Below are 43,917 nucleotides of genomic sequence, written 5' to 3'. Positions count from 1 at the left end.
CCAAGATCGCGTGATGCCATCCACAGACACGCGACAGGCACAGCACCGCGCGCCGGAGAAGCGCCCAACAAAAAGCCCCGCAGCGATGCGGGGCTGTTTGTTGAATCGCACGCCGCGATGCGCGGACGTGTCGGGATTTACCAGGTGAAGCGCGGACCGACGAACCACTGCGCGTCGTTGTCGGCGAACTTCACGTCGGCGTTGATGCCCCAGTTGGAAGTGAACTTGTACTGCGCGCCCAGGCGGCCGTAGAAGTCGCCGTCGTAATCCGAGCCGTCTTCCCAACCGGCGAAGGCATAGCCTTCCAGCTGCGGCAGGATCGAACCGCGGATGCCGACCTCGGCGCTGTACCCGTCGAAGTCGGCGCCGCGATAGCGGATGCCGGCCACGCGATAGTCGTCTTCGCTCAGGCGCTCGAAGGCCGCACGGCCGACCAGATCGATGTTGCGGCTGATCTCGCGGTTGTAGCCAAAGCCAATGCGCCACTGGTCGTAGCTGTAGTCGGACTGGTCGTAGTCCTGCGCGGTGTAGCCGCCGAAGATGTGGAAGTTCGGCGCGATGGCGACCGAGCCGTTCAAGCCCCAGCCATCCGCATCCGGGCCGTTGTCCAGGCGGGTGGTGGCGTAGCCGCCTTCGACGTAGTTGTAGGAAATGCCATCGGCGGCGGAAGCGGCGAACGGCATGCCTGCCAGGAGCGACAGGACCAACAGGGTCTTCTTCATGATCAACCTTCTCGAATGCGAATACGTGATGCGACGGACGCGTTTGGATTGCGTAAGCACAAGGTCAATTATCTGTTGCGCCGGCAAACCGCGACTGAACTCGAAACTGACGCACGGATAAAGCGGCGTGTGCCCCGCCAGCCTTTTTGCGGATGGGTCAGCGCTAGGTCAGCGTCCGCAGCAGGCGATAGGCCACGGTGCGTCGCTTGGGCGACATGGCGCGTAGTAGCGCAAGCACGCTGGCTTCCAGTTCGTCCCGCGCCAGTTCCGCGGTGGTGAGGGCTTGTTGCAACCGGTCGTCGCCGTGCGCGGCCTCACCCCGGCCGGTGGCCAGCCACTCGAAATGCACCCGCGTGGCCACCGCCACCTGGGCCAGGTGATGCACGCTGGGGCAGGTGCCACCCTCGCGTTCCCATTGCGCCACCGCGCTGCGCTGGACGCCGACCATTCGCGCCAGTTGTTGCTGCGAGAACCCCGAAACGCGCCGTGCGCGCCGGATCCGGTTGGCCATGCAGGTCATGCGTTCACCCCCTGAAAGGTCCCTGCGGACGTTGATCCCTGTCCCAGTTAATGGGGCACAACGACGTTGTACAGAATCGCTGTCACTTCCGAAAAAACATCGTGTCCCTGAGGTCCGGGCCGCCACGATGAAGGGAATCTAACCGGTCCTGCTGCGAGCAAATGCGTTGAGCATCTAAATTCGGCCCGCTCATCATGGCCCCGCCAAGCCACAGGGGGCCCAACATGGAATGTAGGCTGCGCGCGTCGGGCGCGTCGCAAAAAACGTCATCGAGTGTCTCGTCGGTTCGAGCCGAGTGCCCGGGCAGTCCGTGATGCGTGCCTGGGTCCTGCGTTGCTGTCTGCTGTTGCTCGCATGCGGCGCCGGGATGGTCCATTTCCAGGCGTCGGCGCAGCAGGGATGCACCGCCGGCGCCTGCGTCTCGGCGGGCCCGCGCCTGGTCTCGGTCAACAGCACGCAGGGACCGCTGTTGAACCTGCTGTTCCGCACCCTGCTGCCGGGCACCAGCGTCAATGCCAGCGTGCTGGACTGGAACGCGTTGGCCCAGACCAACGTCAATCTCAATGCCCTGGTCACCCGGCTGGGCCTGAACCTCGGCCTGAGCGACACCAGCCAAGTCCTTGGCACGCAGATCACCCTGGCGCAGCTGCAGGCGGCGCTGGTGCAGGTGGCGCAGGCCGACGGCAGCACGGCCACGGTCAGCGCGTTGGGGTCGCTGAGCGGCGCCACGGGTGCGGCCAGCGGCACGTTCCAGCTTGGCCAGCTGCTGCAGGTTTCCTTGCCCAAGGGCGCGCTGAGCGATGTCAGGCTCAACGTGCTGGACCTGCTCACCGGCTCGGTGCAGCTGTACAACTACCGCAACGTGCTCACCACGCCGACGCCGGTGACGGTGGACACCGCGGCCCTAGGACTGACCGGGCTGGCGAGCCTGCAGCTGTGGCTGCAGGTGGTGGAACCGCCGGCCTACGTCTGTGGCAGCGCCGGGGCGCAGTTCCATAGCGGCGCCATCCGCGCCAAGCTCAACGCGCAGGCGGTCAACAACTTCGACCTGGCAGCGGTGCTGGCCGCGCTCGACGCGCTCGGTGTCGCCAACGCGAGCGTGAGCGCCGATGCGCTCAAGGTGCAGGCCTACGCCGACATCGCCCGCGCCGAAGGCAGCCTGGGCACGGTCGATGGCCTGAACAACGCGGTGAGCTTCACCGCGCGTCCGGGTCTGGTGAACCTATACGTCGGCAGCATCGCCGATGCGGTGTTCTTCAACCGCAGCCAGGTCATCACCAGCGCGGTGGTGGGCGTGCAGGAGCTGACCCGGCTCTACGTGGGCTTTCGGGTCTCGCTGCTGGGCATCGGGGTGGTGGACGTGCAGGTGCCGCTGTCGGTCAATGCCAAGGCGGCGGCGACCGGCTCCCCCGCGCTGCAGAGCTTCACCGTCAGCGGCCCGTTTCCGCAGACGCGCACTGCCTCCTCAGGGACGGTGAGCGCCACCAACCTGATCTCCGAGCTGGTCAACAACCTGGTGCTGAGCATCGGCACCGGCACCATCGTGGCCAAGGTCGCCGGCATCCAGATCGCCACGCCGCAGGCCGTCATCAACCTGGTCAACTCGCTGGTGGTGACCGTGCAGGGGTTGCTGGCCGCGCAGGTCAATACCGTGGTGGCGCCGGTGCTGCGGGTGCTGCTGGGCGATGTGGTGGACAACCTGCTGGGCCTGCTGGGCATCCGCATCGGCAATGCGGTGTTCACCGTGGAAGGCATCGCACGCAGCTGCTTGGCGGTGTTGAAGCTGCAGAAGGTGCTTTCGCCGACCGGCAACGGCGGTCGCTTCGATCTGAGCATCCGCCAGGGCAGCACGGTGGTGGCCAGCGCCAGCGGCGTGGGTCACGACGGCGTCACCGGCGAGGTGGTGACCACGGCCGAAACCGACTACCTGCTGGCGGAGACCGCGGCCAGCGGCACCGTGCTCAGCAGTTATGCCAGCACCTGGGCCTGCAGCGACCAGAACGGCAATGCGCTGGCCTCCGGCACCGGCACGTCCTTCACCTTCACCACCCCGGCGATCCGCAACACGCAGCTGCTGGTGACCTGCCGCATCACCAATCGCGTGCTGTCGGCAGACCTGAGCATCAGCAAGAGCGACAGCGCCACCAGCTACACGCCCGGCGGCACGGCCACGTATGTGATCACCGTGCGCAACGCCGGCCCCGACGCGGTGACCGGCGCGGTGGTCAACGACACCTTGCCCACTGGAGCGACGCTGTCCGCGCCGTGGACGTGCACCGCCAGCGGCGGCGGCGCGTGCGGGGCGGCGGCCGGCGGGGCGGCCGGACAGGCCAGCCTCAGCGCCACCGTGGACCTGCCACTCAATGGCCAGGTGGTGATCAGCGTGCCGGTGAAGTTCAGCGCCGGAACCGGCAGTTACTGAGGCCGGCGCGCGCATGGAACGCCCCGGCCTTTTCATGGCACGCACAGGCAGGGCGCAGCGGCTGCGGCGCATCAGCGGCGCGCTTGGCGCCATTGTCCTGTGCGGCGCCGCGTTGCCATCGCTGGCGCAGACCTATCCCGGCACGCTATCCAACACCGCCACGGTCACCTCGCCGGCCGGGGTCAGCGATCCGGATGCGGGCAACAACAGCAGCACCGACCAGAACGCGCTACAGGCGCAGGCGGACCTGGCCATCGCCAAGACCATCCTGACGCCGCTGCCGGCGCGCGCCGGCAGCGAGGTGCACTATCGCATCGTCGTCAGCAACGCCGGCCCGTCGGTGGCCACAGGCGTGAGCGTGAGCGACACGGTGCCGGCGCAGCTGCAGGGGGTGAGCTGGACCTGCGCGGCCACCGGGGCCGCCTCCTCCTGCGGCACGGCCGCCGGCACCGGCAACCTGAGCGCGCTGATCACCATCGCCCCGACCGAACTGGTCACCCTGGACGTGCGCGGCACCGCGCCGGCGCTCACCCCAGCAACCATCGCGGCCAACACCGCCAGCCTGGCGCTGCCTTCGGGCGTGAGCGATCCGGCACCAGGCAACAACAGCGCCACCACCGCCGCGATCCAGGTCCAGCCGCCAGCGTTGGTGGCCAACGCTGATGCGTTCGGCCCGGTCAACGGCCATGCCGGCGCGGCCAACCTCGGCTCGGTGCTGACCAACGACAGCTTCGACGGCAACGCCGCCACTGCGGCCCTGGTGGTGGTCACCGCAGTGACCGCGCAGGATGGGGTCAGCATCGCCGAAGACGGCACGGTGACGCTGGCGCCGAACCGGCCTGCCGGCACGGTCACCGTGCCCTACACGGTGTGTCAGCGCGGCAATCCGGGCAACTGCCAGAGCAGCAGCGCCAGCGTGCAGGTCGTGGCCGCACCCATCGTGGCCAATCCAGATTCGGTCGGGCCGGTGCTGTCGTCCGGCAGCCAGCAGTCCGGCCTTGGCAATGTGTTGCTCAACGACACCTTCGATGGCGCCGTGGCCAGCGCAGGCACGGTGCTGCTGACGTCCGCCGCCAACGGCCCGGTCAGCATCGACGCCGGCGGCGACATCGTCGTGGCCGCCAATGCCGCGGCCGGCAGCTACCAGGTCAGCTACATCCTGTGCGACCGCCTCAACCCAGGCAGCTGCAGCACCGCGGTGGCCATGGTGACGGTGGTGGCGCCTGCCCCGGTGGTGGACGCGGTGGATGACGTGGTGCTGCCCGCGCCGGGGGCCAGCGGGGTGATCGGCAACGCGCTGGCCAACGACACGCTTGGCGGCCAGCCGGCCAGCGCGGCCACGGTCACCCTGACCTCGACGCCGCAGGCGCCGCTGTCCTTGTCGGCCAGTGGCGAAATCCTCCTGGCCGCCAACGCGGCGCCGGGCAGCTATCAGCTGAGCTACCGGATCTGCCAGACCGGCGATGTCGGCAATTGCGACACCGCCACAGTGAGCGTGCAGGTGGCCGCGCCGTCGGTGGTGGCGGTGGGCGATTCAACCAGCCCGGTGGTCGCAGGCGTGGGCGCTACCGGCATCGGCAACGTGCTGGGCAACGACAGCTACAACGGCGACCCTGCGAGCACGGCCAACGTCAGCTTGGCGCCGGTGGTGGAGCAGGGCGTCACCATCAACAGCGATGGCAGCGTCGACGTGGCCGCCAGTGCCGGCGTAGGCGTGCATACCCTGAGCTACACCATCTGCAGCCTGGCCAGCCCGGGCATATGCGCGAGCGCACAGCTGAGCGTGCGGGTGAACGCGGCCCCACCCGTGGTCGACGCGGTGGACGACGTGGTGACGCCCGCGCTGGGCGCCAGCGGGGCGGTCGGCAACGTGCTGGACAACGACACCATCGGTGGCCAGGCGGCCCGCCCTGCCACGGTCACCGTGACCGCCACGCCCTCGGCCGCGCTCGCAGTGGCGGCCGACGGCACCATCACCCTGGCATCGGGCACCGCGCCGGGCACGTATCAACTGGGCTACCAGCTCTGCCAGGCCGGTGGCCCCAGCAACTGCGATACCGCCACGGTCACCGTGCACGTGCCGGCGCCGCCGGTGCTGGTGGCCAACCCCGATACCGCCGGGCCGGTGCAGGCTGGCATGGCCCGGACCGGCATCGGCCAGGTGTTGGTCAACGACACCTACAACGGCGCACCGGCGACCACGGCCAACGTCACGCTGACGCCGGTGGTGGAGCAGGGCATCACCATCCACAGCGATGGCAGCGTGGATGTCGCGGCCAGCGTGACCGCAGGCGATTACACCCTGGCCTACCGCATCTGCAGCGTGCTGGCCCCGGCGACGTGCAGCGATGCGACGCTGACGGTCCAGGTCAGTGCCGCCCCGCCCATCGTCGATGCGGTGGACGATGTCTACACGGTCCTTGCCGGCAGCAGCGGCGCGCTAGGCAATGTGCTGGGCAACGACACCATCGGCGGCGCCACGCCGACGACGGCCACGGTCGTGCTGACCTCGGCTGCGCAAGGCCCGTTGAGCCTGGATGCCGCTGGCCAGGTGCTGCTGGCCAGCGGCGCGGCGGCGGGCAGCTACCGCCTGGACTACCAGATCTGCCAGCTCGGCAATGCCGGCAACTGCGACACGGCCACGGTGACCGTGCAGGTCACCACGCCGCTGGTCCAGGCCAATGCCGACACCCTCGGCCCTCTCATCGCCGGCGTTGCGCACACCAATGTCGGCAACGTGCTGGCCAACGATCTCTACAACGATGCGGCCGCCACCACGGCCACGATCAACCTGGCGCCGGTGTCCTCGCAGGGCATCAGCGTCCGCGCCGATGGCAGCGTCGATGTGGCCGCGCAGGTCGGCGCGGGCAGCTACGTGCTCACCTACAGGATCTGCAGCGTGGTGGATCCGGCCACCTGCAGCGATGCCCAGCTCAGCGTCCAGGTCCGGGCCGGCCCGCAGCCGATCGATGCGGTCGACGATGCGATCACGGTGCGGGCGGGCAGCAGCGGCAGCATCGGCAACGTGCTGGGCAATGATGCGCTGGGCGGTAGCCCGGCAACCCTGGGCGCCATCGTGCTCACGGCCGCGCCCCAGGCGCCGTTGAGCCTGGATGCCAACGGCAACGTGCAGCTGGCCGCGGGCGCGGCGGCGGCCAGCTACGACCTGACCTACCAGATCTGCGAATCCGACCACCCCGACAACTGCGATGTGGCGGTGGTGACGGTGCTGGTGCGCACGCCGTCCATCGTCGCCAACGACGATACGGCAGGGCCGGTGGTGGCAGGGCTTGCGCATGCCGGCATCGGCAACGTGCTGGCCAACGATACCTACGACGGCGTGCTGGCCAGCAGCGCCGATGTCGCGCTCAGCCAGCTCTCCGGCAGCGATGCCGGCATCAGCATCGGCAGCGATGGCCGCATCGATGTCGCCGCGACCGCCACGGTGGGCCAGCACATCGCCGGTTACCGCATCTGCGCGGTCGACGACGCCGACAACTGCACCACGGCCCAGCTCAGCGTGCAGGTCAGCGCCCCGCCGCCCACCGTGGACGCGGTGGACGACGTGTTCGCGCCGGCCACGCATGCCGCGGGGGTGGTCGGCAATGCGCTCGTCAACGACACCCTGGGTGGGCAGCTGGTGCAGCCGGGCGATGTGCGGGTGACGCCCAACAGCGATGGGCCGCTGGCCATCGATGCCGCCGGTGAGGTCACCCTGGCCGCAGGCACACCAGCGCGCAGCTACCAGCTGAGCTACCAGCTGTGCGCAGCCGCCAACGCCAGCAACTGCGACAGCGCCACGGTGACCGTGCACGTGCCAGCCGGCGTGCTGGTGGCCGCCGACGACGCGGCCCAGGTCGTGGCCAGCGCCAGCGCGCAGGACGGGGTGCTCAATGTGCTGGACAACGACAGCCTGGACGGCAGCCTGCCGGCCACCGGGGTGCGCCTGGAGCCGGCGGGCAACGGCCCGGTCGCCATCGCCGCCGATGGCAGCGTCGGCATCGCCGCCAACCCGCTGCCCGGCACCTACGCGGTGCCCTATCGCCTGTGCGAGGTGCTCAATCCGGCCAACTGCGCCGAGGCCACCCTGCAGGTGGTCATCGCCGCCGCGCCGGTGGTGGTGACCGCCACGGACGATGCCTTCGGCCCGGTGACCGGCAACATCGGCGGTGCCAATGTCGGCAACGTGCTGGGCAACGACCTGATCGGTGGCGCGGCCGCCAGCGTGGCCAATGCGCTGCTCGCGCCGGTGAGCACCGGGCCGTTGCGGGTCAATGCCGATGGCAGCGTGGATGTGGCGGCGGGGACCGGCACGGGCGATTACACCGCCACCTACACGCTGTGCGAGCGCGACGCGCCGGGCAACTGCGCCACGGCGCTGCTCACCGTGCAGGTCCGTCCGGCGGTGATCGCGGCCAATGACGACATCACCGCCCCGGTCGATGGCCTGGAAGGCGGCCTCAACGTCGGCAACGTGCTGGGCAACGACACCCTGGGCGGCGACCCGGCCACGCCGGCGGCGGTCACGCTGGTGCCCATCAGCCAGGGTGGAGTGACGATCAACGCCGATGGCAGCGTGGATATCGCGCCCAATACGCCGCAGGGCACGGTGCAGATCACTTACCGGATCTGCGAGACCATCAACGCCAGCAACTGCGATACGGCCATCGCACGCATCGTGGTGGCCGGTGCGGCGCTGGTGGCGGCCCCCGACAGCGCCGGCCCGGTTCCCGGCAATGTCGGCGCCGTCAACGTGGCCAACGTGCTGGCCAACGACAGCATCAACGGCGTGGGCGCCACCCCGGGCAATGTCACGCTCAGCCAGCTCAGCGGCGGACCGGCCCTGACGGTGCAGGCCGACGGTGGTGTCGATGTGGCCGCGGGTCTGGCCGCGGCCAGCTACGTGGCGCGCTATCGCATCTGCCAGCCGCTCAATCCGGCCAACTGCCAGGAAGCGCAGGTCACCGTCGAGGTGGTGGCCCCGCCGATCCTGGCCAACGACGATGCCTTCGGGCCCGTGGATGCGACCAGCGCCAGCGTGCAGGCCGGCGATGTGCTGGACAACGACCTGGTCGGGGGTCAGCCGGCCACGCCGGCGGAGGTGACGCTGACCCGCACCGGGGGCGATGCCGCCATCGGCCTGGACCCGGCCACCGGCATGGTCACCGTGGTCGCCGGGACCGCCGTGGGCAGCCATGCGGCGACCTATCGGATCTGCGAGCGGCGCAATCCCGGCAACTGCGCAAGTGGGACGGTGACGGTGCTAGTGGCCGCTGCGCCGGCCACGATCCTGGCGGTGGACGACCGCTTCGACGCGGTGGCCGCCACCACCGGCGCCAATAACATCGGCAACGTGCTGGCCAACGACACGCTGCATGGGCTGGCGGCCACCACGGCCGAGGTGGTGGTGGTCGCGGCCAGCAACGCGCATCTGTCCATCGACGTGGCCGGCCAGGTCGACGTGGCACCGGGAACGCCGGTCGGTGCGTACACGCTGGCCTACCGCATCTGCCAGACCACCCGCATCGACAATTGCGACACCGCCACGGTCACCGTGGGCGTGGTGGCCGCCGTGCTGGTGGCCAACGACGACACCGCCGGCCCGTTTTCCAGTGCCGTGGGCGCCGACCATGGCGGCAACCTGCTGTTCAACGACACCCTCAACGGCATGCCGGCCACCACCGCCACTGTCGCGGTGGTGCCCTCCACGCAAGGACCGCTGACGATCAACAGCGACGGCACCGTGTCGGTGCCCTCCGGGACGCCGGCGGGGAGCTATCCGGCGCGCTATCGGGTCTGCGAGCTGGCATACCCGGGCAACTGCGCCGAAGCCGACGTGTCGGTGGTGGTCTCCGCCGCGCCGGTGGTGGTCAACGCCATGCGCGATACCTTCGGCCCGGTCGCCAGTGGCGTGGGCGGCACCAACATCGGCAACGTGCTGGCCAACGACGAGGTCAACGGCGCGCCGGCCACGCTGGCGGTTGTCTCGGTGGCCCCCCAGTACCAGGCGCCGGTGCGCCTGAACGCCGATGGATCGGTGGATGTGGACACCACCGCGCTGGCGGGCACCTACACGCTGAGCTACGCGCTGTGCGAGCTGGCCGACCCTGGCAATTGCGACACCACGCAGCTGACCGTCAACGTCGTTGGCGCCACGGTGCTGGCCAACCCCGATTCATTCGGCCCGGTCGACGGGGCGCTGGGCAGCGCCAATCTCGGCAACGTGCTGGCCAACGACACGGTCAATGGGCAGCCGGCCACCACCACCAGCATCCGTCTGGACGACACGGTGTCCGGCCCGCTGCGCGTGGACAGCGACGGCCACGTGGAACTGGCGGCGGGGACCGCGCCGGGCACCTATGTGCTGGTCTACCAGATCTGCGGCGCCATCAACGTCGCCAACTGCGCGCGCGCGGGGGTCACGGTGACGGTGGTGCGCGGCAGCGCCACGGTGGACGCGGTGGACGATGTGCTGGGCCCGGTGGTCGGCGCGGCCGGCGGCACCAATGTCGGCAACGTGCTGACCAACGACCTGGCCAACGGCGCGCCGGCCACCATCACCACCGCGACGGTCACCCCGGCCAGCAACGGTCCGCTCACGGTCAATGCCAATGGCAGCGTGGACGTGGCCGGCAGCACCCGCGTGGGCAGCTACAGCCTGAACTACCAGCTGTGCGCGCTGGGCAGCACCAGCGACTGCGACACCGCCACGCTGACGGTGAACGTGGTGGCCGCCGCCATCATCGCCAACAACGATGCGCTGGGTGCGGCGCTTCCCGGCAGCTATGCCACCGGCAACGTGCTGGCCAACGATGCGCTCAATGGCGCTGGCGCCAGCCTGGATCTGGTCAGCCTGACCTCGGTCGGCAGCGGGCCGCTGACGGTGGAGAACGACGGCCGGGTGCTGGTGGCCGCCAACGCCGCGCCCGGCACCTACAGCGTCCGCTATCGCATCTGCGAGCGGCTCAACGCCGGCAGCTGCGCCGAGGCCGATGCGCAGGTGCTGGTGGCCGCCGCGCCGCAGGCGGTGGTGGCGGCCGACGATGGCTTCGGCCCGGTGGTGCGCGGCAGCGCCGGGGTGGGCAACGTGCTGGGCAACGACACCGTCGCCGGACTGCCGGCCACCCCCGCCAACGTGGTGCTCACCCCGGTGTCCAACGCCGCCCTGGCGGTGGCCGCCGATGGCACGGTCAACGTGCTGGCGGCCGCGCCGACGGGCACCCAGACCCTGACCTACACCGTCTGCGAGCTGGCCAATCCCGACAATTGCGCCAGCGCGCTGCTGAGCGTGCAGGTGCGCGATCTGGCGCTGGTGGCCGGCGACGATGCGCTGGGGCCGGTCAATGGTGTCGGCGGTGCGGTCGACATCGGCAATGTGCTGGCCAACGACACGGTGGACGGCGCGTCCGCCAGCACCGCGCTGGTCGGCATCGCCTCCACCGCGTCCGGCCCGGTCACGGTCGCGGCCAACGGCAGCGTCTCGGTTGCGCCCAACACCGCGGCGGGCGAGTACACGGCCAGCTACCGGATCTGCGAGCTGGCCAATCCCGACAACTGCGCCAGTGCTGTGGTGCGCGTGCAGGTCGCGGCAGGAGCCACCAGCGTTGCCGCCAACGCCGACAGCTTCGGCCCGGTCGGCGGCGCCGCCGGCAGCGCCAATGTGGGCAACGTGCTGGCCAACGACCAGATCGAGGGCGGCGCGGCCACCCCGGCCAACGTCAGCCTGACCGCCACCGACACGGCCGCGCTCTCGATCGATGCCCAGGGCGTGCTGCACGTGGCCGCCGGAACCGCGGCAGGCACCTACACGATCCCGTACACGATCTGCGACCGCAACGACGGCGCGCGCTGCGCCAGCGCCACGGCCAGCGTGCTGGTGGCGGCGGCGACGATCGCGGCCAGCGCCGATGCCTTCGGCCCCATCGACGGCAGCGCCGGCGGCAGCAGCCTGGGCAACGTGCTGGCCAACGACACGCTGGATGGCAGCGCCATGGTGCCAAGCGCGGTGCTGGTGACCTCCACCGCGGCCGCGCCATTGGCCATCGATGCCAGCGGCAACCTGGCGCTGGCGCCGGGCGCGGCGGCAGGCACCTACAGCGCGCAATACACCGTGTGCGAGCGGCTCAACCCGGGCAACTGCGCCAGCGCGCAGGTCACCGTGGAGGTGGTGGCCAGTGCGGCGATCGTGGCCAACCCCGACAGCCTGGGCCCGCTGCCGGCCGGCCCTGGCCTGGGCAATGTGCTGGACAACGACACGGTCGGCGGTGGCCCGGCCACGGGCCTGGTGACGCTGGCGCCGGTGAGCAGCGGGCCGCTGAGCATCGCCGGCGATGGCACGCTCTCGGTGGCCGCCGGCACGCCCGCCGGAACCTACGGCATCGTCTACCGGATCTGCCTGGCCGCCGACCCCACGCAATGCGCGCAGGCGAACGTGCAGGTGATCGTGGCCGCCGGTGCGCTGCTGGCGCAGGACGACACGATTGGCCCGGTCGGCAGCGGCGGCGGGGCCCTGGGTAACGTGCTCGGCAACGACACCCTGGGCGGCACGCCGGTGGACACCACGCGCGTGAGCCTGGCGCCGGTGGCCGCCGGGCCGTTGTCCATCGATGCCAACGGCGACATCACCCTGGCCAGCGGCACCGCCACCGGCACCTACACCCTGACCTACACCCTCTGCGAGCGCAGCAATCCGGCCAACTGCGCCAGCGCCGTGTTGCGCGTGAGCGTGCAGGGCGGGGTGCTGGTGGCCACCGACGATACCGCCGGCCCGCTCGATGGCACGGCCGGCGCGGCCAATGCGATCAACGTGCTGGCCAACGATCTCTACGACGGCGCGCCCGCCACCGCGAGCAATGTCAGCCTGGCACCGGTCACCCAGGGCCCGCTATCGGTCAGTGCCGATGGCCAGCTGAGCCTGGCGCCGGGCACGCCGGCGGGGACCTATGGGCTGCGCTATCGCATCTGCGATCTCGCCGCGCCTGCCGTGTGCGCCGAGGCCACGGTCACCGTCTCGGTGAGCGCCACGGCGATCACCGCCAACGACGATGCCGCGCAGACCGCGCAGGCCACCGCCGTGGTGATCGCGGTGCTGGCCAACGACGTGCAGGGCGCGGCCCAGGTCAATGCCGGCAACGTCACCCTGACCCAGGTCACTGCGCCGGGCAATGGCGCCGCGCTCAGCAATGGCGAGGGTGCGGTGGTCTATACCCCGGGGGCGGCCTTCACCGGCACCGACAATTTCCAGTACACGGTCTGCGAAAGCACCAATCCGGGCAACTGCGCCACCGCCACGGTGACGGTCACGGTGCAGCCCAACCAGATCGGCATCGCGCCGGACAGCGTGCAGATCACCAGTCCCGAGCCGGTGCAGATCGACGTGCTGGCCAACGACACCACCACCGGTGCGCCGCTGGACCGCGCCAGCCTGAGCATCGTGGCCGCGCCCGAGCACGGCAGCGTGCAGTGCAATGCCCAGGGCATCTGCCTGTTCACCCCCGTAGCCGGATACAACGGCCAGGACCGCTTCACCTATCGCGTCTGCGACACCAGCAGGCCGGCGCCGCTGTGCGGGACGGCCACGGTGACGCTGACCATCAGCGGCAATGCGCTGTTGGCGCGCCTGTCCAAGTGGGTGACCAGCCCGGTGATCAAGGTCGGCGGCCTGGCCCGCTTCACCGTGCGCGCGGAGAACGCCAGCGGCCTGCCGATCACCAACGCCATGCTGGTCAACGGCATTCCGCCCGGTTTCACCTATGTGCCGCAGCAGATCGTGGTCAGCTACGACCAGGGCCCGCAGCCGGCGACCGCGGCGCGCAGTGGCGGCAGCATCACCCCCGCCTCGGTCGATGCGCCGGTGCGGATCAACGCGCAGGGCCAGGAGTGGCTGGTGTCCACCGACCCGCTGACCATCGGCGGGATCGATATCGCGCCCGGCGGCTCGGCCACGTTCTCGTTCTACCTGCGGGCCGGCGCCACGGTGACCGGCGGGGTCTATGAGAGCGATGCGATCCTGCGCACCACCGAGGGCGTGGCGCTGACCAACGAGGCCTCGGCCGAGGTCATGCTGGAGGTCGATCCGGCCGAAGCGGAGAGCCTGATCGTCGGATCGGTGTTCGCCGACGACAACGGCAACGGCATCCAGGACCCGGGCGAGCGTGGCCTGCCGGGCGTGCGCGTGGGCTCGGTCGAAGGCCTGGTCACCCAGACCGACGGCTACGGCCGCTACCACCTGGTGGGCATCGCGCCGGGCACCTCGGCGCGCGGCAACAACTTCATCCTCAAGGTCGATGCCGCGACCCTGCCGCCCGGCGCGGCGTTCACCACGCCCAACCCGCGCGTGCGTCGCATCACCGCCGGGCCACCCACCCGCTTCGACTTCGGCGTGCGGCTGCCGCCGGGCGCCTTGGCCACGTCCGCGCAGGCCGGCACGGCCGGCCGCCTGCAGGTGGGCCAGGCGCTGTTCGAAGCCGGGCGCGCGCCGCTGCGGCCGCAGCATGCAGCCGCGCTCGATGGCATGGCCAAGGGGCTGGAGGTGGCACCTGGCACGGTCATCGTGCTGGCCGGCAGCGGGGGCGATGCGCTGTGGCTACAGCGCGCGCTGGCGCTGCGGCAGGCACTTGTCGAGCGCCTGCCGCCGGCCAGCGTGCAGACCCTACAGTTCCAGCAAGCGTCCTCGCCGACCGCTGCGCTGCGCGGAGGCGTGTTGCACGTGGCGGCCAGCGCGTTCGCCCCTGACGGCATCGCCCTGGCGCCGGAGGGGACCGCACTGGTGGACGCGATCGGCGAGGCGATCGCGCGTGGGGACATCGACCGGGTGGTGTTGCCGGCCGACGCCGACACGCCCGCGGCGGTGCAGGCACAGCGGCATCGCCTGCTGACCGACACGGTCAACGCCCGTCTGCCCGGGCCCATGCGCAGCCGCTGGCGCCTGGTGCAGGACGGCTCTGACGCCGCGGTCGATCCGACCGGCCAGGCAGGAGGACCCACGCCATGAGCGCGACCCGGCGTCGGCGAGGCGGCTTGCGCGCGATCGCATGGCCGGTGTTGGCCAGCTTTGCGCTGGTGCAGGGCATCCGCGCGCAGGATGCGGTGCCTGCGGCCAGCTGCGATGCGCAGTCCTGCAGCCAAGACGGACAGCTGTTGTACCGCTTTGACATGCCGCTGCAGAGCGCGCCGCCGCAGACCGCGCCGCCGCAGACCGCGCCATCGGCCACGCCGCTGGCCGCGCCTGCCGTGCCGCCGGCCGGGGTGATGAACGGCGATACCGGTCTGGAGTTGCCGCAGGGCGGGGTGATCTGGCTGACCGAGGACCCCACGCTCACGCGCCCGGCGCTGACCGTGCAGGCCGGCGCGCTGGCGCCGTTCGAGGCCGGCGCGATCCAGCGGCCGGTGCGCTTCCACAGCTTCAGCAACTACAGCGCCTTCATCGAGCGCCTGGTGGTCACCGTCTATCGCGCCAGCGACACCGACCTGGTCGCGCCGCTGGCCACCATCGAGATGCCGACCACGCCGATTGCCGACGCGCAGTGGGACGGCGCGCTGCCGGCCTCGCTCAACCTGCGCGTGGGCGACGAGCTGCTGTACGTGGCCCGCGCCTATGGCGCGCAGGGCAGCTTCGATGAGACCACTGCCCAACGCATCCGCCTGGTGACGCCGGCCGAGTTCAACCGCGGTTCGGAACTGGCCAGCGTCCAGCAGCTGCGCGAGAACGGGCAGGTAGTCAGCGGCAACGATGCGCAGGTGCTGGAACTGAGCGATGCCACCTACGGCCGCAACAACCTGCGCCTGCAGAACATCGTCATCCGCGGTGCGCGCGTGCGCGTGCAGGGCAGCGGGGTGCCGCGCGACACCCGCGTCAGCATCAACGGCCAGGTCTTCCCGGTGGACCAGAACGGCATGTTCAGTGCCGAGTTCCTCGAGCCGCTGGGCGAACATCTCTACGACGTGCGCGCCGTCTCCACCCAGGCGCCTGCGACCGGCAAGCAGCTGCGGGCCCAGGTCACCGGCAGCTACGCCTATGCGGTGGCCCTGGCCGATGCCACCTTCGGCCGCGGCAAGGTCAGCGCCAGCAACGGCATCTCCATCCGCGACAACAACTACCAGGAGGGCTTCGTCAACGAGGGCCGGCTGGCGTTCTATCTCAAGGGCAGGACCCGCGGCAAATACGTGTTCACCGCCCAGGCCGACACCCGCAACAACCAGCTGGACCATCTGTTCGACGGCTTCTTCGAGGCCGACCCGCAGGACATCTTCTGGCGCCTGGACCCGGACCTGTACTACCCGACCTACGGCGACGACTCGCTGACTTACCGCGACGTGGACACCCAGGGCAAGCTGTACCTGCGCGCGGACTGGGACCAGAGCCAGGCGCTGTGGGGCAACTACCTCACCGGCATCACCGGCACCGAGTATGGCCAGTACAGCCGCGCGCTGTACGGGGCGGCACTGAGCTGGCGCTCGCCGGCGACCACGCCCCTGGGCGAGGCGCGCCGGGAGCTGCGGGTGTTCGGCTCGCAGGCACGGACCTCGGCCGGCCACAGCGAGTTCCTCGGCACCGGCGGCAGCCTGTACTACCTGCGCCACACCGACATCCTGCGCGGATCGGAGCAGGTGGTGCTGGAGATCCGCGACCCCACCACCGGCCTGACCGAAAGCCGCGTCAACCTGCAGCGCAACGTCGACTACGAGATCGACGAGCTGCAGGGGCGGCTGATCCTGACCCGCCCGCTGGCGCAGATCACCCGCGAGAACGTGCGCACGCTGACCCGCGAGACGCCGCTGGATGGCTATGGCCAGCTGCTGTTGGTGGATTACGAATACGTGCCCAGCGGCTTCCAGGGCGAGGACCTGGCGCTGGGCTTCCGCGGCAAGCAGTGGGTCAACGACCACCTTGCCGTGGGCGCTACCTATGTCGATGACGACAGCGGCGGCAGCGACTATTCGCTCAAGGGCGCGGACCTGACCCTTCAGGCCGGCCGTGGCACCTACCTCAAGGCCGAGATCACCCAGAGCGAGGCCACGGCCACGCCGGTGTTCTATTCGGACAACGGCGGCCTGAGCTTCATCCAGCGCAATCCCACCAGCGCCGCGCGCCGTGGCGAGGCCTGGGCCCTGGACGCGCGCGCCAACCTGCGCGAGCTGGGCCTGACCCCGCTGGACTGGAGCGTGGGCGCGTGGTGGCGCGAGGTCGATGCGGGCTTTTCCATCTCCCGCTTCGATAACGGCGCGCCGGTGCAGGAGTACGGCGCGGAGTTCCTGGGCTACTTCACCACCGATTTCAGTCTCTACGGCCGCTACTCGCGCGCCGAACAGGGGCCGCAGTCGCTGGCGCAGACCCAGCTGACCATGGACTGGCGCCTGGACGAGCGCCAGCGCCTGGGCGCGGAGCTGCGCAACGTGGACCAGCAGGGCAGCACGGTGGATGCCGATGCGCTGCTGGTGGCGGCCAGCTACCGCTACCAGATCACCGTGCCGCTGGAGCTCTACGGCGTGGCCCAATACACCGCCGATGACGACCGCGGGCGCTATGCCCGCAACAACAGGCTCACCGTGGGCGCCAACTACCAGACCACCGACCGCCTCACCCTGGGCGCGGAAGCCAGCGATGGCAGCCGCGGCTTCGGCACCGCCCTGCAGGCCGAGTACCGCGTGCGTCCGGAGCAGACCGTGTATGGCAGCTACCGGTTCACCTCCGAGGACCTGGGCGACAACCTCTGGTACGACCCCAGCCAGCAGAACGGCTGGACCCTGGGCCAGCGTTGGCGGGTGACCGACCGCACCAACGTGTTCAACGAAAGCCAGTACCTGAAGGACGTGGGCAGCGATGCCTCCGGCCTGACCCACACCGTGGGCATGGATGTCTCCCCGGCGGTGGGCTGGACGCTGGGCGCCACGGTGATGGATGGCCAGCTCGACGCGCTCAGCGGCCGCGTGGACCGCCGCGCCTACAGCCTCAGCGGCGGCCGTACCGACGAGCGCATGCAGTGGACCAGCAAGCTGGAATACCGCCGCGACAGCGGCGCGGAGAGGCGCACGCAGTGGGTGACCACCAACCGCATGGCCTACCGCCTCAGCGAGGACTGGCGCCTGGCGCTGCGCGCCAACTACGCCGACACCGAGGACGATCTCAACCCCCTGGCCGGCGCCAAGCTGGCCGAGATCAACACCGGCTTTGCCTGGCGCCCACACGACAGCACGCGCTGGGCCGCCTTCGGCCGCTACACCTACCTGTACGACGTGGCCACGCAAGGGCAGGAAGGGGCCAGCATCTACGACCAGCGCTCGCACGTGCTGGCACTGGAAGGCATCTACCAGCTCAACGACCACTGGGAGCTCGGCGGCAAGCTGTCCGCGCGCCGCGGCGAGTATCGCGATGGCCGCGGCGTGGGCCAGTGGCTGGACAGCCGCACCGAGTTCGCCGCCCTGCAGCTGCGCTATGCGCTGCTGGCGCGCTGGGACGCGCTGGCCGAGTACCGCATGACCACCGTGTCCGACAGCCCGGACCGCACCGGCTGGCTGATCGGGGTGGACCGCCAGATCGGCGAGAACTTCCGCATCGGCATCGGCTGGAACTTCACCCACTTCGGCGAGGACCTGACCCGGATCCACTACGACCGCCACGGCTTCTTCGTGAACCTGGCCGGCTACTACTGACCGGCCCTGGGCCTGCCCAGACGCCTTGCCGTTTGAAGCACCCGGGCTGCGCGTGGCGGGCTCAGCGCGCCGGTGAGGGCCGGCAGGCGCTGGCCGGTGCCGGCATCCGGCCCCGGCGTCAGCCCGCGCCTGCGCCTTGGCCCGCCTGGCCCTTGCGCGGGAACAGATAGATCAGCGTGCCCACCGCCATCGCCGCGGCCACCGCCAGCAGGTTGGACAGGCTGGCGCTGCACAGCAGGCCCAGGGTCAGCAGCAGCGCCAGCACCGGGATCAGCGGACCGCCGGGCAGGCGCAGCGCGTTGGGGTTGTCGCGGTGGCGGCGCGCCAGCACGATCACCGCCGCCGCCGTGCCGATGTAGGCCAACAGGCGCGTGACCATCGACAGCAGCGCCAATTTTTCGAACGAGCCGGACAGCGCCAGCGCCACCGACAGCACGCCCTGCAGGATGATCGCCGCGGCCGGGGTGCGGAAGCGCGGATGCACCCGCGCCAGGAGTTTCGGGCCGAAGCCGTCCTGGGCCAGGGCGAACAGGAACCGCGGCCCCAGCATCACCGTGTTGCTGGTGGTGCCCAGGATCGAGATCACCGCGCCGATGGTCAGCACCAGCGCCAGACCTTCGCCGCCGAAGCGGCTGGCGGCATCGGCCAGCGGCGTGGCCGAGTCGGCCAGCCCCGGCAGCGTGCCCATGGCCACCACCTGCACCGCCGCGTAGATCAGGGTCACCAGGGTGATCATGGTGATCAGCGCGAAGGGCACGTCACGCCGCGGGTTGCGGAACTCGCCGGCCGCTGCCGGGATGTTCTCGAAGCCCGCGTAGGCGAACAGCAGCAGCAACGCCGCCTGGCCCAGGTTGGGCATGTCGGAAAGGTCCGGCGCGGTGCCGGAGAAGGCCAGCGACCAGTCCATGAAGAACAGGCCCATCACCACGAACAGCAGCAGCGGCAGCAGCTTGCCGATCACCAGGGCCACGCCGGTGCGCGCGGCCGAGCGGATGCCGATGACGTTGATCGCCGTCAGCGCCCCAAGCGAGGCGATCACCACCAGCAGACGCCCGGCATCGGTGGCCGCATACGGCCAGAAGCGCGAGACCGCATCGGCCAGGCCATTGCCCAGCGCGGCGGCCGAACTGATGCGGGTCAGCCAGATCATCCAGCCCACCTGGAACCCGGCGTAGCGGCCGAAGGCCTCGCGTGCGTACAGATAGCTGCCGCCAGGCGTGTCGAAATAGCTGGCCGCCTGCGCGTAGCACAGCACCAGCAGGGCCACGGCGATGCCGGCCAGCAGCACCGCCCACAGGCTCAGCGGGCCCATCAGCGCCACCGTGGCCGCCGGCAGCAGGTAGATGCCGCTGCCGATGACGTCGTTGATCGACAGGCCGACGATCTGCCAGCGGCTGACCGCGCGGACCAGCGCAGGTTGCGAGGTTTCCCGCGGGGCGGCGCTCATCCGTGCGCTCCCGGCAGCTCGGGTAGGTGCCATGGGCCCTGCAGGCGCATGTATTCATCGCGCGGCAGCAGCACGAACACCGGCTTGCGCGCCGGCTTCAACCAGTCCAGCAGCTGGTCCATGTTGGCCGCCTCCATCGAGGTGCAGCCGGCGGTGGCCTCGCCCGGGGCGCGGCGCAGGTGGGCGAAGATGCAGCTGCCGCGTCCGGGCACCGCACTGGCGTTGTGGGCGATGACGAAACCTTCGCGGTAGCGGATGTCGCCGGCGCTGCGCAGGTCCAGCCGCATCGGTTCGGTGGAACCCTGCACCGCCGCGTCCCCGACCTTGGCGCTGTCCACGATCTGGTTGTACAGCGGCGAGGCCGGCACATCCATGCAGTAGCTGGTGGCCTGCATCGGCAGGTAGGGCAGGGCGGTCTTGCGCGAGGCGGCGTAGCCGAAGGCCGGGCCGATGGCGAAGATGCCGGCCGGGCTCTTGCCGTCGCCTTCGGCCTTCAGCGGGCCGTCCTTCTGCGGTGGGTGCAGGCCCATGCCCCAGGCGCTGCCGGTGCGGCCCAGCGACACCGGGAAGGCCTCGCGCACCGCCACCCACTGGCCTTTCTTCTTCTCGAAGGTCTGCAGCTGGCCGGCCGGCGCGTTCCAGTCCAACGACACCACCAGCACCAGCTGCCTGGCTTGTTCGATGGCGGCAGGGGCCTGGGCGCGCGCCGGGCCGATGCAGGCCCACAGGCCGAGCAGCAGGACCAGCAGGGCGTGGCGATGTCTGGATGCGGGCATGGCGGGCAGTTCCGGTGGGGGCGGCGGGATCAACTGTCGAGCAGGCGCTGCACGCGTTCCAGGTTGGCCGCCAGCAGGCGGTCGCGGCCGGAGGCGGTGCGCGACAGCAGCACGAAGACGAAGTCCAACAGGGTCTGCAGGGAGGAACGGTACAGCAGCTGGGCGATGGCCGGGGACGGGTCGTGCGCGGACACCACCAGCGGCAGGTCGGCGTGCGCGCGCAGCGGGTTGGCGGTGTGCCGGGTGATGGACACCACCTGGCCGCCGGCATCCTGGAACTGCCGGGAGATCTGCGACAGCTGCGGCAGCTTGCCGAACTCGGAGAACATCAGCAGCACATCGCCCTGGCGCACCGCCGACAGGCTGGTGGTCATCAGCACCGGGTCGGCGTGGTGCACCGTCAGCTGGCCCAGCAGCGACAGGCGCATGGCGAACTCGCGCGCGAACAGGCCGTCATCGCCCAGGCCGTAGACGAAGACCTTGTCGCAGGCGTCCAGCGCGGCCACCACCGCCTCGATGGTGGCGCGCGGGTTGAGCGCGCGGGTGTCCTCCTCGGCCGCCGCCTTGCTGCGGGCCAGGGCCTGCTCCAGCTGGCGGTAGGCATCGGCGGCTTGCGGCGCCTGCGCCTGCGCGGCCTGCGGCTGGGCGCCGTCGCGGGCCATGGCCTGGCCCACCGACCATTTCAGGTCCGGATAGCCCTTGAAGCCGAGCTTCTGGCTGAACTTGACCACGCTGGACTGGCTGATGCCCAGCGCATCGGCCAGCTGCTGGGAGGAGTAGTCGCGCAGCAGGTGCGCGTTGTCCAGGATGTAGTCGGCGATGCGGCGCTCGATGGCCGACATCTGGTCGCGCGCCGAGCGCAGCTTCACCAGCGGCGCGATGACGGCGCTCATGTCTCCAGCAGCTCCAGCCCGCGCACTTCGCGGATGCCCAGCCCGGCGCCCTGCCCGATGGTGATCTCCGATTCGTTGAAGGACACCCCGCCATCGACCGGGTTGAAGCGGCCCAGCGACGGGCCGTCCAGGTCCACCTTGGTGATGGTCTCGGCCTTGGCCACGGCCACGTGCACCGCGGCGGCCACGCTGATGCTGGACTCGATCATGCAGCCGATCATGCAGTCCACCCCGTACAGCGCGGCGATGTCGGCGATGCGGATGGCGTTGGAGATGCCGCCGGTCTTCATCAGCTTGATGTTGATGATGTCCGCCGCGCGCTGCTTGATCAGGTCGATCACCTGGGTGGGGCCGAACACGCTCTCATCGGCCATCACCGGCGTGTGCACGCGCTCGGTGACGTACTTCAGGCCCTCGATGTCCGCCGCCTTCACCGGCTGCTCCAGCAGCTCCAGCGCCACCCCGGCGTCCTCCAGCTTGTGCATGGCGTGCACGGCCTGCTTGGCGCTCCAGCCCTGGTTGGCGTCCAGCCGCAGCAGGGCGCGGCCCTCGACCGCGGCGTGGATCGCCTTGACCCGCTCGATGTCCAGGCCGATGTCCTTGCCGACCTTGATCTTGAGCGTCTCGAACCCGCGCTCGATCGCGCTGAGCGAGTCGGCCACCATCTTGTCGATGTAATCCACGCTGATGGTGATGTCGGTGGTGATCACCGGGTCGCCGCCGCCCAGCAGCTGGTACAGCGGCGCGCCGTACAGCTGGCCCCACAGGTCGTATAGCGCGATCTCCACCGCCGCCTTGGCGCTGGTGTTGCGCTCCATGGCCGTCTGCACCAGGTGCGTGAGCCGGTTGAGGTTGGCGATGTCCTGGCCGATCAGGCGCGGGCGGATGTAGCCGCCAATGGCCTCGATGATCGAGCCATGGGTGTCGCCGGTGATCACCGCCGTGGCCGGCGCTTCGCCGTAGCCGATGTGGCCGCTGTCGGTGTGGATCATCACCACCACGTCCTCCACCGTTTCGATGGTGCGCAGCGCGGTCTTGAACGGGGTCTTCAGCGGCACGCGCAGCATGCCGAAACGGATGTCGGTGATCTTCATTCTGCTGCCGTGGCGCCCTTGGGTCTGATGCGCTGGATGTTGGTGATCTGCTGGAGATAGCTGCCCGTGTCGCTGGCCATCATCGGCTCCAGCGGGGTGACCGATACGCCGTTGAGGTGCGCGGCCACGCGCTTGCCGTCGGCGCCCAGCCAGCCGCCGCCGGCGGTGTCGTGGATCATGTAGGCCATGCCGTCGAGGTGGCCGATGTTCACCATGACGTGGCCGGGGATGTAGACCAGGTCGCCGACCTGCAGGGCGTCCACCGCGGCCTGGCGCCTGGCCATGTCCTTGGGCGCGCGGCCCTTGCGTGGTGCGTCGAAGGCGATGCGGTCCAGCGCCGGGCTGACCGCCTGCGCGCTGGTGTTGCGCGGCACCAGGATGCCGAAGCTGCGGTAGATCTCCGAGACGAAGCCGCTGCAGTCGCGCGCATCGTAGTCGTGCCCCCAGCCATAGCGCTCGCCCAGGAACTTGAAGGCCTGCGCGATCAGGTTGCGCGCGGTCAGCGGCAGGTAGCGGTCGGCCACGTCCGCCGTGCGCGGCAGCAGCGCCGGCACCAGCTGCAGCTGCCCTTGCGCATCGCGGATCGGCAGCTGGATCACATGGCCGGTGTAGGGGTGCTGGCCGTTGACCAGCGCATCGACCGGCCACTGCCGCAACAGCGGCACGCGCACGCCCATGTCCAGCTGCAGCTGCGAGACCTGCGGCTGCTCGGGGGTGTAGGTGGTGCGCACGGTCGCGCCGGTGACGATGAGAAAGTCCGGTGAGCGCGCATAGCCCAGCACCTGCCCGCGCGTGCCGATGGCGACCTTGTCGGCCTGGATCCAGGCGTCGTAGCGCTCGCTGGCCACGAACAGCCACTGGCCGTCGGCGCTGGCGTGCAGCACGGCCACCGCATCGCCCGGGAACAGCGCCGATTCCTGGAAGCGGTCGAGATCCAGATCGCCGGTGCGCGAGAACGCGCGCAAGGACGTGGGGAAGGTGCGCAGGGCCGCGCGTGCGGTGACCAGCCCGAAGCGCGGGCTGGACTGCGGCGCGATCGCCTCCAGCGCCATCGCCCGCTGCAGGTCATCCAGCGCCGCAGGCGAGATCGGCTGACCCTGCACGTCGTACAGCGTGCGCGTGGGCGGGGAGGACAGGGCCTGGATCGCCTTGAGCATCTCCTGGCGCGACCACTGCGCCGGCAAGGCCTGCATGTCGCGGATATGCGGGTCCTGCGCGCGCATGCGGGCGTTCTGCGCGGCGATGCCGGCGGCATCCAGCAGCAGCGCATCGGGTTGGGCCTGCCGCGCGATCCAGAACTGCGGGTCCAGCTGCGCCGGGGTGACGCCGACCACGCCGGTCGAGGCCGGCACGGCGGCCGCGTGCGTCGGCGCGTCCGCGCGCACGGGCGCGGCAGCGAAGGTGCAGGCCAGCAGCAGGCTGGCCAGCGACGCGCGCAGGGGCTGGATCGATCGAGGCATGGGCTTGGGTCCGCTGCGGAAGCGTTGAGGAATACTTATTTCTTTGGACTTCAAAATCAAGAATAAATTATTGACCACGGCGAATCCTGCGTGTTACACCGCCACGACGGGCACGGGGAAGCATGGTGCCTGCCTGCAAGACCGCGCCAGCCCGCTCGCCGATCGCGCGTGAGGGTCCGGCCTTCGTTGGGGTCGGCATGGCCCTGGCCTGCGGCAGCTGCCGCAGCGTGTGCGGCACCCCATTCGTTTCCTAGGAGAGAGCCCTTGTCCGTCCATTGCATTCTTCCCAGGCGCCGTCGCTTGACCACGGCCTTGCTGGCTGGCCTGTGCCTGCCTGCTGCCGCGTTCGCGCAGTCCGACCAGGGCGGCGCCACGCGCGATCTGGACAAGGTCACCGTCACCGGCTCGCGCATCGCCCGCGCGCAGGTGGAGGGCCCGGCGCCGGTGCAGGTCATCACCGCCGAGGATATCCAGAAGCAGGGCTTCTCCACGGTGTGGGAGTCGCTGGGCACGCTGACCCAGTTCACCGGCAGCGCCTTCAACGAGGCCGACCAGACCGGCAGCTCGCCCAACGGGCAGTTCATGAACCTGCGCGGCCTCGGGCCGGGTTACCAGCTGATCCTGCTCAACGGCAAACGGCTGGCCGATTACCCGCAGTCCTACGGCACCAACGGCAGCGCGGTCAGCCTGGGCAGCATCCCGGCCGCGGCCATCGAGCGCATCGAGGTCATGAGCGGCGGCGCCTCGGCCATCTACGGCTCGGACGCCGTGGCTGGCGTGGTCAACATCATCACCAAGACCAACTTCGATGGCGACAGCGTGCGCGTGCGCGGCGGCACCGCCACCGAAGGCGGCGGCGACACCGGCCAGCTGCAGTGGACCGGCGGCAAGACCGGCGAGCGCTGGAGCCTGACCTACGCCTTCGAGCGGCTGGACCGCGAGGAAATCACCGCCTCCCAGCGCGGGCTCTCGTACTACGCCCATCCGCAGTACCGCAACAATCCGGCCAAGCCCACCGCCTCGATCTCCGGCGTGTACTTCCTCGATGGCGGCACCTACAACTGGCTGGGCGACGACGGTGCGCTGTCCACCTCCACCGCGGCGCTGGAACAGGCCTGCGCGCGCACCAACCCGGATTTCGTGCCGTTCTACAGCAGCACCAGCGCGGCCGCGCCCAACCGCTGCGGCGCGCCCGGCTACTACGACGCGCGCTCGATCCAGAACAGCTACGGCAAGACCTCCGCCTACCTGGCCGGCACCTTCGATTTCACCCCCAACCTGCAGGGCTATGCGCAGGTGCTGGCCACGCAGTCCAAGGATTCCAGCTCCAGCCAGACCCATTACTACATCGGCGAGACGCCCTTCACCGTGTTCGACCCTGAGCTGGGGCTGGTCACCGCCCAGCGCATCTTCCTGCCGCAGGAAGTCGGCGGGGTGAAGAAGATCCGCTACGACGAGAAATCCTGGAGCCTGAACACCGGCGTGCGCGGCACCGTGCTGGACGGCCGCTTCGACTGGGACGCCAGCGTGTCGCTGTCGCGTTTTGACATCACCACCGAGCGTCCGCGCTTTCTCACCAATGCCGTGCGCGACTACTACCTGGGCCCGCTGCAGGGCTACACCGCCGCCGGGGTGGAGATCCGCCAGTTCAACGTGGACCGGCTGTTCGCCCCCGGCAGCGCCGAGCTCTACGACCAGCTGACCACCAATGTGGTCAGCAAGGGCGAGTCCAGCACCGACCAGGCGCAGTTCGTGATGAGCGGCGAGCTGTTCCAGCTACCGGCCGGCGCCGTGCAGGTGGCCGGCGTGCTGGAAGCGGCGCGCCAGGAATACGTGCTCAGCCCCGACATCCGCACCACGCTGGACTACACCGGCAGCGAGCGCATCTACAACCTGCAGCAGACCCCGGGCGGCGGCCAACGCGACCGCTACGCGGCCGGCCTGGAGTTCCGCGTGCCGATCGTCTCGCGCCTGGATGCCACGCTGGCCGGCCGCTACGACAAGTACGACGACATCACCGCGGTGGACGATGCCATCACCTGGCAGGCCGGCCTGGAATGGCGTCCGCTCGACAGCCTGCTGCTGCGCGCCAGCCACGCCACCAGCTTCCGCGCGCCGGACCTGCTGTGGGTCTACGCCGGACGCACCGCCAACAACCCCTTCATCGTCGATGAGTACCAGTGCCGGCGCGACGGCCTGGACTACGCCTCAGACGCCTGCCAGACCGGCTACGAGTACCAGTCCTTCTCCACCAACTCTTCCAACCCGCTGCTGGAGGAGGAGAAGGGCAAGTCCACCACGATCGGTTTGGTCTGGGACGTGCTGCCATCGCTGTCGATGAGCGTGGACTGGTACCGCATCGAGCTGGAGAACCGCGTCCAGGCCCTGAGCAACGAGTACTACCTGGAGCAGAACGCCAACTGCCTGCTGGGCGTGGACCGCCAGGGGCAGGCCGTGAACACCGCGTCCGAGGCCTGCGGGCTGTACACCTCCACGGTGGATCGCACGGTCACCGAGCTCAATCCCAACGGCAACGTGCGCTCGTTCGAGACCTATCCCATCAACGCCGCGCTGCTGCGCACCGAAGGGGTGGACGCCAACCTGCGCTACAGCTTCGATGCCGGCAGCTGGGGCGCCTTCTCGCTGCAGGCAGGCTGGACCCACGTGCTGAAGATGGAATCGGCCCAGTTCAGCGATGAGCCGGCCGTGGACGTGATGAACGACGTGGAATACAACGCCTTCCGCACGCGCAGCAACTGGCGGGTGAATTGGAACCTGCGCCAGTGGAACGCCAGCGTCTACGGCTACCGCTTCGGCACGCGCCCCAACTACGCCGAGACCGGCCGCACCGCGCCCTACGTGGTCTGGAACCTGGACCTGTCCAAGCGCATCACCGACAAGGCGACCATCGGCCTGAGCGTGCTCAACGCCTTCAACAAGATGCCGCCGCGCGATGACACCTACACCGCCTGGCCGTATTTTCCGCGGGTCTACAGCGCGATCGGCCGCCAGGTCTTCGCCAACTTCACTTACGATTTCTGAGGCAGGTCGCGCTGGATCTCCAAGGGATGCTGCTGTGAGCGCCACTTCAACATCGCTGCTCCACAACAGCGCCTGCTCCAAGCCTCAAACCCTCGCCTGGAGGTTGCGATGAGCCTCACTCGATCGATGCGTGATCTTTCCGGCTTCGACAAGGCCCGGACGTGGGTGATGGCGGGCCTGGCGCTGCTGGCCTGCGCCGGCGCAGCCGCACAGACGCCAGCGCCGAACGCGCGGCAAGGCCGCTTCGACGCCTTGTTCGACCAGGCCATGCAGCGTTACCAGCTGCCTGGGTTGGCCGTGGGCGTGGTGCAGGACGGGCAGGTGGTCTACACGCGCACCGCTGGCGAGCTGGAGGCGGGCAAGGGCCGGGCGATCGATGCCGACACGTTGTTCAAGATCGCCTCCAACAGCAAGGCCATGACCACCGGCCTGCTGGCGCGGCTGGTGGACCAGGGCAAGCTGTCCTGGGACGACCCGGTGCGCAAGTACCTGCCTGACTTTCGCATGCACGACCCGTGGGTGACCGAGCAGATCCAGGTGCGCGACCTGCTGATCCACAACAGCGGCCTGGGCCTGGGCGCGGGCGATCTGATGCTGTGGCCCGAGCCCAACCATTTCACCCGTGCCGACATCATCGCCGGGCTGGCGCATCTCAAGCCCACCCACAGCTTCCGCGCGCACTACGCCTACGACAACCTGCTGTACGTGGTGGCCGGCGAGGTCGCGGCCAAGGCCGGCGGCAAGCCCTACGAGCAGCTGATCCGCGAGGAAGTGTTCGGCCCGCTGGGCATGCACCGCTGCCAGGTCGGCGCCTGGTCGCGCGATGGCGTGGGCAACGTCGCCCAGCCGCACATGCAGCAGGCCGGCAGGAACGTCGTGGTGCGCGAGGATGGCGCGCAGATTCCCGATTCGCCGTCGATGGCCGCCGGTGGGATTCGCTGCAGCCTGCGCGACATGCTGACCTGGATCGGCATCTGGCTGGATACCGATACCGCGCGGATCTGGATCAGCCCGGCGCAGCGCAACGCGGTGTGGGCCCTGCAGACGCCGATGCCGATCTCCCAGCGCATGCGCGACTGGGATGGCACGCACCTGTACGGCTATGGCTACGGCTGGCGCATCTCCGATGTCGATGGCCAGTGGAAGGTCGCGCACACCGGCACACTGATGGGCATGTACTCCTCGCTGGTGCTGCTGCCGGACCAGCGCACCGGTTTCATCATCCTCATCAACGGCGAGGGCGAGGGCGCGCGCACCACGCTGGGCCAGGCGCTGACCAAGTTCTATACCGCGCCGGGCCGGGCCGAGCTGGACGTGGACCACTACGCCGCACTGCTGGCCGCGGCGGCCGCGCCTGCGACGCCGCGCAAGCAAACCGCGCCCGCGCCAAGGCGCATCGCGGCCACGCCCAAGGCGATGGCGCCGTGGCTGGGCGTGTATCGCGATGCCTGGTTCGGCGAGGTCCGCATCTGCCCCAAGGGCAAGGGCGTGCACTTCCGTGCCAGCAAGTCCCCGCGCCTGCAGGGCCCGGTGATGCAGGTCGGCGAGCGACTGCTGGTGGACTGGACCGATCCCAGCGTCGACGCCGAGCCCTGGCTGTCCTTTTCCGGCGGCGCGCAAGGCCAGGTCGGGCTGAAGCTGGCGCACGTCGATCCCGGCGCAGACTTCAGCTACGACTACGCCGACCTCGACTTCGTGCGTACAGGCCATTGCCCGGCGCGCTGAGTCATCGACTTGACCCGTGTTTCGTTGACAGGATCCCCCATGTCTCACACCCTCCTCCGCCCTTCGCCTGCTCCCGCGCTGCCACGGCTGCTGCGCGGCGGCGCCGCCGCCCTGCTGGTGCTGGCCCTGGCCTCCTGCGCCAGCGGTCCTGCGCGCAATCCGCTGGCGACCTGGCGCGCGTCGCCCAACCAGGATCTGCGGCGGCCGATCCTGATCGTCATCCACTTCACCGACCAGGACTCGGTGGAGGAGAGCCTGCAGACGCTGAGCACGCGCAACGCCGGGGGGCCAGTCAGCGCGCACTACCTGATCGGCGCCGATGGCAAGCGCTTCCAGCTGGTCAGCGACGAGCGCCGCGCCTGGCATGGTGGCGCCGGCAGCTGGGGCACCATCACCGACGTCAACTCGGTGTCCATCGGCATCGAGCTGGACAACGATGGCCATTCCCCGTTCGCCCAGGCGCAGATCGACAGCCTGCTGGTCCTGCTGGAAGACCTGTGCACGCGCCTGCGTATCCCGCGCACCCAGATCGTGGGCCATGAGGACATCGCGCCGACCCGCAAGACCGACCCCGGGCCGCTGTTTCCCTGGAAGCGCCTGGCCGATGCCGGGTTTGGGCGCTGGCCGGCCGCCGACGCGCCGCCCGCGCCGGAAGGCTTCGACCCCTACACCGCGTTGCGCCTGATCGGCTATCCCATCGCCGACCGCGCCGCCGCCGTGCGCGCCTTCCGTCACCACTTCCGCGGGCTGGAGGGGGAGACCCTGGACGGCGAGGACCTGCGTATCCTCAACAGCCTGAGCCAGCCGCCCGCACCCTGAGGTGGGCGCGGTGCCACCCTTGTGAGGTCACGAATGTCGCTGCCACGCCTGCGATCGCCTTGTGCCCGCGCGATGGGCCTGGTCCTGCTGTGGGCGCTGTCCGGCGCCGCTGGCGCCCAGGCCGTGGAGGTGTCGCCGGCGACCCGCGCCGCGCAGGTGGACCTCATCGACGTGGCCAGGTTGGCGCCGGACGTGGTGGCTGACATGCGCTACGCCGGCGCGCACAACTTCACCGGCGCGCCGGTGCCAGGCTATGCCGCGCCGGTGTGCCTGCTGCTTTCGCCGGCCGCCCGCGCGTTGGCACAGGTGCAGGAGGATCTGCGCGCGCAGGGCTTGCGGCTGAAGCTGCTGGACTGCTATCGCCCGGTGCGCGCGGTCGAGCGCTTCGTCCAGTGGGCGCGGGACCTGGCCGACCAGCGCACCAAGCCGGAGTTCTACCCGAACCTGGACAAGGCCGCGCTGCTGGGGGACTACATCGCCGAGACTTCCGGCCACAGCCGCGGCGCCACGGTGGATCTCACCCTCCTGCGCTGCGAGGGCGGGCGCTGCGAGGAACTGGACATGGGCACGCCGTTCGACTTCTTCGACACCCGCGCCAACACCGACTCGCCTCTGGCCGGCCCGACCCAGCGCCAGCACCGGCAGCAGCTTGTGGCGGCGATGGCGCGGCATGGCTTTGCCAACTACCCGATGGAGTGGTGGCACTTCACCTACCGCCCGGAGCCGACGCCCAACACGGCTTACGACGTGCCGGTGGAGTGAGGCTTCACGGCAGCGGCGGCGCCCTGCCGCTAGGTTTCCCAGCGCCGGAAAAGGCCCGAGCGCGCGGGTTCGTGGACGGGCATTGCGCTGCAGCATTCGCCCATCGTGTTATTCACGCCACCGACCGGCGCGCCCATACTCCCACGTCGTTTTGAAACATCGAGCCACGCCATGACCTCAGCCAGCAGCGCCGCCTCCGGCATCGATCCCAGTCGCAACAGCCTCAAGCGTTCGATCTCCAACACGCTCAAGGGCTCGGCCGGCAACCTGGTGGAGTGGTACGACGTCTACGTCTACTCGGTCTTCGCCAGCTACTTCGAGTCAAAGTTCTTCTCGCCCGAGGACAAGAACGCCACCTTGATGGTGTGGGCCATCTTCGCCACCACCTTCCTGATGCGCCCCATCGGCGCCTGGTTCTTCGGCCGCTATGCCGACCGCCATGGCCGCCGCGCGGCGCTGACCCTGTCGGTCACGCTGATGGCGGTGTGTTCCTTCGGCATCGCCATCGTGCCCACGGCCGCCACCATCGGCGTCGGCGCGGCGGTGGTGCTGGTGCTGGCGCGCCTGCTGCAGGGCTTCGCCACCGGTGGCGAGTACGGCGCCAGTGCGACCTACATGTCCGAGGCGGCCGTGCCCGGCCACCGCGGCCTGCTGTCCTCCTTCCATTACGTCACCCTGGTGGGCGGCCACGTGCTGGCGCAGCTCACGCTGTTCCTGCTGCTGACCTTCTTCAGCAAGGAGCACGTCAGCGAGTGGGGCTGGCGCCTGGGCTTTGCCATCGGCGGCGTGTCGGCCATCGTGGTGTTCTGGCTGCGCCGGACCATGGACGAGTCGCTCTCGCACGAAGCCATCGAGGACGCCAAGGCCGGCGGCGCGCGCAAGTCGGGCTCGTTGAAGGAGCTGTTCGTCAACCAGTGGAAGCCGCTGCTGCTGTGCTTCCTGATCACCGCCGGCGGCACCCTGGCCTTCTACACCTACTCGGTGACCGGCCCGAAGATGATCCAGACCGCCTTCGCGGGCGATGACGTGATGAAGGGCACCACGCTGAACCTGCTGGCGCTGACGGTGCTGATGCTGCTGCAGCCGGTCGGTGGCTGGCTGTCGGACATCATCGGCCGCAAGTCGCTGCTGGTGTTCTTCGGCGTCGGCAGCGTGGCCTACACCTGGTACCTGATCACCGCGCTGCCGCAGCAGACCACCTTCGGGTCGGCGTTCGCGATCCTGGTGATCGGCTTCGTGATCCTCACCGGCTATACCTCGATCAACGCGGTGGTCAAGGCCGAGCTGTTCCCCAGCTACATCCGTGCCCTGGGCGTGGGCCTGGGCTACGCGCTGGCCAACTCGGCCTTTGGCGGCACCGCGCCGCTGCTGTACCAGTGGGCCAAGAGCGCCAAGCAGATGGACACCTTCATCATCTACGCCACGGCGGTGATGTTCGTCTCGCTGCTGGTGTACGTGTTCTTCCTGAAGAACAAGGGCGAGAACTGGCTGGATCACGAGCGCGCGATGCATGCGCGCGTGGGCAAGCGCTGATCGCAGGCGAGCCGTTCTACGCGCAGCAAAAAGCCGCCCTTCGGGGCGGCTTCTTTGTTCTCGCACTCATGCCGGGTGCTGATGGTTTGATGGCATAGCGGTCCTGCGTGGCCGACTTCGGCAGGCAGCCTGGCCCTGAGCCGGGCATGGCTCCTCGGCTCGGTCAGCCATCCATGGCTGACTCGCCGCCGCGGGCCATCCCTGGCCCGCTTTCCGCCATCCCCGACTCAGGACCAGGCTCGGCGCCGGATAGGTTCTGGTTCTCCAAACTGGAATCTTCCAGCCTTGGGCAGGTTGGAGTGGTTAGCGGGCATCGACATGCCGGCCTGGCGAGCAAACTCGATGAGCCTGCAATCACCCGCAGGGCAGTGCGCATGGGACAGGACGCCGAGCGCCTCAAGGCAGAGCCGGATGCCCCGATCGAGGAAAGAGTGGCTACCGGCCGGCGACCCGCTGACCATCCGAAGTCTTCATTCGCACAACCTGCAACCGTTGAAGGGGCGCAAGCACCTTCGATACGTGCAAAGAAGCGACATGACCACAAGGCTGCCTAGGCACCACCGGCAAAGCCACGCTGGCGCCAGACCTCGAACACGGTGATGGCCACCGCATTGGACAGGTTGAGGCTGCGGTTGTCCGGCCGCATCGGCAGGCGCAGGCGTTGCGTGTCGGGCAAAGCGTCCAGCACCTGCGCCGGCAGGCCACGGGTTTCCGGGCCGAACAGCAGCGCATCGCCCGGCGCGTACACCGGCGTGTCGTAGCGCACGCCGCCGCGCGTGCTCAGGGCGAACAGGCGGGCAGGCGAGATCGCCTCCAGCGCCGCCTGCAGGCTGGGGTGCACCCGCAGCGCGGTGTACTCGTGATAATCCAGCCCGGCGCGACGCAACTGGCGATCTTCCAGGGTGAAACCCAGCGGTTGGATCAGGTGCAGGCGCGCGCCGGTGTTGGCGCAGAGCCGGATCACATTGCCCGTGTTGGGCGGGATCTCAGGCTGATAGAGCAGGACATCGAGGTCGAGCAGGTCGTTCATCGCCGGAAGTTTACCGGCAGTGCCCAGGCTGGCCGCATGCAGGGCCGGTGGCTTGGCGCATGGGACGGCGGAGCGGTGTTGCGGTCTTGCGTGCCGCGGGTGAGGCCTTGGAACGGAAAGCGTATCGGTGCAGCTTAAGGAGCGGGCGGACCCGCTCAGTTGGCGGCGACGACGGCGCCAGCGGCCTGGTTGGCCAGGTAATAAGCCAGGTCGGCAGCGGCCGGGCGCACGGTCACCGCGGCCAGGTCGACGATGCGCTGCTCGGCCAGACGGGCCTGGTAGTAGGCCAGATCGATCGGATCCGGGCGGACCTGCACCGCGGCGAACTCGGTCACGTTGGCCCGGGCATGGGCCTGGAAGTACGCCAGGTCCTCGGCGGCCGGGGCGACCTTGACGGCCGGCAGGTCGACGATGCGGGCGCTGTGGGCGGTCAGGGCCGGGGCGGCCTGCACGGTGTCGCCATGGGACAGGATCAGCGAGCCGGTGCAGGTGGCGAACAGGGCGGCGGCGGCGGTGGCGAGGAGGGTCTTGGTGTTCATGGGGAGGTGCTCCGGTGTCGTTGTTGTGTGGTGTGGTAGTAAGGTAGTACACCTAATCAGGGCTGGCAAGAAACTTCTGCTTCTGGTGAGATGAGATTCAGCATTTGTTCATTTAGAGACGAGTGTGGGTTTGTCGTGAAAGGCAACGCAGATCGCGTGCCAAACGCAAGCCACTGAAAATGAAGGAAAATCGAGCGAAAGGTCGGCGACCGGTCGTCCGCTTTCCCTGTCCGAGTCCGGTTGCGGACACTCGCTGAGGTTCAGATCGACCTGATGGCGACGGGACGGCGCCCGAGTGAGCGATGTGACCGGAGCCGGCCGGGGGCCCGTGGCTTGTGGCCCATGCCGGCCAAAGAGGACCGCGGTTACGCTGTGCGGCCTCGATGCGTATCCACGGAGCCTTGCCCCATGTCCCAGACGCGCCGGCCGCGTGCCGCCCTGCTCGCGCTTGCCCTGACCGCCGCCCTGGGGGGCGGGATGTCCACTGCTGCGCCGGTGTTGGCCGATGCCCCGCCCAGCCCGGTGGAAATCCCCTATTCCAGCTTCACCCTGCCCAACGGCCTGCGCGTGGTGGTGCACACCGACCGCAAGGCACCGATCGTGGCGGTCAACGTCTGGTACCACGTGGGCAGCAAGAACGAGCAGCCCGGCCGCACTGGCTTTGCGCACCTGTTCGAGCACCTGATGTTCCAGGGCAGCGAGAACCACAAGGGCGAGTTCTTCGAGCCCTTCGAGCTGGTCGGCGCCACCGAGCAGAACGGCACCACCAACCAGGACCGCACCAACTATTTCGAGAACGTGCCCACCACCGCGCTGGACATGGCGCTGTGGATGGAATCGGACCGCATGGGCCACCTGCTGGGCGCGATCGACCAGAAGCAGCTGGACGAACAGCGCGGCGTAGTCCAGAACGAAAAGCGCCAGGGCGAAAACCAGCCCTACGGCCGCCGCATCACCGGGCGCATGTTCGAGGCGCTGTATCCGGCCGGGCACCCCTACAGCTGGCAGACCATTGGCTCGATGGCCGACCTGGACGCGGCCACGCTGGAAGACGTCAAGACCTGGTTCCGCAGCTGGTACGGCCCCAACAACGCCGTGCTGGTGCTGGCCGGGGACATCGACGAGAAGACCGCGCGTGAGAAGGCGCTGAAGTACTTCGGCGATATCCCGGCCACGGCCACCCTGCCGGACATGGCGCCGAACATTCCCAAGCGCAGCGCCGACACCCGCGAGACCGTGCCCGATCGCGTGCCGCAGGTGCGCATCTACCGGGCCTGGCCGGTGGCGCAGATGGGCAGCACCGATGCGACCCTGCTGGACCTGTTCGCCCAGGTGCTGGGCGGCAGCGCGTCCTCGCGCTTCGATGAGCGGCTGGTGCATGGCGAACAGGTCGCCGACCAGGCTGGCGCGAACAACTGGAGCAGCGAGATCGCCGGCACCTTCTTCCTGACCGCCACGGTCAAGCAGGACGTCGATCCGGCCAAGGTCGAGCAGCTGATGGACGCCGAACTCAAGCGCCTGATCGACCAGGGCCCGAGCGCGAAGGAGCTGGAGCGGGCCAAGGTCAGCGCCCGCGCCGGCTTCGTGCGCGGCATCGAGCGGGTCGGCGGCATGGGCGGCAAGTCCGACGTGCTGGCCTCGTGCACCATCTACGAGGGCAGCCCGGACTGCTACAAGCGCGAGCTGGCCACCATCGAGGCGGCCACGCCCGCGCAGGTGCAGGCCGCGGCCAAGCGCTGGCTGGGCGTGGGCTCGCACACCGTGGTGGTGCAGCCGTCGGACACGCCGGCCTCGGCCATCCCCGAGCGGCAGATCGCCGCGCCCGCGACCAAGCCGGCCGCCATCCCCAAGCCCGATCCGCGCTTCAAGACCGTCAAGAGCAGCGTGGACCGCAGCCAGGGCGTGCCGCGCACGCAGGAGTTCCCTGCGCTGAAATTCCCCTCCCTGGAGCGCGCCACGCTGTCCAACGGCATGGATGTGGTGCTGGTGGAGCGCCACCAGACCCCGGTGGTGCAGCTGAGCGTGGAGTTCCCCGGCGGCTATTCGGCCGACGTCGGCAAGAAGCTCGGCACCGCCAGCTTCACCATGTCCATGCTCGACCAGGGCGCGGGCAAGTACGACACCCTGGCGCTGGCGGCGCGGCAGGAAGACCTGGGCGCCGAGCTGTCCGCCGGTGCCGGCCTGGACAGCGCCACGGTCGGCCTGTCGGCGCTGGCCGACAAGCTGCCCGAATCGCTGGACCTGCTGGCCGACGTGCTGCGTCGTCCCAAGTTCGACCAGGCCGAGATCGACCGCGTCCGCGCCACCTGGCTGGCCGGCATCAAGCAGGAGAAGGCGCGCCCGCAGACGGCCGCGCTGCGCATCATGCCGCCGCTGCTGTACGGCCAGGGCCATGCCTACGCCATCCCCTTCACCGGCAGCGGCACGGAGAGCTCCATCGCCTCGCTCAAGCGCGAAGACCTGGTGGCCTTCCACGACCAGTGGCTGCAGCCGGACAAGGCCCGCATCGTAGTGGTGGGCGATACCACGCTCAAGCAGATCCTGCCGCTGCTGGAGGCGCGCCTGGGCGACTGGAAAACCCCGGCCAACGCGCCCAGGCTGCCGGCGGTGAGCACGGTGCAGCGACCGGGCAAGCCGCGGGTGTTCCTGATCGACCAGCCCGGCGCGATCCAGTCCAACCTCTATGTCGGCCAGCTGATCCCGCCCACCGGCGATGCCGGCACGGTGGACTTCGACTTCGCCAACGGCGTGCTGGGCGGCGAGTTCTCCTCGCGCCTGAACATGAACCTGCGCGAGGACAAGCACTGGGCCTATGGCGCCTACAGCCGCGCCAGCAACACGCTGGGCCAGCGGCCCTGGTTCGCCAGCGCCGCGGTGCAGAGCGACAAGACCGCCGAGTCCCTGGCCGAGCTGCGCAAGGACATCGCCGCCTTCGCCGACGGCAGTGCGCCGGTGACGGCCACGGAGGTCGGCAAGATCCGCGCGACCAATACCCTGAGCCTGCCCGGCGCCTACGAGACCGGCGAGGCGGTGCTGAGCCAGGTGCTCAGCAACCTGCGTTTCGGCCGTCCGGACGACTACGTGCTGCAGTACAAGGCGCGCAACGACGCGATGACCGCCCAGGACGTGGCCAAGGCCGCCAGCACCATCGACCCGGGCGCACTGACCTATGTCGTGGTGGGCGACCTGTCCAAGATCGCCGCGCCGATCCGCGCGCTGGGCCTGGGCGAGGTCACCGTGCTGGACGCCGACGGCAAGCCGGTGAAGTAAGCGGCATGGCTTCAACCTAAGGAAGGCGCCGGCGACCGGCGCCTTCCCGATCTGCCCTGTAGCCAGGTGCCCTTCGGTCCCCAGGCATCGTGCAGGGCGCGACCGCGATGTACCGGCCAGGACGACGCTTGCGTCGGTCCCCTTGCCTTTGCGGTTGCTTTCATTCAGTTTCGGCCCGCGATCCCGTCACACAATGCCGGCATCGCGTCCCTCCAGCCTGGAAACCCCATGTCCCTGCGCCTGCTCGCTCCCGCTCTCGTCGTGTTGTCGCTCTCGGCCTGCACCTGGGTGCCGATGGAAGAGGGGGCCAAGGGGGTCCGGGTGCTGCCGCTGGGCGCGGCCAGCCCGTCGAGCTGCCGCAAGCAAGGCGACGTGGTGGTCACGGTCAAGGACAAGGTGGCCTTCTATCGCCGCAACGACCTGAAGGTCCGCGACGAACTGGAGACCCTGGCCCGCAACGAGGCGCCCAAGATCCAGGCCGACACCATCCAGGCCCTGGGCGACCCGGCCGATGGCGAACAGCGCTTCGCCGCCTGGCGATGCGGCGGCTGAATACGGCTCGCGTCCGGCAACGGACCGCCCAAGATCGCGCTTTTGCCCTGCAAAAGCCGCGATAGATGCGCCAAGGGCCGCAAACGGCTACCCTTGTCGCCCCTTATCGCCTGAGTCTTGGGCTCTCCTCGCATGCTTTTCGAGAATGTCTCCATCGCGGGACTGGCGCATATCGATGCGCCACACACGCTGACCTCCAAAGCGATCCATGAACGCCTGCAGCCGACGCTGCAGCGCCTGGGCATTCGTGCGGACATGCTCAGCGATGTGGTGGGCGTGCATGCGCGGCGCCTGTGGGACGAGGACGTGCAGGCCTCCGACGCGGCCACCCTGGCCGCGCGCGCTGCGCTCATCGATGCCGGCATCGACGTGGAAAAGGTCGGCCTGCTGATCAATACCTCGGTCAGCCGCGACTACCTGGAGCCGTCCACGGCCTCCATCGTCTCGGGCAACCTGGGCGTGGCCGATCACTGCATGGCCTTCGACATCACCAATGCCTGCCTGGCCTTCATCAACGGCATGGACATCGCCGCGCGCATGATCGAGCGCGGGGAAGTGGACTACGCGCTGGTGGTCGATGGCGAGACCGCGAACGTGCTGTACGAAAAGACCATGGAGCGCCTGAGCGCGGCGGACCTGACCGAACAGCAGTTCCGCGACGAGCTGGCCGCCCTGACCCTGGGCAGCGGCTCGGTGGCCATGGTCATGTCGCGCCGCGACCTGGCCCCGGAAGCCCCGCAGTACAAGGGCGGGGTGACCCGCTCGGCGACCGAGTGGAACAAGCTGTGCCGCGGCAACCTGGACCGCATGGTCACCGACACCCGCATGCTGCTGATCGAAGGCCTCAAGCTGGCGCAGAAGACCTTCGCTGCCGCGCGCCAGGTCATGGGCTGGGCGGTGGAAGAGCTGGACCAGTTCGTGATCCACCAGGTCAGCCAGCCGCACACGGCCGCCTTCGTGAAGTCCTTCGGCATCGACCCGAAGAAGGTCATGACCATCTTCGGCGAGCACGGCAACATCGGCCCGGCCTCGGTGCCGATCGTGCTGAGCAAGCTGCGCGAGCTGGGCCGGCTGAAGAAGGGCGACCGCATCGCGCTGCTGGGCATCGGCTCGGGGCTGAACTGCTCGATGGCCGAAGTGGTGTGGTGAACCGTTCGACCGGGCCTAGCAGGTGGTGTCCCTGCCCGGCGCTTTTAGCCTTCTTAAGCAAACGATCAGTGCGTGGATTTCCTGCACGGGCACTGCCGCCTGCAAGTTAAGCTCATGCTGCGGTCAATGACGCGTGCCAGCGCTCAGATGCGGCCGGCTGTCACGTAGGGCCGCGTCGACGCCTGACCTTGCCAAGCAAAGCAGCCGACGCGCTTGCGTTCCCATCGCATGCCTGTCCAAGCACGCGATTGGCAGCGGCTCGGTCCAACGCGCGGTTCTGGGCAAGGTGCATGGGTGGCGGGCCGGACCGGATACCGGCCTGCCTTGGCAGCAGACGGGGGGTTAATTCGACCCGCAGCATTTCTTGTATTTCTTACCGCTACCGCAGGTGCACGGGTCGTTGCGTCCGGGCGTGTCGTCGCGGCGGACCGGGGTGCGCGGGGTTAGGGCCTCCACGCGGTGATGGTTGAGGTCGGCCAGCATGGACGGGACCGCGGAGATGATCTCCAGGCGCTCGCGGTAGCTGACGGGCGTGCCCGGCGCGGTCGGATCTTCAGGATCGATCGACTCGCCGCTGGCCAGGCGGTCGAGGTGGTCGAAGATTTCCTCGATCCAGTCGTTGTCATCCAGCCACTGGTCCCACTCGGCCTCGCGCAGTTCCGCGGCGGTGAAAAAGCCCAGCGCCCAGTCGCCGCCGACGTCGAGTTCGTCCTCGCGCAGCGCCTGCTCGCCGGTCAGTTCCGGATCTTCGGGCAGCCACATCAGCGGGGCGAGATGCTCGGGCAGGCTGTCGCCATCGAGGCGCACGCGGGCGGCGCACATGTTCCAGTGGCCCAGTAGCAGCTGCTGCACCTGCGCGGCTTCCTCCGGGCTGTCCCAGCGCGGCGGCTTGCCACCCCAGATCAGCGGTTCCCATTCGCTCTGCGGGATTTGCGATGGCGACACTGCAATCGCCGAGAGGAATCCGTCCAGTGCTTCCAGGTTGAAGCCTTTGAACGGGACGGCGCGCCGATCCAGCAGGTCGGACAGGCGTTGGATCTGCTGATCGTCGAGGCTGGAGGGAGGCGTGGTAGAGGCGGCCATGGCAGTGGGGAGCGGAAGAAGGGGCCCCATGGTAGTGGCTGCAATGCGATTGCGATCCGTGGGGCATACAGGGGTGTGGCAGGGAGAGCGCCGCGGCGCCCATCCAGAGCGTTGCCCTACAATGCGCGACCGCTTTCATCGCCCGACTTCGCCTGATGCAGCTGCCTGGTTATCCCTTCACCCCCAAGCGCTTGGACGTGCGCCCGGGTGTGTCCATGTCGTATCTGGACGAAGGCCCGCGCGATGGCGAGGTGGTGGTGATGGTCCACGGCAATCCGTCGTGGAGTTACTACTGGCGCAACCTGGTCACCGAGCTTGCGGCGCCGCGCTCGGGCAAGGCGTATCGCTGCATCGTCCCGGACCACATCGGCATGGGCCTGTCCGACAAGCCCGACGATGGCGGCGGCCTGCGCCACCCGCACGGGCGTGCGGACGCCAACGGGCGCCCGCCCGCCTACGACTACACCCTGGCCTGGCGCGTGGAGGACCTGCAGGCGCTGCTGCGCCACGCCGGCATCGACGACGCCACGCCGGTGACCCTGGCGGTACACGACTGGGGCGGCATGATCGGCTTCGGCTGGGCGCTGACCCATGCCGCACAGGTCAAGCGGCTGGTCATCACCAACACCGCCGCGTTCCCGCTGCCGGCGGCCAAGGCCATGCCCTGGCAGATCGCGCTGGGCCGCGATTCGCTGTTCGGGTCTTTCATCATCCGCGCGTTCAACGCCTTCTCCAGCGGCGCCTCCTACGTGGGCATCGAAAACAAGCTGCCGGCCGAGGTGCGCCGCGCCTACGTGGCGCCCTACGACAGCTGGGCCCACCGCATCTCCACCGTGCGTTTCATGCAGGACATCCCGCTGTCCCCGGCCGACCGCGCCTGGCCGATGCTGGAGGCGGCGGGCAAGGCCCTGCCCACCTTCGCCGACCGCCCGACCTTCATCGGCTGGGGGCTGAAGGATTTCGTGTTCGACAAGCACTTCCTGGAAGGCTTCCGCCGCGCGCTGCCCCATGCGCAGGTCAGCGCCTTCGAAGACGCCGGCCATTACGTGCTGGAAGACAAGGCGCAGGTGCTGGTGCCGCAGATCCGCGCCTTCCTGGACGCGCATCCGCTCTGAGGGCCGCGCCGGTGCGCCCTCAGAGCACCGGCGGTGGGTTGCGCTCGGCCTGGCCGACGTCGCGCCAGTCCTGCTCCAGCAGCACCGGCAACCCGTGGGCCGTGCGCGCCTTGTCGCATTGCACGCTGCGCTGGCCGAACTCGAGCGAGGCCACGACCAAAGCGCAGGTCGTGGGCCGACGCTGGTGGATGGTGCAGCGGCTGTAGCGGCCGATGTCCGCGTCCAGGGCCACGCACCGCGGCTGGGCCTGGTTGGTGCCGCGCATGGCGCGCTCGTGGGTGCGCAGCGATTCGGTGAGTTCGACGGGCACGGCGCCCCCCAGTGCCGGATCGGCCTCGCTCCAGTGGAAACTCACGCGGTAGTGGGCGCAGCAGGCGCCGCAGCTGAGGCAGGGATGCATGGGGACCGGGCCGTGCGCGGTGGAAGTGGGAGATCGCGGCGCGGATCATGCCCGAACCCGGCCGCCGCGCAAGCCTGGCCGCACCGGGCCGGTTCCCGCACGCTGCATCCAGCGGCGACAATGCGCGGATGAGCGTCCACAGCAACATCGCCGCGCGCCTGCCGGAACTGGCCCGCGAGCGCCCCACCCAGATCGCCCTGCGCTGCCCCGGACGGAGCGGTCGCTACGACATCGAACTGACCTACGCGCAGCTGGATGCGCGCAGCGATGCCATCGCCGCGGGGCTGGGCCGCTACGGCATCGGCCGTGGCACGCGCACGGTGGTGATGGTGCGGCCCTCGCCAGCGTTCTTCCTGCTGATGTTCGCGCTGTTCAAGGCCGGCGCGGTGCCGGTGCTGGTGGACCCGGGCATCGACCGGCGCGCGCTGAAGCAGTGCCTGGACGAGGCGCAGCCGCAGGCCTTCATCGGCATCCCGCTGGCGCAGGCCGCGCGTCTGCTGCTGGGCTGGGCGCGCAGTGCCAGGAAGATCGTCACCGTCGGGCCGCGGCTGGCCTGGGGCGGCACCACGCTGGCACGGATCGAGCGCGCCGGGGCCGGCGCCGGGCCGCAGCTGGCGGACACCGACGGCGATGAAGTGGCCGGCATCCTGTTCACCAGCGGCTCGACCGGCGTGCCCAAGGGCGTGGTGTATCGCCATCGCCATTTCGCCGGCCAGATCGAGCTGTTGCGCAAGGCCTTCGGCATGCTGCCCGGGGGCGTGGACCTGCCGACCTTCCCGCCCTTCGCGCTGTTCGACCCGGCCCTGGGCCTGACCAGCGTGATCCCGGACATGGACCCGACCCGGCCGGCGAGCGCCGATCCGGCCAAGCTGCACGCGGCCATCGACCGTTTCGGTGTGACCCAGCTGTTCGGCTCACCGGCGCTGATGCGCGTGCTGGCCGAGTACGGCCGGCCGCTGCCCACGGTCAAGCGCGTGACCTCGGCCGGCGCGCCGGTGCCGCCGGAGATCGTGGAGAAGATCCGCGCGCTGCTGCCGGACGATGCGCAGTTCTGGACGCCGTACGGGGCCACCGAATGCCTGCCGGTGGCGGTGATCGAGGGCCGCGAACTGGAGGCGACCCGCCAAGCCACCGAGGCCGGCGCGGGGACCTGCGTGGGCCGCGCGGTCGAGCCCAACCTGGTGCGGGTGATCGCCATCGACGATGCGCCGATTCCCGAATGGAGCGGCGCGCGCGAGGTGGGCGTCGGCGTGGTCGGCGAGATCACCGTGGCAGGACCCACCGCCACCGATGCCTACTTCAATCGCGACGCGGCCACTGCCATCGCCAAGATCCGCGAGCCGCTGGCCGAGGGCGGCAGCCGGGTGGTGCATCGCATGGGCGATGTGGGCTACTTCGACGCCGAAGGCCGGCTGTGGTTCTGCGGGCGCAAGAGCCAGCGTGTGGAAACGGCCGATGGCCCGCTGTACACCGAACAGGCCGAGCCGGTGTTCAACGTGCACCCGGAGGTGCGACGCACCGCGCTGGTCGGCGTCGGCGCGCCCGGCGCGCAGGCGCCGGTGCTGTGCTTCGAGCTGCGGCCGGAGGTCTCGCCGCAGCGGGCCGATGCGGTGGTCGCCGACCTGCGCGCCATCGCCCAAGGTCATTCCCACCTGCGGGGCATCCACACCTTCCTGCAGCACCCGGGATTTCCGGTGGATATCCGCCACAACGCCAAGATCGGCCGCGAAACGCTGAGCCGGTGGGCCGCAGCACAACAAGGACGCAAGGCATGAAAATTCTGGTGACCGGCGGTGGCGGCTTCCTGGGGCAGGCGCTGTGCCGCGGACTGCTTGCGCGTGGCCATGAGGTGATCAGTTTCCAGCGCAGCCATTCGCCCGCGCTGGCGCGCCTGGGCGTGGGGCAGATCCAGGGCGACCTGGCCGATGCGCATGCGGTGACCCATGCCGTGGCCGGAGTCGATGCGGTGTTCCACAACGCCGCCAAGGCCGGCGCCTGGGGCAGCTACGCCAGCTACCACAGCGCCAATGTCACCGGCACCGACAACGTCATCGCCGCCTGCCGCGCCAACGGGATTCACAAGCTGGTCTACACCTCCACGCCCAGCGTGACCCACCGCGCCACGCATCCGGTGGAAGGCCTGGGCGCGCATGAGGTGCCCTACGGCGAGGACTTCCAGGCGCCGTATGCGGCGACCAAGGCGATCGCCGAGCAGCATGTGCTGGCCGCCAACGATGCGCAGCTGGCCACCGTGGCGCTGCGGCCGCGGCTGATCTGGGGGCCGGGCGACCAGCAGATCCTGCCGCGCCTGGTCGAGCGCGCGCGCAGCGGCCGCCTGCGCCTGGTTGGCGATGGCATGAACAAGGTGGACACCACCTACATCGACAACGCCGCGCAGGCACACTTCGATGCCTTCGATCACCTGCAAGTCGGCGCTGCTTGCGCAGGCAAGGCCTACTTCATCTCCAATGGCGAGCCCTGGCCGATGCGCGAGCTGCTCAACGCGCTGCTGGCCGCCACCGGCACGCCGCCGGTGGACAAGGCGCTGTCGTTCAAGGCGGCCTATCGCATCGGCGCGGCCTGCGAGACGCTGTGGAAGCTGCTGCCGCTCAAGGGCGAGCCGCCGCTCACGCGCTTCCTGGCAGAGCAGCTGTGCACGCCGCACTGGTACAGCATGGAGCCGGCGCGTCGCGACTTCGGCTACGTGCCGCGGGTGTCGATGGAAGAAGGCATGGCGCGGCTGCGCGCGGATTGGCTGGCGCATCATCCGCGCTGACGACATTGGTGCATCGTCATCCTGTGACAGAAGGTTCGCGGCGGCTACAACCTGTCTGAGCAGCGGCGTTGTAGCTCGGCCACGCGCGGCGCCGGCCATCCTGTGGGAGCGGCTTCAGCCGCGAAGAAGCCGTCCC

24 protein-coding genes and 2 pseudogenes are annotated in these 43,917 nt (G+C 69.6%); 14 read left to right on the top strand and 12 right to left on the bottom strand.

What is annotated here, in order from left to right; genetic code table 11:
- Positions 1-137: 137 nt before the first annotated feature.
- Both EPA99_RS18095 and EPA99_RS18090 read right to left on the bottom strand, forming a co-directional pair.
- Complete coding sequence (locus EPA99_RS18095) at positions 138-722, bottom strand: porin family protein (RefSeq protein ID WP_129472662.1); 585 nt, start codon at positions 720-722, stop codon at positions 138-140.
- 163 nt (positions 723-885) lie between these two features.
- The gene (locus EPA99_RS18090) at positions 886-1,233 is read right to left on the bottom strand and encodes a helix-turn-helix transcriptional regulator (protein WP_241688466.1); all 348 of its coding nucleotides are present in this window, start codon (positions 1,231-1,233) and stop codon (positions 886-888) included.
- Between the two features lie 322 nt (positions 1,234-1,555).
- On the opposite strand from EPA99_RS18090, the gene EPA99_RS18085 reads away from it, so the two are divergent.
- From EPA99_RS18085 to EPA99_RS18075, 3 genes are read left to right on the top strand one after another with little or no spacing between them, the layout of a single operon-like run.
- The gene (locus EPA99_RS18085) at positions 1,556-3,664 is read left to right on the top strand and encodes a DUF11 domain-containing protein (protein WP_129472660.1); all 2,109 of its coding nucleotides are present in this window, start codon (positions 1,556-1,558) and stop codon (positions 3,662-3,664) included.
- A gap of 34 nt (positions 3,665-3,698) precedes the next feature.
- Positions 3,699-14,657: an Ig-like domain-containing protein gene (locus EPA99_RS18080; RefSeq protein ID WP_164978702.1), complete on the top strand. Its 10,959-nt coding sequence runs from the start codon at positions 3,699-3,701 to the stop codon at positions 14,655-14,657.
- Complete coding sequence (locus tag EPA99_RS18075; RefSeq protein ID WP_129472658.1) at positions 14,654-18,316, top strand: TonB-dependent receptor; 3,663 nt, start codon at positions 14,654-14,656, stop codon at positions 18,314-18,316. Before EPA99_RS18080 ends, EPA99_RS18075 begins: the two co-directional genes overlap by 4 nt.
- Before the next feature lie 118 nt (positions 18,317-18,434).
- On the opposite strand, the gene EPA99_RS18070 is transcribed toward EPA99_RS18075, so the two are convergent.
- Genes EPA99_RS18070 through EPA99_RS18050 form a run of 5 tightly spaced genes read right to left on the bottom strand, consistent with a single transcriptional unit; the run spans position 18,435 to position 23,986 of the window.
- Positions 18,435-19,763, bottom strand: coding sequence for an APC family permease (locus EPA99_RS18070; RefSeq protein ID WP_129472657.1), 1,329 nt, complete (start codon positions 19,761-19,763; stop codon positions 18,435-18,437).
- On the bottom strand, positions 19,760-20,539 hold the full coding sequence (locus EPA99_RS18065; RefSeq protein ID WP_129472656.1) for a L,D-transpeptidase family protein: 780 nt from the start codon (positions 20,537-20,539) through the stop codon (positions 19,760-19,762). Before EPA99_RS18065 ends, EPA99_RS18070 begins: the two co-directional genes overlap by 4 nt.
- 29 nt (positions 20,540-20,568) lie before the next feature.
- Positions 20,569-21,420, bottom strand: a complete 852-nt coding sequence (locus tag EPA99_RS18060) for a MurR/RpiR family transcriptional regulator (RefSeq protein WP_129472664.1) — start codon at positions 21,418-21,420, stop codon at positions 20,569-20,571.
- A gap of 8 nt (positions 21,421-21,428) precedes the next feature.
- A complete protein-coding gene (locus EPA99_RS18055) occupies positions 21,429-22,526 on the bottom strand; it encodes a dipeptide epimerase (protein ID WP_129472655.1) in 1,098 nt (365 codons plus the stop codon).
- On the bottom strand, positions 22,523-23,986 hold the full coding sequence (locus tag EPA99_RS18050) for an SH3 domain-containing protein (RefSeq protein WP_129472654.1): 1,464 nt from the start codon (positions 23,984-23,986) through the stop codon (positions 22,523-22,525). The genes EPA99_RS18055 and EPA99_RS18050 overlap by 4 nt, the downstream gene beginning before the upstream one ends.
- A 300-nt stretch (positions 23,987-24,286) precedes the next feature.
- On the opposite strand from EPA99_RS18050, the gene EPA99_RS18045 reads away from it, so the two are divergent.
- The 5 genes from EPA99_RS18045 (at position 24,287) to EPA99_RS18030 (ending at position 31,867) form a co-directional block, all read left to right on the top strand.
- Positions 24,287-27,028, top strand: coding sequence for a TonB-dependent receptor plug domain-containing protein (locus EPA99_RS18045; RefSeq protein WP_241688465.1), 2,742 nt, complete (start codon positions 24,287-24,289; stop codon positions 27,026-27,028).
- Positions 27,029-27,154: 126 nt separating this feature from the next.
- Positions 27,155-28,753 (top strand): serine hydrolase, encoded by a 1,599-nt coding sequence (locus EPA99_RS18040; RefSeq protein ID WP_241688464.1) that lies wholly within the window; start codon positions 27,155-27,157, stop codon positions 28,751-28,753.
- Positions 28,754-28,792: 39 nt separating this feature from the next.
- Positions 28,793-29,572, top strand: a complete 780-nt coding sequence (locus EPA99_RS19040) for an N-acetylmuramoyl-L-alanine amidase (protein ID WP_241688463.1) — start codon at positions 28,793-28,795, stop codon at positions 29,570-29,572.
- 72 nt (positions 29,573-29,644) lie between these two features.
- On the top strand, positions 29,645-30,334 hold the full coding sequence (locus EPA99_RS19035) for a M15 family metallopeptidase (RefSeq protein ID WP_241688462.1): 690 nt from the start codon (positions 29,645-29,647) through the stop codon (positions 30,332-30,334).
- Positions 30,335-30,505: 171 nt separating this feature from the next.
- Positions 30,506-31,867 (top strand): MFS transporter, encoded by a 1,362-nt coding sequence (locus EPA99_RS18030; protein ID WP_129472652.1) that lies wholly within the window; start codon positions 30,506-30,508, stop codon positions 31,865-31,867.
- 550 nt (positions 31,868-32,417) lie between these two features.
- Here EPA99_RS18030 and EPA99_RS18025 read toward each other — a convergent pair.
- Complete coding sequence (locus EPA99_RS18025; RefSeq protein WP_129472651.1) at positions 32,418-32,897, bottom strand: tRNA (cytidine(34)-2'-O)-methyltransferase; 480 nt, start codon at positions 32,895-32,897, stop codon at positions 32,418-32,420.
- A gap of 155 nt (positions 32,898-33,052) precedes the next feature.
- Entirely contained in the window at positions 33,053-33,436 is a 384-nt protein-coding gene (locus EPA99_RS18020) for a hypothetical protein (protein WP_129472650.1), read from the bottom strand.
- Positions 33,437-33,844: 408 nt separating this feature from the next.
- On the opposite strand from EPA99_RS18020, the gene EPA99_RS18015 reads away from it, so the two are divergent.
- The 3 genes from EPA99_RS18015 (at position 33,845) to EPA99_RS18005 (ending at position 38,407) form a co-directional block, all read left to right on the top strand.
- Positions 33,845-36,706, top strand: coding sequence for a M16 family metallopeptidase (locus EPA99_RS18015; protein WP_129472649.1), 2,862 nt, complete (start codon positions 33,845-33,847; stop codon positions 36,704-36,706).
- Positions 36,707-36,934: 228 nt separating this feature from the next.
- Positions 36,935-37,258 (top strand): DUF4156 domain-containing protein, encoded by a 324-nt coding sequence (locus EPA99_RS18010; protein ID WP_129472648.1) that lies wholly within the window; start codon positions 36,935-36,937, stop codon positions 37,256-37,258.
- Positions 37,259-37,390: 132 nt separating this feature from the next.
- A complete protein-coding gene (locus EPA99_RS18005) occupies positions 37,391-38,407 on the top strand; it encodes a 3-oxoacyl-ACP synthase III (RefSeq protein WP_129472647.1) in 1,017 nt (338 codons plus the stop codon).
- Positions 38,408-38,749: 342 nt separating this feature from the next.
- On the opposite strand, the pseudogene EPA99_RS19185 reads toward EPA99_RS18005, so the two are convergent.
- Positions 38,750-38,857 (bottom strand): annotated as a pseudogene (locus EPA99_RS19185) (SEC-C metal-binding domain-containing protein); the annotation flags it as partial.
- Positions 38,858-38,878: 21 nt separating this feature from the next.
- Positions 38,879-39,490 (bottom strand): annotated as a pseudogene (locus EPA99_RS18000) (UPF0149 family protein); the annotation flags it as partial.
- 152 nt (positions 39,491-39,642) lie between these two features.
- Here EPA99_RS18000 and EPA99_RS17995 point away from each other — a divergent pair.
- Positions 39,643-40,605 (top strand): alpha/beta fold hydrolase, encoded by a 963-nt coding sequence (locus EPA99_RS17995; protein ID WP_241688467.1) that lies wholly within the window; start codon positions 39,643-39,645, stop codon positions 40,603-40,605.
- A 19-nt stretch (positions 40,606-40,624) separates the two neighbouring features.
- On the opposite strand, the gene EPA99_RS17990 is transcribed toward EPA99_RS17995, so the two are convergent.
- Positions 40,625-41,005, bottom strand: a complete 381-nt coding sequence (locus EPA99_RS17990; RefSeq protein ID WP_129472644.1) for a YkgJ family cysteine cluster protein — start codon at positions 41,003-41,005, stop codon at positions 40,625-40,627.
- A 128-nt stretch (positions 41,006-41,133) separates the two neighbouring features.
- Here EPA99_RS17990 and oleC point away from each other — a divergent pair, with 128 nt between their 5' ends.
- Positions 41,134-42,780 (top strand): olefin beta-lactone synthetase, encoded by a 1,647-nt coding sequence (oleC, locus tag EPA99_RS17985; protein ID WP_129472643.1) that lies wholly within the window; start codon positions 41,134-41,136, stop codon positions 42,778-42,780.
- The gene (gene oleD, locus EPA99_RS17980; protein WP_129472642.1) at positions 42,777-43,781 is read left to right on the top strand and encodes a 2-alkyl-3-oxoalkanoate reductase; all 1,005 of its coding nucleotides are present in this window, start codon (positions 42,777-42,779) and stop codon (positions 43,779-43,781) included. The genes oleC and oleD overlap by 4 nt, the downstream gene beginning before the upstream one ends.
- Positions 43,782-43,917: the final 136 nt, after the last annotated feature.

The sequence above is a fragment of the Pseudoxanthomonas composti genome (assembly GCF_004122095.1).
GTDB lineage: Bacteria > Pseudomonadota > Gammaproteobacteria > Xanthomonadales > Xanthomonadaceae > Pseudoxanthomonas_A > Pseudoxanthomonas_A composti.
Note: the sequence above shows the minus strand (reverse complement) of the source record. Positions and strands in the feature narration are given on the sequence as shown.

Bases quoted from the DNA above. Each gene is read 5' to 3' on its own strand.
- EPA99_RS18020 (WP_129472650.1), bottom strand. From the start codon at position 33,436: ATGAACACCAAGACCCTCCTCGCCACCGCCGCCGCCGCCCTGTTCGCC.
- EPA99_RS18070 (WP_129472657.1), bottom strand. From the start codon at position 19,763: ATGAGCGCCGCCCCGCGGGAAACCTCGCAACCTGCGCTGGTCCGCGCG.
- EPA99_RS18030 (WP_129472652.1), top strand. From the start codon at position 30,506: ATGACCTCAGCCAGCAGCGCCGCCTCCGGCATCGATCCCAGTCGCAAC.
- EPA99_RS19035 (WP_241688462.1), top strand. From the start codon at position 29,645: ATGGGCCTGGTCCTGCTGTGGGCGCTGTCCGGCGCCGCTGGCGCCCAG.
- EPA99_RS18040 (WP_241688464.1), top strand. From the start codon at position 27,155: ATGCGTGATCTTTCCGGCTTCGACAAGGCCCGGACGTGGGTGATGGCG.
- EPA99_RS18075 (WP_129472658.1), top strand. From the start codon at position 14,654: ATGAGCGCGACCCGGCGTCGGCGAGGCGGCTTGCGCGCGATCGCATGG.
- EPA99_RS18095 (WP_129472662.1), bottom strand. From the start codon at position 722: ATGAAGAAGACCCTGTTGGTCCTGTCGCTCCTGGCAGGCATGCCGTTC.
- EPA99_RS18025 (WP_129472651.1), bottom strand. From the start codon at position 32,897: ATGAACGACCTGCTCGACCTCGATGTCCTGCTCTATCAGCCTGAGATC.
- EPA99_RS18015 (WP_129472649.1), top strand. From the start codon at position 33,845: ATGTCCCAGACGCGCCGGCCGCGTGCCGCCCTGCTCGCGCTTGCCCTG.
- EPA99_RS19040 (WP_241688463.1), top strand. From the start codon at position 28,793: ATGTCTCACACCCTCCTCCGCCCTTCGCCTGCTCCCGCGCTGCCACGG.
- EPA99_RS18090 (WP_241688466.1), bottom strand. From the start codon at position 1,233: ATGGCCAACCGGATCCGGCGCGCACGGCGCGTTTCGGGGTTCTCGCAG.
- oleC (WP_129472643.1), top strand. From the start codon at position 41,134: ATGAGCGTCCACAGCAACATCGCCGCGCGCCTGCCGGAACTGGCCCGC.
- EPA99_RS17990 (WP_129472644.1), bottom strand. From the start codon at position 41,005: ATGCATCCCTGCCTCAGCTGCGGCGCCTGCTGCGCCCACTACCGCGTG.
- oleD (WP_129472642.1), top strand. From the start codon at position 42,777: ATGAAAATTCTGGTGACCGGCGGTGGCGGCTTCCTGGGGCAGGCGCTG.
- EPA99_RS18050 (WP_129472654.1), bottom strand. From the start codon at position 23,986: ATGCCTCGATCGATCCAGCCCCTGCGCGCGTCGCTGGCCAGCCTGCTG.
- EPA99_RS18065 (WP_129472656.1), bottom strand. From the start codon at position 20,539: ATGCCCGCATCCAGACATCGCCACGCCCTGCTGGTCCTGCTGCTCGGC.
- EPA99_RS18055 (WP_129472655.1), bottom strand. From the start codon at position 22,526: ATGAAGATCACCGACATCCGTTTCGGCATGCTGCGCGTGCCGCTGAAG.
- EPA99_RS18010 (WP_129472648.1), top strand. From the start codon at position 36,935: ATGTCCCTGCGCCTGCTCGCTCCCGCTCTCGTCGTGTTGTCGCTCTCG.
- EPA99_RS18085 (WP_129472660.1), top strand. From the start codon at position 1,556: ATGCGTGCCTGGGTCCTGCGTTGCTGTCTGCTGTTGCTCGCATGCGGC.
- EPA99_RS18080 (WP_164978702.1), top strand. From the start codon at position 3,699: ATGGCACGCACAGGCAGGGCGCAGCGGCTGCGGCGCATCAGCGGCGCG.
- EPA99_RS18005 (WP_129472647.1), top strand. From the start codon at position 37,391: ATGCTTTTCGAGAATGTCTCCATCGCGGGACTGGCGCATATCGATGCG.